Source organism: Brevibacterium litoralis (assembly GCF_040212315.1).
In the GTDB taxonomy this organism is placed as follows: Bacteria; Actinomycetota; Actinomycetes; order Actinomycetales; family Brevibacteriaceae; genus Brevibacterium; species Brevibacterium litoralis.
In genome coordinates, this window is sequence record NZ_JBDIUY010000006.1 from 1 (window position 1) to 53,288 (window position 53,288).

Consider the following 53,288-nt stretch of genomic DNA (forward strand, 5'->3'; position numbering starts at 1 on the left):
CCAGGAGAACCGCGCCGCCGGTGAGCGCGGTGAGGGTGGTGCCGGTCCGGGGGAGCGCGGAGTCCCCGTCGCCGGAGCCTGCACCGCCGTTCGACACGTCGCCGCCGCCCTGGGCGGAATCGTCGGTGATGGTGCGTTCGGGCAGGAAGAGGTAGGCGTCCTCGCTCGGGGTGGCCGCGGAATCGGGTGGGGTGTTGGTGAAGTCGTCGCCGTCACTGTCGACGATCGACACGATCGTCGAGGCGAGGACTTCGTCCATCGCGTCGTCGTCCGGGTAGATCGCGAGCTCCCAGTCGCCGCTGAGATCGGAGGCGTCGCCCTCGCTGCCGCCGAAGGCGTACACCGGGATCTCCTCCCACCAGGTGCCGTCCTCGTTCGCGGCGAAGGGCTCCGCGAAGTCCGGGTCCGGCTGTTCGCCGACGCGGTGCACCGAGTATCGGTGGCCGATGCCGGGCGCGGCCAGTCCCTCGGCGGAGACGTGGAAGGGTACTCCGTCGGCCAGGTCCTCCTCGGTCAGCGAGGAGGGCTCGGCCGACATCGTCCCGTCGTTGTACGGCGGGGTCGTCGCGGGGAGGACGTCCGCGTTCTCCGTCGCCGAGGTGCCCTCCGGGGCAGGCTCGGTCGGTGCCGTGGTCGAGGTGGCGGGCGCCTCGGGAGCGGGGGTGGTGGTCGCGAGGACGGGGCCGGGCATCGTCGCGGTGAAGGCGAGGGCGACGGCGGGGGCGAGGAGCGTACGGGGGTTCATGCGAGTCATGACGGTGCTCTCCTGTGTGCTTCGCGGTGCGCGCGGTGTGTGGGAACGCGGTGCACGGGAGATGTGCGGTGGGATGGGCGTAACGAGCGCGGCGGATCGGGTTGTTGCGATCCAGGGTGGGGTTTACCCGGAGGTAGGGGTACCGGCGAGTACGGGCCGATCGTTACCGGGAGTGCTCGTGGTGTGATCGGCATATGACGATGTCGCCGGGTGAACTGCAACATGACCGTCGGTCGCAATGGTGCTGTCACATGGGGATGAGGAGGGGATCTCTGGACCCGGGACGGCCGGGAGTGGGTCTCTACGAGACTCGGAATTGTTAGATTAGCGGGTCGCTAATCTGCTCGTTTTCCGCCCGCGGACGCAAAACGAGCAGATTACGGGGGTGCCTAATCTACCCGGGGTCGGGTCCATGGTCGGTCGACGGGCAGATTCGCGATCCTCACGCCACGTTCCCGTCCCGGTGAAACTATCCATCCAACACCGCTGTCCAGTATTCGTGCACCCCCCTACCCAGGAGTCATCTGACGTGGTCTGATGTTCCGAACTGTTCCGACCCTCAGCAAAGGAGCTGAACGTGAACACGACACAGGAACGCGCCCGGAAGATCCGTGCCGCCACGACCACTGCCGCCGGCATCGCCGTCGCGGCACTGCTCGCCGGTTGTGCGGGCGGAGCCGGAGGCGGAGGCAACGGGGGAGGTTCCGGCAGCGGGGACGGCTTCGCCTACGGCGCCTCGCAGGACGAGGTCAACGCGGCGATCGCGGACCTCGAACCGGTGACCATCACCTTCCAGAGCGGATCCGCCTCCGAGCTCGTCTCCAGCGGCGAGCAGGTCCACGAGTTCGTCGAACTCGTCGAGGAACGCTCCAACGGGCAGATCACCGTCGACGTCGCGTGGGGCATGAGCATCGCCGGTTACACCGAGGCGGTCGACGCCCTGGCCGACGGCCGCGTGGACGTCTCCTACCACCTCCTCGGCTACGAACCCCAGCGGTTCCCCGAGGCCACCGACATCGGCACGTCGATCGCGAGCGTCGGTTTCTCCCCGCTCGTGGGCGAGATGACCGCCTATGCCGTCGCCTCCGACCTCGCCTGGAACAACGAGGCGCACATGCAGCGGTTCGAGGAGGAGGGCATCATGCCCGTCGCCCCGCTCATCGCCTCCGGCCAGTACTCGCTCAACTGCTCGAACCCGGTGACGACGCTCGAGGAGTTCCAGGGCAAGCAGGTCCGCGCGGGCACGGTCGCGCAGGGCTCGACGGTCACCGAACTCGGCGCCGTCCCCGTGAGCATGGAGTTCACCGAGGTCTTCGAGGCCATGCAGCGCGGTACCGTCGACTGCGACCTCTCGCCCATGTCGGCGAAGGACCAGACCGGCGTCTACGAGGCGGCCCCGCACCTGGCCATCACCACCGAGGCGAACTTCCCGCGCTTCCCCGCCTCCTACCTGGCCGGGACGAACGTCATGAACATGCCGCTGGCCTACCAGCAGATCATCTTCGACAGTGCCGCCTCGATGCTGCTGGCCGGTGACGTGCAAGGCTACGTGAACTCGAACGCCCGCCACGTCGAGGACATCCACTCGGTCGACGGCTCCATCACGGAGTTCGACGATGAGTTCCAGCAGGTCATGGGCGATTACGTGGGCGTCCTCCAGCAGGAGGCGATCGATCGCGGCACCGTCCCGGAGGACACCCCGGCGCGGATCGACGAGCTCGAACAGGAATGGCAGCAGAAGATCGCCGACCTCGGTTACGAGGACGGCGGCGACATGACGACCGCCAACGAATGGGTCGACCGTGACCTCGATTACGACCCCTTCGCCTGGGCCGTCTTCGAGGAGGCCGGACCCCTGGACCACCGCCCCGGGAACTGACCTTCCCCAGGTCCGGACCCCGCCGCCGAGGCGCCCGCGAGCAGGCATCATCCCTGCCCCGGGCGCCTCACGCCGTCATGGTGACGTGTACCTCCCTTCAGCCCACGAGGCGGGCGAAGGCGCTCATCTCGGCCAGGGACTGCGGGGTGCGTGGCAGGTGGTCGAGCAGGGCCGGCGAGTGGACGAGGAAGGCCTTCCACTTCGCCCGCGAGATCGCGACGTTCAGCCGATTGCGCATGAGGAGGAAGTCGAGGCCGCGGGGCACCTCGACGGCCGACGACGCGGCGAGGGTGAGGATCGCGATGATCGCCTGCTGGCCCTGGAACTTGTCGACCGTCCCCACCCGGACGTCCTGTAGACCGGCCGCGTCGAGGGCCTCCCGGACGGCGACGACCTGCGCGTTGTACGGGCTCACGACGATGATGTCGCGGGCCCCGACCTCGCGGGTCGGCGCCGTCCCGTCCGGCCCCGGCTCACCTCGATGTCCCTCGGTCCACCGGGCGCCCAGGTGTTCGCGGGCGATGCGGACGACGGCCTCGGCCTCCTCCTCGGACAGGGTGACGTTGCCGGAGTGGGCGACGGGGACCGGTACCAGTCCGGGCTCCACGCCCTCGAGGACGCGTGACTCGGTGGTCGGGTGTGACCGGAGCGCCCCGGCATAGCTGAGTTCGGATACCGGTCGGCACACCGCGGCGTCCATCCGCCTGCTCTCGTGGAGGAAGTAGCCGAACTCCTCCGGCAGGGTGTCGTGCCCGGCGCTGAGGAAGCCGAGCGCGGACTCGTCGACGGGCTCCGGGTGCTCACCCTGGCTCACCTGCGGCAACTGCTGGGGGTCACCGAAGAGCACGAGGTTCCGCGCCGCCCGGCTCACGGCGATCGTGTTCGCCAGAGAGTACTGGCCGGCCTCGTCGACGACGAGCAGGTCGAACTCTTGCGGTTCCACGTTCTTGCCGGTGAAGAACCACGCGGTCCCGCCCATCACGTACCCGGCACCCTCGCGTTCCTCCCGGAACTCCGCCAGCTGCGTGTCCTTCGTGAAGGCCCGGACCTCCGGGTGGATGTCGGCATCCTTCCGGCTCGACCCCTGCCATTTGCCGACCGCACCGGCCGGGAGCAGACCGTCGGCCGCGATCGTCTCGAGGACGTTGTCGACGACGGCGTGCGACTGGGCGACGACACCCACCCGCCACCGGTTCTCCGTCACCAGCCGTGCGATCGCCCGGGACGCCAGGTAGGTCTTGCCCGTCCCAGGAGGCCCCTGGACGGCCAGGTAACTGCGGTCCAGGCGCTTTGCGGAGTCGACGAGCGCCGAGATGGTGTCCTCGCCCTCGACGGCGGACAGCGCACCGGTCTCACCACCGGAATTGCCCTCACCCCCGGAACCCGCCTCACCCTTCAGCCGCGAGGGCCTGCGGACCAGGACGTCGGCCACGGCGTTCTCCGGCCATCGGGGTGCGCCGACCGCGGCAGCACCCACCCATTCCCGGATCGCGTCCCGCAGCAGGTTCGAGTTCGGTGGCGGCCCCGGCGTGATCGCGACGGGGATGTGCGGGTAGGTGTCCGGGCTCTTCTTCGTCACCTTCTCGGTGACGAGGACGGAGGTGTCCGTCGATTCCTCGGGGTCGATCGACACGCTCACCGCATCGCCCTGGCCCTTGGAATGCCCGGTGCCGAGCGGACCCGGGTACTCGTAGACCAGGTACCCGCCGGTCGCCTTTCGTGAACTCCCCTCCGACCACGAGCCGTGGAGTCGCAGTTCACGGCTCTCCAACTTCGACCGGCCGACCGTCGACCAGTCACGGACGATCTCGACGTCCTCGACCCGGAAGACGTCGCGCTGGCCCGCCCACTCGTCGACCGGTGCTGCCAGACGCCCGAAGTGGTCCCACCAGAAGGTCTTCTCCTCCCGCTCGTGGTACCGCAGGGCCGCGCGGGCCAGGCCCCAGGCCTGCTCCTCGGGCGTGCGCGCCGGGTCGTGCGGGACACCGATGAAGGGTTCGAGCTTCGCCTCCAGCGCGCGGATCTCCTCCTCCGCGATCTCGCGGGCGGTGGGCTCCCGGTCGGCCGGGTCCTCCTCCGGCACCACCTCGTCGAACTCCGGCTCGTCATCGACCGGAGCCGGTGTCTGGTCGGCGACCAGGGAGAGCAGCCAGTCCCGCAGGCGCAGCGTCGAGACGCAGTCGTACTCGTTGTAGTCGGCGATCTGCTGGAGGACCCGGGCGGCCTCCTCGGCTCGCCCCGAATCCCGCAGCTCCACGTACCGCGCATACTCGTCGACGCTGTCGGCGGCATTGGTGACGCCCTCGCGGGCCTCGTCGGCACGCATGTAGAGCGGTTCGAGCTTCTTGATCGAGTAGGAGGGTGCCCCGACGAGCAGCGCCTTGCTCACCGTCGCGTAGAGGTCGACGAGGACGCCGGAACGCAGCAGGTCGTCCACGCGTTCCTCGTGCGCACCGTGGCGCTGCGCGATCGAGGCCAGGTGCGTCCGCTCGTAGGGCGCGTAGTGGTAGATGTGCATGTCCGGGTGCGCGGCCCGGACGGAGTCCACGCAGTCGAGGAAGTCCCCGAGCGCCTGCTTCTCCTGTGCCAGGTCGTGCGCCCACAGCGGGGTGAACGTGGACCGGGCGTCGACGAACCCGAACAGATAGTCGAGACCCCACTCCTGTCCGTCCGGTGTCCACAGGGGGTCACCCTCGAAGTCGAAGAAGAGGTCGCCGGCCGAGGGTACTGGGAGAGCATGGATGGGGGAGGGGTCGAGCACCTCGACGACGGGGGCCGGGCCGTCGGCGCTCGCGATCTGCACCCGCGCCTGCCCGGCCAGCCGCCGCATGGTCCCGGCCGGAACCCCGCCGGTGGGGTCACCGTCCTGCCAGCCGGCCACGTCGTCGACGGTCCGCAGGCCGACGGCACGCAGCTTGGCGCGCTGCCCGGCGGTGAGGTTGTGCACCTGCCACATGTCGCGGGACCCGGCGATCGCCTCCTGGCAGTCGGTGCAGTTCCCGCACCGCGCGTAGGAGTCCTCCTCCCAGCCCAGCGCTGCCGAGGCGCCCTGCCGTTCCCGGATCCGCCGCACGAGGGCCGCCCGCCGCAGGCGGTACATCGGTTCGACATCGGCCACACGGTGCACGCTGCGGGAGCGATCACCGAGGACGAGATCGAACTCCTCGGCGACCTGGAAACCGGCCTCCCGCAGATGGACGGTGTAGGCGGCGATCTGGAGGAGCGCGGTGACCTTCGCGCTGCGGGCGAGCTTGGTGTCCTGGATGCGCCAGGCACCCGACGGAGCACCCTCCCGGACCAGGTGGTCGCGGACCAGGAAGTCGGCGAATCCGATGAACGGCAGCCCGTCGTCACCGGTGATGACGGCCTGGTAGACGATTTCCGCGTCCGATTCCAGTGCTGCGCGCGTCTGTTCGACGGTCCGGGTGACGGCGGCGGGGTCGGACATCCGTGGCCGGTCGATCGTCGTGATGCGCCAGCCGTTCGCGGCGTACTCGTCGAGGAGTCGCTGTTCGTGTTCGCCACCCAGGGCGGCGGTGCGTTCGAGCATGGCGTCGGGCTCGCGCTCGGTGTGGGGGATGCGTCCGAGCATCTCGTCGAAGCCGCGGAAGAACCCGTACTCGCACGTCGCCGCTGCGGTGAGGTCACCGGCGCTGGTCACCAGTCGGTCCTGGGTATCGAAGAACATGCGCTCAGCCTAGAGGTGCCCTCGGACACACATCCTGGACACGACGAACGACCACAGCAGTGAGCGGTACGTCGACCCCCTGAACAGCGAGATCGGCCGACTCCGGGCTCACCTCCTCACCCGTCGCCGGGTCCGCTGAGCGAGCAATTGTCCAGCAGGCTGCTGGACATTTCGGACGGAGCAGTCGCCGGACCACTTCGTTCGCCGGTAAGACCCCGGTCAGTCAGCGATGCCGGTGGCGAAGGCGCGGGTGATGACCTCCGGCCGGGCAATTTTGCAACGGGTCGTTGCAATATTTGCTCGCCGCCGAGCCACGCGATGGCGCACCCCTTCACGGAGTAGACGTCCAACGACGCTGGCGAGTTCACGGGTCAGAGTTTTCTCTTGTGCCCGGCTCCGACTGGTCCGACAGTGGACAGATGGACGAACACCGCTCCCGAGGCGCCCCGGACCCGGTCACCTCCGCGCGCTCCATCGTCGGTCGGGTCGTGGCCATCGTCGTGAGTGCGGTGTTCGGGCTCGTGTTCCTCCTCGTCGTCGCGCCGATGATCGCCGTGAAGCTCGATCCGGGCGAGATCGACCATCACGGTTACGGGACCATCTTCGGCACCATGATCGGTGCCGTGGCGGGGCTGGGACTCGTCATTGCGTTCCCCCTGTGCTTTCGTCGCGAGTCCCGTTGGTGGATCGGGCTGCTCACGATGGCCGGGGTCCTGGCGCTGATCCTGGCGATGTGGCTGGTGCCCGACCTCGGTCTGGACCCGGCGCGGGCAGTGTGAGGGGCGGCGAGTCCAACGCTCCAGTTGTGCAACGATCCGTTGCACAACTGGAGCGTTGCTCCCGAGCCTCGGCGTCCATTTGGCCAACGGACCGTTGGACAATTTGCCCCTCGGCCGTTGCGACCGTAGAGAGGTTGTCAGGCCGCGACCTCGGGAACCACGAGCACGGGGGTCGCGCTGTGGTCGGTCTCGGGGTCAAGGGTGCCGAGGTAGTCCCGGACCTGGTCGACGGCGTTGTCGAGAGAGCGGACCTGCGTGGCGTCGTCCTCACTGATGATGAGTTCCCAGCCGTGCTCCCACGGGCGGGCGGTGACAGTGAGCGGCTCGGACATGTTCGGCTCCTCCGGAATCCTCATGGTTACGAGCGAGTGGACCGCATGTGCAAAGAGGTCTCGCGCCGGCCCCCTCTCAATTTTGCAGCAGGTTGCTGCAAATTTTGCCCCTTCAGAGAACGCGTGCGGAGCCCGCCCAGTGATCCGTCCACCGCGTAGAGCCTCGTGTCTATGGGAATTGCAGGGCTTTCGGTACACGCTGGCCCCTGTACGCGCTCAGGTCCCACTGCTTACACTTATTTCACTTGTCGAGTTGAGGGAGAGTCATGACCGACACGATCATGCGGGACGAAGAAGAGTTGCGTGGGGCACTCGCGGAGCCTGGTATCGGAGATGTCCGCGTCACGCTCGACCTGCCGCGCGAGACGGCTGAGCGGGTGCTGACTCTGCTCGAAGCCGAGTCTGCGGGTGGCGCATGGGTGCTGCCGGTTCACCAGGACCTGACGACGACCCAGGCGGCCAGGGTTCTCGGGGTCTCCCGCCCGCATCTGGTCGAACTCCTTGACGAGGGGGCCATCGAGTATCACAAGGTCGGTAGCCATCGTCGTATCCCGGTCGTCGCGTTGCGCGAGTTCCACGAGGAACGTGAGCGCCGCAGGAAGGCCGCACATGCACTGTCGAAAATCTCGGACGATCTCGGGCTCGACAACTGATGCGAGCGGTCCTTGCGGACGCGAATCTGCTGTTCTCCCGCGTGCTCCGCGACTATTTCGTGTACGGAGCGGTCGAAGGCCTGGTCGACCTCCGATGGTCGGAGGAAATCCTCGACGAGGTCGGTCGGAATCTGGTCCTGAAGAATGGATTCACGAAGGCGCAGGCCGAGCGGCTTCGAGACGGCCTCACAGCGTTTCTGCCGCAGGCCATGGTGGTGCCGGCTGACGACGACTATGCCGCATTCTCCGCAGTTCCGATGAAAGATCCCGATGACCGCCACGTGCTCGCAGCAGCGGTTGCTGCTCGCGCCGACTACCTGTGCACCGACAACATCGAGGATTTTCCTGAGGAAGCAGCCCGTGTCGCGGGAGTACGGGTCGTGAGCCCGGACGCATTCCTGTGTCTGATGGCCGAGAGCAGACCCCACCTGATCGTGCAGACGCATCGAAGTGTCGTCCGGTCGCGGCCCGGGCTGGATGACACCGCGGTACTGGATCGCCTCGGAGTGGCAGGTGCGCGAACTGCGGCAACGGCGATTGCAGATCTTCTGGAGCGTTGACGACACTCGCAGTCGACAACTCGGACTTCTCGTATCGCGGAGGCCCACCGCTCTCCTCCCACCCCAATCGTTGCCCACTCGCAATACGCATCCGGCGCAGAACCGTTTCGGTGTCCGGACCCTTTCCATAGGATGTGGATCACGCGACCGACCGCGAGCGCACCGCACCCGTCCGCACCACCGCGAGCGCCAACACCACTGCGCACCCGCACCACCACGTCGAGAGGGCACGATGACCGCCGATCCAGTCCCGGCCACCCCGGCCGGCACCACCCCCACCCCGGCGGCCCCCGCGCACCCCCGAGCCCACCACGCCCCCGCCCCCGGCTCCGTCATCACCGTCCGCGACGAGGACTGGCTCGTCACCCAGGTCGACACCGTCCACGAACGCGCCTCCGCGACGGACGAGCATCCCACCCGCACCGCCCACCGCATCACCGCGCAGGGTCTGTCGGAGCTCGTCCGGGACACGACCGCCGTCTTCATCGACACGATCGACACCGTCCACCTGCGCGACCCCCGCAACGCCCCGCTCATCAACGACCGCTCCCCGCAGTACCGCGACACCCGCCTGTGGCTGGAGTCGACCCTGCGCAAGACCGACCTCCCGGTCACCGACCAGCGACTCTCCGTCGCGGCGGGCATGCTCATCGACCCGAAGAACTACCAGCAGACCCCGGTCCGCAAGATCCTCTCGACGGACAAGCTGCGCCCGCGCCTGCTCATCGCCGACGCGGTGGGCCTGGGCAAGACCATCGAGATCGGCCTCATCCTCGCGGAGCTCATCAAACGAGGCCGCGGCGACCGGATCCTCATCGTCACCCCCAAGCACGTGCTCGAACAGATGCAGCAGGAGATGTGGACCAAGTTCGCGCTCCCCTTCGTGCGCCTCGATTCCGAGGGCATCCGCCGCATCCGCCAGAAGCTGCCGGCCACCCGCAACCCCTTCACCTACTACAAGCGCGCGATCATCAGCATCGACACGCTCAAGTCCGACCGCTACCTCGCCCACCTGCGCAATCACCAGTGGGACGCGGTCGTCATCGACGAGTCCCACAATGTCGTGAACTCCGGGACGCTCAACAACCGCCTGGCGGACACGCTCGCTGCCAACACGGACGCGCTCATCCTCGCGAGCGCCACCCCGCACAACGGGCGCAAGGAGGCCTTCGCGGAGCTCATCCGCCTCCTCGACCCCACCGCGGTCCGCCCCGACGGCACCCTCGACACGGCCGCAGTGAACGAGCTCTACGTCCGCCGCCACCGCAATTCCGACGAGGTCGCCGCGGAGGTCGGCGACGAGTGGGCCGTCCGCAGGCCACCGCAGTTCGTCCACGTCCAGGCCTCCCCGGAGGAGAACGCTCTCGCCCGCGAGCTCGACGAGGTCTGGCTGCACCCTCGCGCCACAGCAGCGAACCCCGGCGCCAAAGCGCCCACCGCCTCCGGCTTGTTCCCCTGGACCCTGGCCAAGGCCTTCCTCTCCTCCCCGCAGGCGCTCGCCACCTCCATCGCCAACCGCCGGAAGACGGTGGAGTCATCCCAGACCCCCGCCGCCGAGGCGCCCTCCACTCCCCACACCCCCACCGCTGGCACCAGTGCCGCTGGCACCAGCGACGCCACCACCGAGCTCGCCGCCCTCGACCGCCTCCGGTCCCTCACCCAGGCGGTCATCGATGCGGCGGAGCAGGCGCGGAAGTCCAAGAAGCCACAGACCGGGAAGTACGGCGCGCTCCTCACGCACCTCTCGGAGACCGTCGGCATCGGCCCGAAGAGCGACACCCGCGCCGTCGTCTTCGCCGAGCGCGTCCAGACGCTCGAGGCCCTCGCTCGCGACCTTCCCGGTGACCTGGGACTGAAGAAGGACCAGGTCCAGATCCTCCACGGCGGGCTCTCCGACATGGAGCAGCAGGCGATCGTCGAGGACTTCAAGACCTCCGGTTCGCGCGTCCGCGTGCTCGTCACCGGGGACGTCGCGTCCGAAGGTGTGAACCTCCACCAGCAGTGCCATCAGCTCGTCCACTACGACATCCCGTGGAGCCTCATCCGGATCGAGCAGCGCAACGGACGTATCGACCGGTACGGCCAGCGCACCCCGCCGCAGATCACGGCGCTCGTGCTCGAACCGGAATCGGAGGCCTTCGCCGGTGACATCCGTGTCCTCTCCCGGCTCATCGCCAAGGAGAACGAGGCGCACAAGGTCTTCGGCGATGCAGCCGCACTCATGGGTACCTTCAACGCCGATGCGGAGGAGAAGACCGTCCGCAAGGCGCTCATGGACGGGGCCGGTACCCGGGAGGACCTCCTCGATCAGGTCGTCCCCGACGCCGACCATGCCAAGGTCCTCGACGATGACGACCTGAGTGACTGGTTCGCCGACATCGACTTCGACGACGAGGACGAGGACACCCCTGCCACCAACGACACCCCCGCCCCGACACACACCAATCAAACAGACACCCCCGAACCCCCACGCCCCGGCGCCGCCCCCACCGTCCACATGGACCACGCGACGGGCCTGAGCCTCTACGGCTCCCCGGTCGACTTCCTCAAGGACGCGCTCATCGCCGAGTACCAGGGCCAGCAGTCCCATGCGCCGGATCCCACGAACCCACGTGCCGGGGGAGTGTCGTGGAAGGAGTGGCGGGACCAGGGCATCGCCCAGCTCGTGCCGCCCTCGGACCTCGTCCGGCGTCTGGACGACCTGCCGCAGACCTACCGCAAGGAGCGGAAGATCGTCGAGCTCTTCAAGCTCGCCACCACGCAGCAGGTGGGCCGGAACATGGTCGAGCACGCCCGGAACGACCCGGACTCCCCGTCGCTCTGGCCGGAGGCGCACTTCCTCGGTCCGCTCCACCCGGTCCTCGACTGGGCGGCCGACCGGACCTTGGCCGCGGTGACCGAACAAGCTCGCAAGCAGCAGGCCGAACGGGGCGCCATCTACGCCGTCCGTGCGGACGTCACCTGCCCGATCGTCGGTGTCCACGCGTCGCTCACGAACGAACGCGGCCAGACGGTCACCCGCACCTTCTCGTCACTCCGTTTCGGAGCCATCGAGACCGCACAGGACCTCGCGGAGACGGACGACGAGGACCTCATGGCCTTCGCCCAGACGCACGAGACGGTCCACGCCTTCCTCCAGGACCTCGGCCTCGACCGCGCCCACCAGAACACGGGCGCACTCGACACCGCCGCACTCCAGCGTCTGGTCCCGGTGGCCGTCGAGGCCGCCCGCGACGCCGTTCACCCGGTGTTCGCCTCGGCCACTACACACGCCCAGGAGCAGGTCGAGACCTGGATGTCCCGCAACGCCGGCTGGCAGCAGGACGCGGGCAACCTCATCAACACCGCCGGCAACCGCCGCCGTACCCACGAGGTCTCCGCGGAGCAGGCACTCATCACCGCCATGGCCCCGGCCCAGACCTTCGTCCGTCCCCTCGTCCTCGTCGTCCCCACGCACTTCTGAATCGGAGCACCCGCACCATGAGCCACGAAGAACTCTCCGTCCACCAGGAGTTCATGAGCGAGGACTACTTCGGTTCCGAGGGGACCAAGGAGTCCTTCAAGGCCAAGGCCCTCGAACTGCGCAAGCAGTGGGAGACCGAGGCGGACGAGGCCCGCACCGCCGGCCACGACCCCGTGCCCTCCCCGCTCTCGCAGTGGGGGCAGGCCCGTGGTCGCCTCCAGTCCCAGCTCATCTCACTCACGGACACAGCCCTTACCGACACAGATCTCGCCGACGCCGAGGCGCCCCTCGCCTTCTACCGCGACCTCCTCACCGTCCTCGGCTACTCCTCACCGGAGTACCGCACGGTCGAGGGCCCCAGCAGCCTGGAGATCCGCGGTCATGCGACGGAGGCCGACGCGACCCCGCTCCTCGTCGTCTTCGCTCGCCCTGCCGACAGCGTGGAAGGAATCGTGGAGAAGGGCACCACCACCAACCCCGCCCACACCCTCCTTCGACCGGCACCCCTCCACACCGCACCGACCGACGACACCACGGAGGACCCCGAGCTCCACACCTCCGTCGCCCGGTTCCTCTCCGCGCATTTCGTCGAGGAGTCCGGCCCGGACCTCGCCCTCGTCCTCGCCGGCCGGTTCATGCTGCTCACGGAGAAGTCCCGCTGGGCGGAGGGCCGGTATCTGTCCGTCGACCTGAGCCTCTTGCTCGAACGCGACGACACGAAGAAGGGCGGCGCGGTCGACCAGTTCTTCGCCTGTGCGTCCGCCCGGGCCGTCGCTCCGAGCACGGACGGGTCGACGTGGTTCCTCTCGGTCCTCGAGGACTCGGTGAACCACGCGCAGAAGGTCTCGGAGGACCTCCGCGAGGCCGTACGGGAATCCATCGAGATCATCGCGAACGAGGTGGTCCGCCGCCGCAAGGACCAGGGCCTCGACCCGCTCGCACCGGAGCAGGCACAGGTGCTCGCCCGGCAGTCCCTGCGGTTCCTCTACCGCATCCTCTTCCTCCTCTACGCGGAGGCGAGCCCGGAGCTGCGCATCCTGCCCACGGGGACCACCGAGTACGAGGCCGGCTACAGTCTCGACCGGCTCCGCGACCTCGCGACCGTCCCGCTGCACGCGGGTGGCGCGGGTACCCACCTGTTCCAGTCGCTCCATGTGCTCTTCCGGCTCATCGACACCGGGCATAACGAGTACCGCGGAGCTCGTTCGGAGGAATCCGCTGCCGAGGCGCCCCCTTCCGATGGCGAGTCCCTCACCTTCCGTCGCCTGGAGGCGGACCTCTTCTCGTCCGAGGCCACGGACCTCATCGACGCGGTGGAACTCGGGAACACCGCGATGCAGGAGGTCCTCACCCGTCTGCTCCTGAGCAAGGAGAAGAAGGGCAAGGACCGTGGCTTCATCAGTTATGCGGAGCTCGGCATCAACCAGCTCGGCCGTGTGTACGAGGGCCTCATGTCGTACACGGGCTTCTTCGCGGACCAGCCGCTCTACGAGGTCGCCAAGGGTGGCGACAACTCGAAGGGTTCGTGGGTCGTCCCTGTCGCCAAGGTCGTGCGTGACCAGGAGACGGGAGAGTCGTCGATCGCGGCGGAGGACTTCGTCCGTACGACGAACGCGATGGGCGAGCAGGTTCCCGTCCGCTACGAGGCCGGCCGGTTCGTCTTCCGTCTCTCCGGTCGCGAGCGTCAGCAGTCGGCCAGCTATTACACGCCCGAGGTGCTCACCAAGTTCACCGTCTCCCAGGCGCTCGAAGAACTCCTCACCGAGGACATGCCGGCCGACCGGATCCTCGACCTCACCCTCTGCGAGCCCGCGCTCGGGTCCGGGGCCTTCGCCCTCGAAGGCGTACGGCAACTGGCGACGGCCTACCTCCAGCGCAAGCAGGACGAACTGGGGGAGAAGATCGACCCGGCCGCCTACCCGCTGGAACTGCAGAAGACGAAGGCGTACATCGCTCTGCACAACACCTACGGCGTCGACCTCAACGACACGGCGGTCGAGCTCGCGGAGATCTCACTGTGGCTCGACACGATGGTGCCGGGCTTGGCGGCACCGTGGTTCGGCCTGAGGCTCAAACGCGGCAACTCGCTCGTCGGTGCCAGGCGGACCACATACTCGGTGGACGCGCTCACCAAGCACGAGTTCCTCAAGAACACGCCGCTCGACCAGCCGCTGAGCGCCCTCGGACAGCTGGTCTCGGACGGCGGCCGGGGAGGCGACCAGATCTTCCAGTTCCTCCTGCCTTCGAACGGGTGGGGTGCTGCGGCTGACGCGAAGGAGGGCAAGAACCTTGCACCGGAGGCGGTGAAGAAACTCAAGAACTGGCGCAAGACCGTCCGCAAAAAACTGTCGAAGACGAAGGCGAACAATCAGATCGAGACGCTCCGGCAGATCTCGGCACAGGTCGACGAGCTCTGGGCGATCGCTCTCCGTCGTCTGCACGTGGCCCAGGCCGAGTCGCGTCGTTCTCTCGACATCTGGGGTCACCCGCACGCCTCCGAGGGCACGACGATCACCCGGAAGGAGATCGAGGAGAAGCTCCAGGACGAGAACGGTGTCTACCGTCGGCTCCGCCGCGTCATGGACGCATGGTGTGCCCTCTGGTTCTGGCCGCTAACCGAAGATGCGGTGGAACCACCGAGCATCGACGAATGGCTGGACGGTCTCAAAGCCCTTGTTGGTATGCAGGGGCAGGACAATTCGCGGAAGTACGGCAGCGCGAGCAAGAGCGGTCAGGCCTCCCTCGTCGACAGCGCGAGCTGGCACGAGCTGAGCGACATCGAGAACAACGCCCTCCTGTTCGGCGGTGCACGCGAGGACGTCGACGGTGTCCTCGACGCCCACCCATGGCTGCAGGTGTGCGAGCGGATCGCCGGGCAGCAGGGCTTCTTCCACTGGGAGCTCGACTTCGCCCCGGTCTTCGCCCAGGGAGGCTTTGACCTCCAGCTCGGTAATCCCCCGTGGGTCCGGCCGATGTTCGACTACGACGCTCTGCTCGCTGAAGGAGACCCGTGGTGGCAGCTGGCCAACAAACCCTCGGAGGCCGTGAAGAAGGACCGTCGCGAGAGGACCCTTGCGATTCCAGGAATCCAACAACTGGTCCTCGACGCCGCAGTCGATGTGATCGGCCAAGCGGAGTTCATCAGCGATGTGACAACGTACCCGTTGATGGTGGGATTCCAACCCGATCTGTACCGATGCTTCATGGAGCAGACCTGGCGTCACAACTCGGTATCCGGCATCGTCGGATTGATCCACCCCGAGAGCCATTTCACCGACGAGAGTGCAAGGTCGCTTCGTGAAATGTCATACCGCCGCCTTAATCGTCACTGGCAGTTCATTAACGAACTTTCACTCTTCGAAATCCACCACCTCGTCACATATGGCGTGCACATTTACGGGATGGATAGAATAGACCCTGATTTTGTTCAGGCCTCGTCCCTGTATCATCCATCGAGTGCCGAAGGTTCTTTGGCGCACAATGGCGATGGCCAACTGCCAGGGCTGAAGGATTCCGAGCAGCGATGGGATTTGCGGCCGCATAGGGATCGCTTGATCCGAGTGGACACGAACACGCTTCGAACTTGGCACGACACCCTCGAAAGCGATGCTGTTCCAGTCCGACAGACAAAAATGCTCTACACGGTGAACACGGCCGCCGCCGAGGTCATCTCGAAGCTCGCATCGGCTGATCGGATTGGCCAGTTGAATCCGCAGTTCTCATCGGGGTGGCATGAGAAGAGCGACAGGGTAAAGGGCCGATTCGACCTGAAGTGGGGCGAGCCGGATGCCTGGAGCGACGTGATCCTGCAGGGGCCGAACTTTCACGTGGGCGTCCCGTTCTACAAGCAGCCGAACCCTACCATGAAGAACAACCTCGATTGGTCTACGGTCGACCTGGAGTACCTCCCAGCGGAAGCGGTCCCGACGACCAGCTACAAGCCGATCCACGACGGCCACTACGACCGTGAGTACACCCACTGGGACGTGAACGGCCAGAAGACCCCAGCCCGCGACCACTACCGCATCGCCTGGCGAGCAATGGCCGCTAACACTGGTGAAAGGACACTCATCCCTGCGATCATTCCACCAGGAACTGCACATATTAACGGCGTCTTCTCTTTTAGTTTCAAGAGCTACGATGAGCTTCTCGCGGCCACGGCGGTGATGATGTCGTTGCTCGCAGACTTCAACGTGCGAGCTGCCCCAAAAAGTGGAATCTACCCGAGTGCCGTCGAACGACAGCCGAAGCTTCCGGATGATCATCGCCTCTTGCTTGACGTGATGCTAAGAGTCTTGAGGCTGAACGCAATGACGGATGCGTACGCGGACCTTTGGGAAAAGTCGTGGGATACTGATTATCGGGACGCGTCATGGACCCCAGAGCACCACTTCGGCCAATCTGAGGAACTCGGAGACGTCACTGCCCAGTGGTCGTCGATGACTCCGTTGAGGCTCGCGGCCGACCGTCGGCAGGCACAAGTCGAGATCGACGCGCTCGTGGCGCTGATGTTGGGAGTGACCGCGGACGAACTTTGCAGCATCTACCGCACCCAGTTCCCGGTTCTCTACGGCTACGACACCAAGCGCGACCACTACGACGCCAACGGCCGCCTGGTGCCGGCCGAGGTCCTGAAAACCTGGAAGAAGAAGGGCGCCGCCGCAACCCCTGAGGACCTGTCCTCCACGAATGCCCAGGGCTACACCTACACCTACGCCCCACCCTTCGTCACGCTAGACCGAGAAGCCGACATGCGTCAGGCGTACTCTTCCTTTTCTCGGGAACTAACGGAAGGCTGAGACGTTGTCCAACGTTTGGAAAAATACGGGATGGTATTTTGATGCCAAAAGTGCATCCGAGGTAATGCAAGTCATTGCAAGGATTGGAGCTCATGGTTCTAATCATAGGTTCGCTTGGCGGGGCCTCCCAAACATAAACTTCGAAGTTCGATCGTCACTGCATCGTGCAATCGCGGATATTTCTGATGATGTCTCCGAAAGGACGATCAGAGACAAAGAAGATGAGATCATTAAAGAGGCCAGGAAGTGGGGATTGGGAATTTCTGGAGGTCATTACGTCGATGACCTGCAGCTGTTGGCCGACCTTCAGCACTTTGGTGTCCCAACTAGGCTTATTGATATTACGAGCAACCCGATGACTGCCCTCTGGTTTGCCACCGAGAAGGTGGCGCGTAGTCCGGGTGACGCTAGGAACGCCAGTGGGATTCTCGTCGCTATGAATTTACCTTGGTACCGTGAAGATGAAGACGGGGACTTTCCTAGAACGGTATTCAATACAGCCACAACCCCTCCGGTGACCTGGGATGACTTTGATGGAGGGTTGAGTTCCAATAGGAACAGAGCGCTGAAATTGAAAAGCCCATTTATTGTAAGTTCGAGTATGCCGAACCCGCGGCTTCGGGCGCAAGAAGGGTACTTTATATCTAGCAGGCTCCCCGAGGACAGCTCTGGACCGCTTGGTGACCTTTCTTTGTCCTGGGAAGTGGGTGATGAAGAAGATTTGCGGCTCCTGTTGACCGAAGATAAAGAGCGCGGGTTCCCGAAAAAACTTCCATTCATTGCAGTGCGAATTCCGAGTAAAACTAAAGATCAGATTCGAAACTACCTTAAACTTACATATAGCAGGACCGCTAGGCGCCTATTCCCTGATTACTCCGGGTTCGCATCTTATGGAAAGTGGAGAGATGATCTGAAAAAGTAGGGTGCGATGGATGCTTCTGGGGAGGCCAAATATTATGCCTACTTATATTTTGATAGATTGACCGTTCTCTATGCGGAACGTGAGGTAGGGCTGGGCGATCGTGGGATCGTCCGTGTCGAAGGGGTAACAGAGGGCTCGGCGGCGGCCTCCTGCGAAATGGAACGACCCGGTGACTCCTTGGAACCTGACCGACTGCAGATCGGCGACCAGGTCCTCCGGGACGGTCGAGAAACCGACCTCATGCCAAGCATGTTCGAGCAGCTTGACCATGTCGAAGTGGACCGCGGCTCCGCCGACTCCTGGGTCTTCGCTGTAGCGCGCCTCGAACGCTCGTCGGAAGCGGATGCCCAGATGGTTCTCCGTGTTCCCGACGAGCGTCGTCCAGAGGAGGCCCTCCGAGAGCCGGGGGTGACGCTTGGCGAAGCCGGGGATTCCCGGCACCCAGACGCAGTACGTCGGGCATTCGACGCCTGATCCACGGAGGAGATCGAGAAGGGTGACGAGCGCTGTCTCGGTGTAGACACCGAGATGGAGGACATGAGGTTTCAGTTGCTGGAGCGCCAGGGCCACTGCGGCCCAGTCCTCGTCCTGTTCGTACTCCAGGATGTGGACCTCGGGGACGTCGCGACCCTGCGCACGGGCTGATTCGGCGAGGCGATCGGTGGTCAGCCTCACCTCAGCGCTCTCCTCTTTTCTCACGACGAGCGCGACGCGGCGGGGAACGGGCTTTCCTTGCGTCCTGGCCTCAAGGGTGAGGTCTTCGACGAACCGTGCGAATGCACGGACGTAGACGGTCTCGTCGGAACACATTTGGAAGACGTGATCGTAGCCCCGGGTCGGACCGACGAACTCGCCCAGTCGCCGATCGACCATCGAGTGCAGGACGGGGATGCCCAAGTCTTCCGTCCCGCGGAGCAGCGGGAGCGCGACAGTCGGGGCGAAGTTGCCGAGCACTATTGCCGAGCATCCTTGCTGTACGAGTTCCTCCAATGCCGCGGCCGCATCCGTGTCCGCGACCCGGGCACGAAGGATGTCGACTCCGGTGACACCGACGGGTACAGGGATGACCTCGGAACCCCGTGCCAGTTCTTCACCCCGGATCATCGCGCGAGCATCGGTACTGCGCTCACTGCCTGCGGGGACGATCGAGCCGATGCGGAGAACCGGAGCGGACACCTCGTTCGCGGTGAAGCCGAGACCAGTTCTTCCGCCTGGTACTTTCCGCCCGGGCGCGGCGGTGCCGACGTCCCAGCTGGTGGCCGACGGCGTCGGACCGCGGTCACTGTGAAGTGCGGTGATCGTGTCACCGGGCTCGGGCTCGTCGAGCGTGCTTGGGAAATGATGATTCCCGCCCGAGACACCGGCGAGTACTGCGAGGGTGGGGACCTTGTCCCCGAGCGTCGGGATCCACGGGACCGGGGCACACCAACCGTCCGAAAGGGCGACGAGCGAGGCGAGTTGAGCGCGAGTCCGCAGGTCGGTGCGCGCGAAGATGTTCGAGACGTGGCGGTCGACGGTCCGCGCGGAGCACCCCAGGTGTTCAGCGATCTCCGGATTCGAGAGTCCACACGCGACGAGGGACGCGACCTTGTGCTCCTGGACGGACAGATCATGGAATGGGGCGTCGGCTTCGACGTCCACGGTGCATGCCGGGCGGAGACCACGCCCCCGTGTGAGTCGGATGTGGTCGCGGCGTCGTCCAGTCACGACATAGAAGGAAGTTCGTTCCTGGCCGGCCGCGAGGAACGAACGGACGATCGCCTCGGGAACTCTCGACGTGCCGACTCCGGATGGATCGACTCGCTGGGCCGCACCACTGCATCTCAACGACCCGTCCGACTGCAATACGAGTGTCGAACGTCGAGGACGGTCCGGACTCTGACTCATCCCATCGGTCCTCGTGGCTCACTCACCCATGCCTGGTCGTCGGTGCGGCCTATGTGCAGGCCCCGGTCGACGGCCAGTGATTCCCCATTCACCATGGCAGAACGTTCGGAGAGCAGCCAGAGGTAGGAGTCGACGAGGTCGGCAGGGACGACGAGACCACCGATCCTCTCGGACATGGCGGCTTCGTAGTCGTCCGGGATCGGATTGATCGTGGAGCCTGCGGACACGTAGCCCGGTTGCACACAGTTGATCCGCAAGCCGGTCCCCAGATGTTCGAGGGCGATCGTCTCGACAAGTCGTTCGAGGGCCACCTTTGAGGCCGAGTACGCTCCCGAGCCGATACGGGAGCGCCGGGCGGCGAGCGAGGACGTGAGGACGACCGCCCGGGTCCGGGACTGGTCCGCGACCTGCGCGAACGTCGACGTGAGGAGTGCCGGGAGGACTGTGTTCGCCCGGAGGACCTGGCTCAAGGTCTCGGCCGTCTCGTCAGACGTGTACCGCGCGGGGTACAGACCGGTCGCGACGACCATGCCCAATGCACCCGACGTGTTCGTACCGGCGTCGGCACATTCGCCCAGGACTTCGGCGAGAACCTCGCAGATGGCAGTCGGGTCCTCCACGTCGACCTGCCGGTGATCCGCCCCTGGTTCGCGAGGTGTCGGTCCCATGTCGAGACCGATCACCCGGGCACCGGCGGCGGAGAGTGCCTGGGCGACCGCGTGGCCGATGGCCCCGTTCGACCCGACGACGATCTGGGTGGAACCGGCGAGATCCTCCGGCGGGTTCGTCACAGCCACAGCGGAAACCCTCCGTCGACATTCACGGTCGTGCCGGTGACGTACGAGGATTCCGGCCCCGCGAGGAACCACACGACGTCCGCGAGTTCCCGAGTGTCCCCGTCACGGCGCATGGCGATGGGGCGCATGCGCGCGGCGTACGCCTCCTCGCTCAGGGACTCCGTGAGGTGGGTGCGAAAGAGTCCGGGAGCGACGGCATTCACTCGGATGCCGTCCGCGGCCCATTCGCTGGCCGCGGTCTTCGTGAGTGCGAGAATTCCCGCTTTCGACGCCTGATAGGCCGGACTGGACGGGGTGTTGCCCTCGACCGGTGGAGGAAGCTGTCCGTAGATGGAGCCGAAGTTCACGATCGCTGCGTCGCCCTCGTACGCGGCCCGGTCCGCCAGAAGGTGATGGCAGGTCTTCATCCCGAGCCAGGTTCCCGTGAGGTTGACCCCGAGGACACGGTCCCAGTCCGCCAGGGACGTCCCGAGGAGGTCGGTCCGGCCGCCGATCCCGGCACAGTTCACGAGGGTCGCGAGACCGGATCCCACCTTCTCGACTGTGTGGACGACCGCCTCCCATCCCTCGGCGGTGCTCACGTCCGCCTCGACGGTGGTGTCCGGACGCCCCGTGTCATCGTCCGGGGCTTCTGCGACGTCGACCCCGATGACGTGATCGCCGCCTTCACGGAACCTCGCGACGAGCGCGTGACCGATTCCACCTGCGCTGCCCGTCACGACGGTGACCCGGGGCCGCGGGCCGGCCGCGTTCATGCCGAGGCCTGCGGCCGGTACGCCTGGTCGGCACCCGGGACGGGATCCGCGAGGAAGTCCCGGGCGATCTGCTCACAGGTGACGAACTGTGCGCCCTCGTCGACCAGACGGTCGAGGTAGTCCTCGAAGTGGAGCATCCGCTGACCGCGACCGGTCACCTGCGGATGCATGGTCACCATGTGGAAGCCGTCGGGATCGATCCTCCGCATGTACGTCCAGTCGTCGTGGAAGGACTCGAAGAGCTCCTTCGCGGTCTTCGGACCGGGCATCACGCCGGCGGGAGTTTTGAGGTACTCGACCTGCGGGTAGTCGTCGAGGGTCCACGTCACGGGGAGCTCGACCACCTCGGCCACCTGTCCGAACTCCGTCGGACGATCCGCATGGATCCGGTCTCCCTGGCGGGCGAAGTATGGCCGGTAGTCCTGCCCCATGAGGCTGGAGTCGTAGATCAGCCCGCGCTCACGGACGATGTCGATCGTCGACTCCGTGAAGTCCCAGGACGGTGTGCGGAGTCCTACGGGCGTGACTCCGAGGACGCGGTCGAACACCTCGATCGCCCTGTCGACGCTGGCGGCCTCCTCTGCCGGACTCTGGTCGGAGACGAGTTCGTGGGCGTAGCCGTGGAGTGCGAGTTCATGGCCCGCGTCGCGGATCATCCGGGCGTGGTCAGGGTAGGTCTCGACGGAGTGACCGGGGACGAAGAACGTTCCGGTCACCTTGCGGTCGGCCAGAGCGCGGAGGATCCGCGGGATGACGTAGGCACCGAACTCTCCGCGGGAGACGGGACCCGGAGTGGTCATCCGCCTCACGATCCAGAGGGAGATGGCGTCGAAGTCGAAGGTGATGCAGGCGCGGGACACGGGACGTCCTTTCGGGGAACGGGCAGATGGAGGGGAGTGTGGTGTGGTGGGTCACCGCAGGTCGTCGCGGAAGGTCTCCTTCATCGTGAAGAGCACCACGGCCAGCGTGACGACACCGGCGACCGTCGGCAAGAGAGCCGTGAGGACTGGGACCCCGGTGCTCGCGACGATGGCCGTCCCGATGAACGGCGCGGTGCCACCGAATGCCATGACGGCGAAGTTGTAGCCGATGCCGAGCGCGGAGTAGCGGACATTCGTGGGGAACACCTCGGAGAGCGCCGCGATACCGGCCCCGGAGAACGACGCGAGGATGAGCGCGATGATGACCTGACCGAGGACGATGAGCACCCCGTTGTTGGTCGTGAACAGGAACAGGACCGGGAAGCTGAGGACGACGAATCCGCCGGCGCCGATGAGGAGGAGGGGTTTCCGCCCGATCCGGTCGGAGAGGATCCCCATGGGCGCGATGATCGCGGTGAAGAAGACGAGGACACAGAGGTTCGAGGTACGGGCGAACTGCGGGTCGGTCCCGACGACCTCGGTGAGGAAGGTCGGCACGTAGGTGAGGAAGAAGAAGTAGGCCACGGTCCACACGACGGTGAAGCCGAATCCCTTGAGCATCGCCGGGGTCTGCTCCTTGAACGCGACGAGGATGGGATTGCGAACGGTGTGGCCCTTCGCCTCCTCCTCGCGGTAGGCGGGGGTGTCCTCCATCCCCCACCGCAGCACGATCGCGGCAAGACCTGTGAGGGCGCCGATGAGGAACGGGATGCGCCAACCGAAGGCGGCCATCTGTTGTTCGTCGAAGATCGCGGAGACCGCGGCGACCACGCCTGCGGCGAGCACGAAACCGCCTGCGGTCGACACTTGGTTCCACGAACCGAAGAACCCTCGCTTGTTCTTCGGGGCGTACTCGACGAGAAGTGATGCCGAACCGGCCCATTCGCCGGCCATCGCCGCACCCTGGCACAGCCGGAGGAAGACGAGGACCACTGCGGCGGCCACGCCGATCGTCTCGTGCGTGGGCAGGAGACCGATGAGCGTGGTGACGACCGCCATGCCGACCACCGACAGGAGGAGGGCGGCCTTCCGTCCGTACCGGTCGCCGATGTGACCGAAGATCATGGTGCCGATGGGGCGTGCGATGAACCCGACGGCGAAGGTCGCGAAGCTCGCGAGCAACTGGGTCGCCTCGCTGTCGGCCGGATAGAAGTTCATCCCGATGTAGACCGCCAGATAGCCGTACGCCAGGTTGTCGTAGGCCTCCATGAGGTTGCCGAAGGAGCTCGCGAAGACGGCCTTCACGGCGCCCTTGGGCATGCGGTTCTCCTCGACCGCCTTCTGGGCGGCGAGGATCGTCTGGTCTTCGGCACTGCCGACGGCTGTCGCGTCGGTGTCGGTGCGGTGCTCTGCAGTGCTCCGAGAAGCCGCGGTGGGGACCGCGCCTCCTGAACCGGGGGATGCGTCTGTCATGGGGAACTCTCCAGGATCATTTCCACCCACGGCAGGACCGGGTCAGCCCTGAAATCGGTGGGACCGGGGATGGTGCCGACCATACTGGTGATGCGGGACACACCCACGAATGAGTGGATCCACCCAATGATTCGTCAGGAATGATCACGAAACGGTCACGAGGGCTTCGAGGGGCGGGTGCGAAAGGCGCGACCGCCGGAGACTCGGAGTCGTATCCGAGAAGTTCGCGGCACGCGGCCCACGTCCGCGCCGGGTAGCGCATAGATTGGGGGCATGAGCTCCGCCAGCGCGTCCCCGCAGGTCCCCGCTTCCCCCGGCAGTGGGCGATTGCTGCCCACCACCCAGGCCGATCGAGTTCGGGAGGCGCTGACCGGGTACCTCAAGACGACGTTCTCGCTAGCCGAGAAGAACGTGCAGTCCGCACTCGATGCGTTCCTGTCGGACCCTGACAATGGGATCTTCCGGGGGCCGTACGTGCGGACCCGGACCCCGTTCAAGCCCTCACCGGGTGGGCAGGACGTCCTCGACATCAGCACCGGTGAGTTCGACCCGTACGGCCATCAGGCGGCGGCTTTCGCCCGTCTCTCATCGAAGGGTCTGGAACCGGCGGAGCGGCCGGCACCGACGCTCGTGACGACCGGCACCGGCTCCGGCAAGACGGAATCGTTCCTGTTCCCGATCCTCGATCACGTCGTGCGGCATCGGCGCGCGGGCGGGCGCGGCATCAGCGCGCTGATCCTCTACCCGATGAACGCGCTCGCGATGGACCAGGCCCAGCGCCTGGCCGAGATGATCTCCGAGAGCGCCGAGTACGGTCACGTCCGCGCCGCCATGTACGTGGGCGACCAGGGCGACAAACGCCGGACGAAGGTCGACCCGGAGGGCCTCATCAACGACAGGGAGACCATCCGGCAGGACCCGCCGGACATCCTGCTCACCAACTACAAGATGCTCGACCAACTCTTGCTGCGCACCGCGGACCAGAAGTTGTGGGAAGAGAGCGCGCTGTCGCTCCAGTACCTGGTCCTCGATGAGTTCCACACCTATGACGGCGCGCAGGGCACCGACGTCGCCATGCTCCTCCGGCGCCTGGGACTCAAGCTCAAGAGCTATTGGTCCACCGCGGCCGATCCACGGATCACCACCGAGCACCGAGACCGGCCACTCGGTCGGATCACACCGGTCGCCACCTCCGCGACTCTCGGCGACAAGAACGACCCGGGCCAGATCCTCCACTTCGCACAGACGGTCTTCGGCGAGGAGTTCTCCCCGGACGCCGTCGTCACCGAGAGCCGCTACACCGTCGACGAGTGGGCGGCGCTGTACCGTGACTCCTCGATGACGGAGGATTCCGTCGTCCGGTTTGCTGATTTGGACGTGCCCGACCTCGCCTCCCGGATCGATCGGACGGACGTGGCCGGGGAGAAGGCCGCGATCGCCGCGGCGGCGCTGTTCACCGGTGACGGCGATGTCCGGTCCGACAACGCCCCGTCACGCCTGCTCGGCCTCTTCGCCTCGCACCCCGACATCCGGCGCCTGGCCGCGCTCACCGAGACGGCCACCCGCCTCGACGATCTCGCACGCGACCTGTTCCCCTCCGCCGAGCGCGGACCCCGGGAACTCGAACACACGCGGACGGTCCTCACCGCGATCATCGCGGCACTGTCCCTCGTCCGGGCAGAGACCGGACGTAAAGCCCTCACCGTCGACGTCCACTTGTGGGTCCGTGAACTCAGCCGGATCGACCGGGTGGCCGGTGGGGACACGGAGTTCCGGTGGTTCGACGACGGCCAGGCGGTCAGCCACCTGGGAGGGACCTGGGACGAGAACTCCTCCCGGGAAGCGTTCCCGGCACTGTACTGCCGCAACTGCAACCGCTCCGGGTGGGGCGTGCTCCTGGGGCCCGTGAACAACGGCCTGGCGCCCGAGACCCAGGACTCCGACATCCGCGGGGAACACGCGAACGGGAACGGACGGTTCCGGGCGCTCCTCTACGCCGAGAACGAGGCGGAAGCCTACTTCCGCAACGGTCCCGAGTCCGGTGACAACCACCCACGCCTCCGGGTGTTCGACACGGAGAACCGGCAACTCACGAGCCCGGATCCGGCCTATGTTGACTACCAACGGTTCGACCGGCAGCCCCCGAGCGACGACATCCGCGAGTCCTTCGCCGCGGGCAACCTGCTGCCGGTGCTCGTCCAGGACGAGGACGAGAAGGCCCGCCAGGACGTCTGCCCCTTCTGCGAGGAGAAGGACTCCATCCGGTTCCTGGGCTCCGCGGTCGCCACCATGTTGTCCGTGACCTTGTCGAGCATGTTCGGCAGCGCCGACCTGCGCGAGGACGAGAAGAAGTCGCTCGTCTTCACCGACTCCGTGCAGGACTCCGCACACCGCGCCGGGTTCATCGAATCCCGCTCACACGCTCTCACCCTGCGCAACGTGATCGCCGGTGCCGTCCCCGCGGGCGGGACCACGCTCGACCGCATGGGGAACCTCATCGTCGAGGCCGCCGGGGACCAACTCTCTGCCCGCCACCGGATGCTGCCCGCGGTGTTCGCACAAGGCTCGTCCTTCCCTGCCGTCACCCAGTGGTGGCAGCAACCCCGGAAACCGAACCCCGCCGGTCACGAGCTCGTGGAGCGTAGGCTCCGGTTCGACGCGACCCTGGAGTTCGGTACCTCCTCACAACTGGGCCGCACTCTGGAACGCACCGGCACCATCACTGCCGAGGTGGATCTCCCCGAGGACCACGAGCTCGACAACCTCACCCGCGCCGTCTTCGCCGAGACCGAGTTCGGACACTTCTCGGAAACCCCCGAAGGCGCAGACCACGCACCCGAGGCGCCCGCCCGCCGGACCTGGGTCCGCGGCGTCGTCGAACACCTCCGGGCACAGGGCGGGATCCACCACGAGTGGCTGCTCCCATACATCCGCGAGGGTGGCACCCGCTATCGGATCTGGGGCGGACGGGCCAAACACCAAGGGATGCCGGCCTTCCCCCGCGGACGTTCCGCTCCGCGCTTCGCCATGACGGGTAAGAGCCAGAAGGGACGGCCCGGTGGCGGACCGGAGATCCTCCTCGACTTCTTCGAGGACCCCCGCACCTGGTACGCCCGGTACACCGCACGTACCCTCCAGGTGACGCCCAGTCATGGCGGTGGCCTGGTGAAACGCCTATTCACCGAACTGGCCACCCGCAGCATCCTGCAGGGCGAGTCCGCCAAGGACGGTACGGCGAAGGTGTTCGGGCTGCCCGCCTCCCGGATCCGGCTTTTCCGCGGGGACGACGTCGAGGGCGGGGAGGCCTGGGTCCTGCGGTGCACCGTGTGCAGCACCGAATGGCCGGCGGGACCCCGGACTGTGGAGCACCTGGACGGTTCCCTGTGCATGATGGTGAGCTGCTCCGGGCGGATGGTGACGGAGACGGCGCCGCGGTCCTTCTACCGGGATCTCTACACGAGCCCGGGCATGCGGCGGATCGTCGCGCGGGAACACTCCTCGATCCTTGAGGCGACCGTCCGCAAGGAGTACGAGGACGGGTTCAAGCGCAAGGACCAGTCACCGGCGGATCCCAACGTGCTCGTCGCGACCCCGACCCTCGAGATGGGCATCGACATCGGTGACCTCTCGACCGTCGTGCTCGCCTCCCTGCCGCGAACCGTCGCGAGTTACGTCCAGCGCGTCGGCCGTGCGGGCCGCAAGACGGGCAATGCCCTCGACCTCACGTTCGTCCAGGGGCGCGGTGAGACCTTGCCGAAGATCGGCGACCCGACCTCGGTGATCAACGGGTCCGTGCAACCCCCGGCCACGTACCTGGACGCCGCCGAGATCATCAAGCGTCAGTACGTCGGTTTCCTTGTCGACACCCTGGCCCGGGAGGGCGGCGACCAGCCCTCGACCCCGGCCGAGGCGCTCGGGAGCACAGCGGAAGGCAGTTTTCTGGGCCGCCTCATCGCCCTCAACGCCGAGCGGGGTGAGGAGCTCGTCGAGGCGTTCCTCCGTCCCTTCGCGGGACTGGTCGGACTCGCCGCCGCGGAACTGCGGACCTGGGCGGTCGAGACTTCCGGGCTGTCCGAGCAGGTCTACGCGGCCTGCACTGCGTACACCCGTGAGATCGAGGAACTGAAGTACCGCCGGCAGACGATCTCCGACTCGCTCCCGGCCCTGCGGACCGCGGCGGAGAACACGGCGACGGCGACCGAGGACGACGAGAAGGCCTACCGGTCGGCACAGTCGGCACTGTGGGCCGTCGAGAAAGCGCTGGCGGCCGCGCGGAACGGTGGACACGACGGGAGCGGGTACTGGATCTCCGCGCTTGAATCGGCCGGTCTGCTGCCCAACTACACGCTGCTCGACGAGTCCGTCGAACTCGACGTGGCCCTGCACTGGAAGGAGGTCGGGGACCTGGGCGGCGAGGAGTTCCGCAAGGAACGCGTCTCGATCGAGCGCGGTGCCCGCCAGGCCCTGCGCGACTTCGCCCCGGGTTCGACCTTCTACGGCCGGGGGTTGGAGGTGCGGATCGACGCGGTCGACATCGGACATCAGGGCGAAGACCTGTACACCCTCGCATTCTGTGCACAGTGCGGGTACACCCATGACAGCCGGCCGGGCCGTGGTGCGAGCGATGTGCAGGACGGTACGGGGAGTGCTGCGGGGGAGGGCGCCTCGGGCGCGGTGGTCCCCGCGGTGTGCCCGCGATGCGGGGACGCCGGGATCGCTGACGTGGGCCAGCACGTCCCGGCGATCGAACTCACGAAGGTGAGCGCCCTGGTCAACCGGGACGAGAATCGGATCAGCGACCGGGACGACGAACGGAAGCGGCGGATGTTCACCGTGGTGAGCACGGCGGACATCGCTCCGCGGGGGATCGCCGACCGCTGGTACGTGAAGGACTACGGACTCGGGGTGAGCTACCTGAGCTCCGTCCGGATCGTCACGACCAACCTGGGGGCCAAGGGCGAGAGCGCGGAGATCATGGTGGCCGGTGCCGAGGTGGGCAACACCCGGTTCCGGATCTGCGAGGCCTGCGGACAGTTGGACTCCGCGGCGAACGTCAACACCGAACGCGACCACCGGCCGTGGTGCCCGCACCGGAAGAGCCCGGACGAACACTCCGTCGGGGTGGTCCTCACACACGAGCTCGACACCCAGGGGGCGCTGCTGCGTCTGCCCGCGGGGCTGCTCGAAGGGGAGACGATGGCCCTGCCGAGCCTGGAGGCCGCGATCCGCTTGGGGTTGCGGGAGCACCTGGGCGGGGACCCCGATCACATCGCCGTCATGCAGACGACCGAGCCGCAGTCCGGTGGGGGCGTCGCGGATGCGTTGCTGTTGCACGACACCGTTCCGGGTGGGACCGGGTACCTGGCCGATCTGGCGACCCCGGGGACCCTGTGGGGCGTGCTGCAGAAGGCCCACGAGATCGTGCGGGCCTGCGAGTGTCAGCACGACGACGCCGTGGCCGGGCGCATGGCGTGCCAGAAATGCATCCTGCCGTACATCAACCGGGACAACACCGGGCTGCTGTCGCGGGCCGTCGCCGAGCAGATGCTCGAGGAACTGCTGCGGGGTGGACGGAGTTCCGGTGGTGAGGACCCGGTCGCGGAGCTTCCGGTCTGGAGCGTCCAGCAGGAGCAGCCGGAGGACATCGATCCCGAGTCGTACCTGGAGCGGACCTTCCGCCGGGTGCTCAAGGACCGGTTGACGTCCGAGGGGTTCCACATCCACGAGGAGCCGAGTCAGGACGGGACGATCGTCCGGTTCGCCCGCGACGGGTCGAATGTCAGATGGGCGCTCGAACCGCAGCCCAAGTCCCTGCGGGACTCCGCGGGGACCGTGCCGGACTTCTTCCTCCGACAGGCGCCCTCGACGCTGCCGTGGGTGGCGCTCGCCATCTACACCGACGGCAAGAAGTTCCATGCCTCGTCGCAGTACAACAACGTGGCCGCGGACGCCGGGAAACGGACGCGGTCCCGGGCACAGCGGTACCCGGCGATCGCGTTGACGCTCGACGACGTGCAGGGCGCTGTGCGTGACGGCGGTGCTAGTGGTTCCGTTGGTGGTGCGGCTGCCGGCGGTGCCGATGGTGGCTTTGCTGGTAGTTCTGCCGGCGGCGGGGGAGCGCTGCCGTGGTGGTACGACGGTCAGGTCGCGCAGAAACTGCAGGGCGACGGGAAGTGGCCGGCGGAGACCCAGGAGTTCATCAAGAACCCGATGGAGATGCTGCTGGCGCTCATCTCCCGGGCGACCAGCGACGAGAAGGCTCTCCGGACGGCACTGAGGAAGACCGTGGACACTCTGCCGGAGTTCCTGGTGCGGTCGGGGAAGGATCTGGGGATCAAGCCGAAGAGGGCGTGGGTCGAGGGGTCCGCCGATCATCACCTCGTGGGGTCGGGCGGTGTTCCGGGAATCCTGTTGGGGACACGGAAGGCCCTGCCCGAGGGCACGAAGATGAACGGTGTCTATCTGCCACGGGCACCGCTGGGCATCCTGGTCCACAAGAGGGTGGTCCAGGGCGGGACGGTCGACGAGATCGGCCTGGTGCTCGACGACCGGGTCGAGACCATGACCTCCGACCCGGAGGCCTTCGACCGGGCCTGGCGCGAGTGGTTGCACCTGTCGAACCTGCTGCACCTGCGGCACTTCCTCGTCGCGGGGACGCAGAACGCCGTCGGATCGGTGCTCGGTGCCGGCTCGGTCGATGCGGGTGCGGGAGATGTCTCACCGGTCTCCGTGGCCGACATAGATGCCCCGGTTCCGGATGGTGTGCCGGTGGAGGGCGCCTCGGGAGCGGTGGAGGACACGGTTTCCGCGCGGTGGCGCGACGCGGTGTCGACACTGCGGGAGAAGGACGAGATCGTCCCGGCGGAGGCATCGTTCCTGGAGGCGTTCTTCGGGTCAGGGATCGAGGAACTCCCGGCCTTCGTCGAGGAGACCGATGACGGCACCGCCGTGCCGATCATGTCGTGGAGTGAGCGAAAGGTCGCGGTGCTGTACGAGGATGAGGAGACGGCCGAGGACGTCGCGGTGGAGGCCGAGAGTCTGCGGTCGTCAGGATGGACGGTGATCGTCGGTGCGGCGGATTCGGCCGGTGCTGACGTGACGGACCGGGTGAAGGCGGCGCTCGCCGGCGTCGGCACGAGTGCGACGGGTAGTGCCGACGCAGACATAGAAGGAGAGTGACGATGGCCAAGTCGACTGTCATCCTGCACAAGGCCGTCGAGGACCTGGACGGGTCCGTCCACGGCAAGGCGTACAAGTTCCTGACCAAGCTGGGCAAGGACGACGCGAGCAAGGGTCTGCACATCGAACCGATCCACCACTCGGTAGACCCGAAGTTCCGGACCGGTCGGGTGGACGACTTCTGGCGGGCGGTGTTGTTCAAGCTCGCCGGATCGAGCCAGAGCGCCTATGTGTTCTACGGGATCTACCCGCACGACGACGCGATCAAGCTCGCGCGGAAGCTCCGGCTGGACGTGAACCCCATCAACGGGATCACCGAGATCAAGCAGGTGCCCGTCGTCAAGGACGAGACGGATGCCGCGGAGCTGTTGGCGGACGACGGTGCCGGCGAGGCGCCGCCTGCCGCGGAGGAGGCCGGCGGTGAGGGCGTTGAGAGTACGCCTTCCGGGGCCCCGGCGGAGGTGGCGCCCGTGGTGGCGCCGGTCGGGGAGAAACTGGTCCATCAGCTCATCGACCAGTACTCCGACGAGGACCTGCACGACCGGATGGGGATCGACCGCGAGTACATCGCAGCAGCCCGTGCGGCGAACACGGTCGAGGATCTGCTCGACGCACTCGGGGGTGCGCCCGACTGGCAGGCGGATGCCCTGCTCGACCTGGCGACCGGGACGGAGCTGACCGAGGTCCGGGTGAAGCTCGGGTTCGACGCCGACCCGGACGCTGCGTCCGAGGTCGGTGCCGAGGATTCGTCCGGTACCACCGACGGAGTACCCGGCACGGGTGCGGATGCCGGCGACGCGGAGGCGGACGGTGCGGTGCGTGCGGAGGGCGAGGGCGCCTCGGCGGAGGAGACCGAGGCGGACCGGATCCTCGCGGGAATGCAGACCGATGCGGCGCGGCTCAGTTTCGCCGTGATCGACGGCGAGGAGGAGCTGGCGAAGGTCCTGGAGGACGGCGACTTCCAGGCGTGGCGGGTGTTCCTGCACCCCGAGCAGCGGCGGTTCGCGGCCCGTGACTACAAGGGGCCGTTCCGGCTCTCCGGTGGTGCGGGAACCGGGAAGACCGTGGTGCTCGTGCACCGTGCGGTGCGGCTGGCACGGGCGAACCCGGAGGCCCGTGTGGTGCTGTCGACGTACACGCGGAACCTCGCGGCGGAGTTGGATGCGCAGGTGAAGGCGCTGGACCCGGAGGTGCGGCGGGCGTCCTCGCTCGACGAGCCGGGGGTGTACGTGCAGGGTCTGGACTCCCTCGTGTACGAGGTACTGCGGAATGCCGAGGCCGGGGAGTTGTCGACCGCGGTCGGGCGGGTGCTCGGGGCGGAGCGGACGACAGTACTGCAGTCCGTGAAGTCGACGAACGACGACGAACGGATGTGGAAGGACGCCGTGGCCGTGGCGGGTGACGACCTGCCGGAGCGGTGCCAGGAGGTGGCGTTCCTGCGGGACGAGTACGAGCAGATCGTGCTCGGCAACGGGATCACGCAGAAGGCGCGATACCTGCGCGTCCCGCGGCCCGGTCGTGGCGTGCGGCTGAGCCGTGGTCAGCGTGGCGCGGTGTGGGACGTCGTGACGCAGTACCGGACGCTCGCGGCGCAGCGCGGTGTGGCGACCTTCGAGGAGAAGCGGCACATCGCGGCACAGGTGTTGGCGAAGCGGGCCGAGGTTGCCGGGGTCGATGTCGTGGGCCGTTCCGAGGCCGAGCGGTCGTCGGCGTACGTGGCCGACCACGTGCTGGTCGACGAGGGGCAGGACCTGGTCGCTGGGCACTGGAAGTTCCTGCGTTCCCTGGTGCGGAAGGGGACGCCGAACGACCTGTTCATCGCCGAGGACTCGCACCAGCGGATCTACGGGCAGAAGGTGAAGCTGGGGGCCTTCGGGATCAGCATCATCGGGCGATCGCGGCGGTTGACGCTCAACTATCGGACGACGGAGTTGAACCTGGCCTTCGGCATGAAGGTGCTGGCCGGGCATGCGGTGGCCGAAACGTCAGCGGCCGGATCCGAGGGCGCCGACGGTAGTGCGGCCGGTAGCGCGGCCGGTCAGGGGGTCACGGACCTGGAGGACAACGTCGAGAGCGTCGTCGGGTACCGGTCGCTGCGTCGTGGCACCCGTCCGGTGGTGCGCGGCTTCGAGTCGGCGCAAGCGGAGGCCGAGTTCGTGGCAGGCGTGATCCGCGGGTGGCTGGACAGGGAGACGGACCCGGTGAAGCCGGAGCAGATCGCCGTGCTCGTGCGTGACTGGAAGGCACAGAACGACGTGATCCGGCGGCTGAGTGAGCTCGACGTCGACATCCAGCCGATCGACGGCAAGGCGAGTTCGCGGGGGCAGAGTCCGCTCGTCATGACGATGCACCGGGCCAAGGGCACCGAGTTCCGGAACGTCGTGCTGTGGGGAGTGAACGACGGGTCGATGCCCGTCAGGCTCGCCAAGGAGCGGTACGACGAGGAAGTCGCCGCGGACATCGACCAGCGTGAGCGTTCGCTGCTCTACGTGGCGGCGACCCGTGCCCGTGACGAACTCGTGGTCACGTGGTCGGGCAAGAAGAGCGAGTTGGTTCCTGGTGCTTAATCGAGAAAAGAGAATCGAAACTTTCGACTATCTCCCCGAGGGGGAAACCATAAGATGGGAGAACTATGGGATCGGAGGCGAAGAGATAAGCAGAGTCCGATCGTTCGCCAATATGGCTCTTGGTGTCATTTTTCGTTCAACTATTCCGCCCTTTTATTTGCTATCTTCTGTCTTGGATTTGGCTTCATCCAAGATGGCTCGTCTGAAAGATATCGATAAAATCGTGAGAGAGGCGGACGTGGGTAAGTTCAAGAAGTTTACGGAACGGTACGGGAAAGAGGCTCTGCCTTTGCTGGCCGGAGCAATAGTAAGCTTTACAGTAGGAAGATTCCTCGAATCGGAAAACCGGGCTACGCTGACTTTATGGCTGATTTTAAGTGCCTTTATAGTTTTAGGATTCGTGTGGATGAGGGGGGTGGTTGAGAAAGACCTTGACCTTATGAATAGAAATCCATTCTCCAATTATCGGCCGGCTGATGAAAATCTGCGGGACCTAATCTCCCAGTGGGAAGGGGTGCGGGCGCCGTTTCACTACAGGTACTTCCTGCCTTCTGAGGGCACGGAGGAGGGCAGGCGCGAGGGGATGGCGTTGTCTGTTATTTTAAGCCGAATGCCGGGGGTGACTGCCGCGATGTGTGGGAACGCTCTTCTCGTCGGGTCGCTTTTTTATCCTCTGCTTATTAACGTAGGTAGATCTCCGACGGAATCTATTGTTTTGACAGTAATTCTGTCCTTGCTGGGCAGCGGCACGGTTCTTTATGCACTGATTCTGGAGGTAAGAAGCGGGTGGAGGAATGCCAGCTTGACGTATATTTACCATGTAAGGAGGGAGTCTCAACTCAGGAGGACAATGAGAGTTCACGGAGCCATCCTCGGTAGGTGCTCAGGTGAGTGGCTGGATGGTTTTCCATTGGCGTCCTCTCCGAAATCTTAATGCCTCCTTCCAATTCGAAGACGAGCCTTTCGTTTTGGCGGGGTGTGATGTTCGCTTTTCTGATGTTCGAATAATTTGCGAATCAGCTGGACTGAGATCCTCACAGTTCTTTGGCATCTGGATAATTACACGCATCAATTCGCTGATCTTGAATACGCGCGAGTCCATTCATTGCGGCGGTCGTCGAGGAGCTGTCCTGTGTCGTCTTCGACGTGGTGGCGGATGAGTACGCCGATCGCGCCGGCGTACCTGCGTATGGTCGAGAGCTTGGGATCGTTCTCCATGCTCTCGAACGTGGAGATCGTCGACTGAGTGACGGTCACTCTTCGTTGTGTGTCGGGCGAGTCAGCTTCCCCTGCAACTTCTTCATCGCCTTCCCTTCGATCTGGCGGATGCGTTCGCGGGTCACGCCGAACTCCTGGCCGATCGCGTCGAGGGTCATGGGCTCGGCACAGGTGAGGCCGAAGCGCATCTCCAGCACCCGGCGGGAACGCTCGTCCAGGGACGCGTGCAAGAGATGGCGGACCGTCGCGCGGAACTCGGAGTCGAGAACACCCTCCTCCGGGTGCGGGACCACGTGGGTGTGCGCGGCGTCGGGGTGAACGTGCTGGTCGATCCAGGAGTCCTCGTTCCCGCCCCGCCGGGTCTCGAATGCGCGGTCCCAGTCGAGCGACCGGTCGAGCGAGAACGGCTGGAGCCGTTCCAGCACCCGTGCCTTCTCCGCGAACTCCGGGAACGCCGCCGGATCCTTGCGGTACTTGCCGTACTTCTCGACGACGTGGACAGGGATCCGGATCGTCCGGCTCGAGTCCGCCAACGCGCGCGTGATCGCTTGCGTGATCCACCACGTCGCATAGGTCGAGAACTTGGTGCCCTGCGTGTAGTCGAACTTCTGCACCGCCCGGGCGAGTCCCAGATTGCCCTCCTGGATGAGGTCCATCAACGACAGCCCCTGGTGCTGGTACTTCTTCGCGATGCTCACCACCAGACGCAGGTTCGCCCGGACGAACCGGTCCTCGGCATCGAGCCCCGCGCGGACCATCCGCTCCAGGTCCCGCTTGTCCCGGCGCCGGGCGAAGGTGAGCACCGAGAGCTTGTGATCGGCGAACAGACCGGCCTCGATGTCCTTGGCGAGCTCGACCTCCTCCTCGGCGGTGAGCAGATCCGTCGTGCCGATCTGGGACAGGTAGAGCCCGAGCAGGTCCAGATCCTCACCGTCCACGGCGTCGAGGTCCGGCTCCCGTCCTTCGCCGCCCCGCAGAACGTCGCCGTTCGCTCCGTCGCCACCCCCGTGCCTGTCGCCCACCCCGTGCAGACGGAGGACGGTCGGGGGAGTGGAGGGCGCCTCGGGAGCGGGGTCGGTGGGTGCCGGAGCCGCGGACGACTCCGGACCTCGGCGGAGGAAGGCGAGGAGATCCTCGATCTCGGTCGTCCGGAACTCCGCGACCCGCGAGGCGGTCGGCACCACCGTGTCGAAGTGCCCGTGATCGCTGCGGAAACTCGGGTCCTCGATCGTGTGGCGGGCGTACAGGTGGACCATCCGCCCGTGCCGACCGTCGGCCTTCGCCCGGACCACGCGGCCCAGTCGCTGGACGACCTGGCGGCGCTGCCGGAACCCGGAGACGACGACGGCCAGGTCAGCCTCCGGCACGTCGATGCCCTCGTCGAGGATCCGCGGGGCACACAGCGCCTGCACCTTCCCCGCGGCGAAGGCCTGGAGCGACATCTTGCGGCGCAGCGGCTCCGCCCGACTGCTCACGACCTCCGTCGCGATGCCGGCCTCGGCGAGCGTGGACCCGGCCTGCGAACTGCTGTCGATCGACTGACTGAACACGAGCGTCCCCGCGGACTCCGCGACGACGGGCGCCAACCCCGACAGGACCAGGAGTTTCTCCTGCGCATCGGCGAGAAGCCGCTGCCGGCGCGCGACCGCCTCCAGGAATTTGAGTGCCATGACTGTCTCCGGCGAGGGGTCGTTCTTCCGCCCCGCCACCTGCTGCACCCGCTGGAGGAACTGCGCGTACGGTGCATTCTCGAGGCCCAGCCGCGCCCTGAGCCCGGCCCCGAGCTTGCTGATCGTCGCCGAGAACTCCTGGTAGGCGTGCCGTTCCTGCGGTGAGAGGTCGACGCCGACGAAGGCGAGGTCGAACGGGGCGATCACCCCGTCCGCCAGCGCCCGAGCGTACTCCAGGCGGAACACGACCCCGCCGAAGAACGGGTCGAGCACGTGCGCGTGCCGCTCGTCCGGCCGGTCGTACGTGGCGGTGAGCCCCAGGCGGAACGCGAACCGCTCGCTCAGCGCCTGCACGAAGGCCGGTGCTGCGTACCGGTGGCACTCGTCGGCGATGAGCAGGCCGTCGTGGTGCTCGGCGAGCAGGCTCTCCCGCGCCGCGGCACTGTGGACGACGGCGACGAGGACGTCGCACTCGTCGAGCGAGTCCTGCCCGCCGTTGCCCAGGATGCCCACCCGGGCCTCGGGGACGACCGCGTGCAGCCGCGTCCGCCACTGGTTCTGCAGCTCGATCGTCGGCACGAGCACGACCGTCCGCACCGCGAACTCGAAGGCCTGGAACGCCGCGGTCACCCCGACCATCGTCTTGCCCGCGCCGGTGACGGCCTCGACGACGCCCCGCCCGCCCGCGGCATACCAGGACTCCAGGGCCTCGCACTGCCAGGCCCACAGGTCGGGGTTCACCGTGCGTGCGCGGGTGCCGCGCAGGAGGGAACGGAACCGGCCCGCGGTCGAGGTGCCGGGTGAGGGCGCCTCGGGAGCGGGGGAGACCGTCGTCGCCGAGGCGGCCACGACCGGCGAGGCGCCTTGTGGGCGGGAGACGCGGCCCGGGCGCGGCGAGTGCGCAGGACGGGAGAGCGAGAACGGGCCGGTGGAGGAGAGGGGTGTGACCGTCATGGAGAACCTTCGTCAGGAAGTGGTGATCTCAGGCATGACGGACGTTACGGATGGCCTCGGACACACATCTTGTGGGTGTGGTGTGGAGGACGACCGCGCGGGCTGTCCTCCACACCCCCGTCCACCGGGTCAGGTGGTGCCGTGGGTCAGGGCCCAGGGCTTCACCAGTCGGGCTCCCAGTGCTGGCGAGTGAGCTCCCGGAGCTCGAACCGGTCCTGGGTCTGCGCAGTGACGCCCGTGATCACGGCGGTGAGGCCTGCGATCTCGGCGACCTCCTCCTGTACCGAATCAATCGCGTTGGAGATCGCATCTTCGATCGAGTCGGCGTCGACGGTGAGGCGTGCCGAGCCACCGTGGGGATCGCCGTCGTGGTTCCACGTCGTTGAGGCATGGAAATGGGCCAGGCGTTCGTGCACTTCGAGGGCATCGTCGGGGAAGTAGGTCTCCGAAGTCGTGTACTCGACCCGGACATTCCACTCGATCGGCTGGGTGGTCATGATGACCCCTTTCACTCAGGTTCAGCGCCGCCGGTCGGCGGTGCCGTCCCTCATGTAGTGGGGTCGATCTGGACGTGTCGCTCGCGTCGATGACGTGTTTCAGGACAGCGGATGACCTGTTCGCGTGCCAGGCTTTTGGGAGACGGGCACAGCCGTGCTCGAGGGCCCAGGAAGTAAGAGACACCGATGGAGGAGTTCCCGATCGGGGCGACGGTGCAGGTGACCGGCGAGACCATGAAGGACCAGGTCGGCACCGTGGTCTACCACTACGAGGAGAAGCAGCAGTACTTGGTGCGCATCGGGACCGCGCAGCTCTACTACACGGCGGACGAGCTCAAACTCTTCAAGCCATGACGTCCGGCGGGCGCTGGCGAAGTGAGGTCACACGGAAGTGAGGTCACACGACGGCGTGGCTACCGGAGGCCCGAGCACCGTACTCCAGGGCAGCGAGCAGATCCTCGCGTTCCAGGTAGGGGTAGTCGTCGAGGATCTCGTCGGGGCTCATTCCGGATGCCAGCATCTCGAGCACGTTCTGCACGGAGATCCGCATGCCACGGAGAGTCGGCTTACCGTGCATGACGGCAGGGTCGACCGTGATGCGGTCCATGTGGGTGCCTGCGGGTGCCATATCACTACTCTACGGGCGTCGGTTGGCTTCCGGGAAGGGTCGGTCGAACCGTCCTGTCGAGTCCTCAGAACTCCTCGTAGACCGCGGGGTCCTGGTCCTTGCGGCGGCCGTCGGGCCGGCCCAGGGACGTGATCGCGGAGACCTCCGCCTCGTCCAGCCGGTTCGCCAGGGCGACCGCGCCCAGGTTCTCCTCGCGGCGGTCCGGGTTGGCGGTCTTGGGGATGGGCAGGGCGCCTCGGGCGATGTGCCAGGCGAGGACGACCTGCGCGGGGGTCGCCTCGTGGGCGCGGGCGACCTCCGCGAGCACTGGTTCCTCCAGCAGGTCCGTGCCGCGGCCCAGCGGACTCCACGACTCGGTGATGATCCCCTTGGCCTCGTTGAAGGCCACCAGGTCGACCTGCGGGAAGTAGGGGTGGAGTTCGATCTGGTTGACCTCCGGGACGACCCCGGTCTCCTTCTCCAAGGTCTCCAGGTGGTGGGTAAGGAAGTTGCTCACGCCGATCGCCCGGACGAGCCCACGTTCCTTCGCGTGGATGAGCGCCTTCCACGCCTCGACGTACTTGCCCACCCGCGGGTTCGGCCAGTGGATGAGGTAGAGGTCGATGTAGCCCAGCCCCGTCCGTGTCACGGACTCCTCGATCGTGTCGATCGCGGCAGCGTGGTCGTGGTGGCGGCCGGGCAGCTTGGAGGTGACGACCAGGTCGCTGCGGGTCACGGTCGCGTCGTCGATCGCCCGGCGCACCGCGGCACCGACGATCCCTTCGTTCTCGTAGTTGAACGCGGAGTCGAGCAGGCGGTAGCCGCTGCGGATCGCGCCGACGATCGCATCGCGTCCGGTGAGACCACGCAGGGCGTAGGTGCCGAAACCAAGGGTGGGGAGGGTCAGACCGGAGTGGGCGGAGAGGGATTCAGCTGGGGAGCTCATGTTCCATGCCTACCGCAGCCGGGGCGCCGGTGGAAGGGGTGACGCCGGGCCGGGAGGGAACCCTCAGCGAGCCACGGCGAACGCCCCGCCCGGTCCGAAGGTGTGGGAGCGGAACCGCTCGGCGATCCGTGCATGGGCCTCCGGGCCGGGGTGCAGATTGTCCGCGAAGGGGAGCTCCGCCTCGTCGGCCGCGCCGAACAGGTCCAGCCCGTCGACGCGGAACAGGTGCGGGTCGTGCTCCTGCCGCTCGGCGCACACCCGGGCAACCTCGGCGCGGATGGTCTGCAGAGTGAGCTTGCCCGCCGGCACCTCGGCGGCGTCCCCGGTCACCATGAACGCCATGCGGCCCTCGGCAGCGGCCGCGGGGTCGAAGGCACCGGGTCCGGGCACCTCCTCGTGGATCGCGCAATGAATGGCGCTCACCACCAGCAGCGGTGTCTCCGGGTGTCCTTCCCGTACCGTGTCGAGGAACCCGTGGAGTGCACTCCGGAACGCCCGCATCCGCATGAGATCGGCGTTCACGAGGTTGATCCCCACCTTGATGCTGATGAGGTCCGCCTCCGCGTCGCGGATCGTCCGCGCCACGGCCTGGTCGAGCATCATCGACCCGCCGAACCCCAGGTTGAGCACGTCGAGGTCCTGCTCCCTCGCCACCCGGCCGATCCAGGTCGTCGTCGGGCTCGTGGCATTCGACCCGTGGCTGATCGACGAGCCGTGGTGCACCCAGCGGCATCGGGAACCCGCGGGCGCTGATCCCGGGGAGGGCGCCTCGGCGGCGGGTTCCGTGCCCGCGGCACCCCCGAGGGGGACCACCGGTGCGTCCGCACGCAGGGCCGTCACCTCGGTCTTCTCGTGGGTGGGCAGCCAGATCTGGACGGTGCTTTCCCGTCCTTCCGGCGAACCCGCTCCCGAGGCGCCCTGCACCTCCACCCGCACCGTACCGGCGGGCTCCCGGGTGACCTCGGGGGCTCCGCCGCGCGGATCGAGCACGATCCGGGTGCCTCCGTTCACGGACTCCTGGGCGACGAGCACACCGTCCACCACCACGTCCCACAGGCCGTCCGGGCGGGGCGGGAGCCCCCGGTACATGAAACGGGTGGGGGCGGCGTCGACCTCGACGACGGAGGCCGTGGTGCGGAACTCCAGACGGACACCGGCCGGCTGTGCCTCGACCATGTCGATCTGCGGGTCGGCCAACTGCGTGCGCGCCCAGGTGGGCAGACGGTGGGGGATGATGCCGCCGTCGTCGGTGTGTTCGAGTTCGATGTGGCCGGTGAGGAAATCAGGGAGCATCGAGGAATGGTCGGCGAGGGGGAGCTGCGACGTCATGGTGCCAGGGTAGTCGTGGCGCGATTCTCGGTACGCTCACGGAAGGCCCCGCCACCCCTCCCGCCCGCCGCGACCGACGGCGGCACCACACCCCTCCCACCCCGACACAGGAGTCGACATGGAATTCCGCATGGACGAGTTGCAGCCCCAGGAGCGCTACAAGCTCATGATCTCGAGCGTGACGCCCCGGCCGATCGCCTGGGTGACGACCCTGGGGGAGAACGGGGTGGTGAACGCGGCGCCCTACAGCTTCTTCAACGCTTTCGGGGACACCCCGGCGATCGTCGTGCTCGGACTCCTCCACGGACCGGACGGGCAGGACAAGGACACCGCGACGAACATCAAGGCGACCGGCGAGTACGTCATCAACCTTGTCCGTGAGGAGGACCTCGAGAAGATGAACGACTCCTGCGTCGACGCCCCGCGCGACGTGAGCGAGATCGACTACGCCGGGATCGAGACGAGACCGTCCTCCCAGGTGGCACCCCCACGGATCGCCACCTCCCCGGTGAGCTTCGAGTGCCGGCTGATCGAGGCCCTCGACATCGGTGAACGCCAGACCGTCGCGGTCGGCGAGGTGCTCGTCACCCACGTCCAGGACGAGTTCGTGAGTGATCCGGAGAAGCTCTACCTCGACACCCCCGCCATGCACCTGCTGGGCCGTCTGCACGGTCGGGGCACCTACGTGCGGTCGACGGACACGGTCGTGGCGCCTCGGCCGCGGTACGACCCGACCCGGCTGGATCCGCAGCCGGGGGAGTGACCGTCCGACTGCCCGACTACAACGGAAGGGTCACGATTCAGGCCCTGTGACCCAGTCCTTCGCTATGGTGAATGGCGGCCCTTTTCCAGGAAACTCCCGGAGAACGGTCACCGCGCTCCCACCGGAGCGCCAGGGGCGTCGGCGCCCGCCGCCCGCGCACCCCGAGTGCGCACCACGCACACCACCCACGCACGACGAAGGACTCCATGAAGAAGACGCTTCCCGTCATCGGCGCTCTCGGCGCATCCGCACTCCTGCTCACCGGCTGCATGTCGGGCGGTGGCTCCACCGCAGAGGTCGACGCCTCCGTGTTCGAGAACCCCGTTGCCGGGGAGGTCCCCGCGGACTCCCTCGACGGCACGACCATGACCTTCGTGTCCTACGGTGGCGAGTTCCAGACCGGCCAGATGACGGCCTTCGCCGATCCCTTCTCCGAGATCACCGGGGCCACCGTCCTGGAGGACGGCCCCACCGACATGGCCAAGCTCCAGGCGCAGGTCGAGTCCGGCAACGTCACCTGGGACGTCCTCGACGCCACCCCGGCGAAGGTCGAGGCGTACTGCGGCGAGATCTTCGAGCCGCTCGACATGGACCGCATCGACACCTCGAAGATCCCCGAGGGCGTCGGCTCCGGTGAGTGCTGGGTGCCGTCCCTGACCTACATGTACGGCCTCTACTACAACGCCGACGTCTACGGCGACAATCCGCCGACGGGCTGGGAGGACTTCTTCGACACGGAGAACTTCCCCGGTACCCGCGCGATCGACGGCCGCAACACCCCCACCCCGGGCACGCTCGAGGGTGCGCTCATGGGTGACGGCGTCGCGCCCGAGGACCTCTACCCCCTCGACACCGACCGCGCGCTCGAGAAGTACCGCTCCATCGAGGACGACCTGGTCTACTGGACCTCCGGCGCCGAGCAGACCCAGATGCTCCAGGGCGGAGAGGCCGACCTCATCTTCGGCTGGGCCGGCAACATCTTCGACGCCAACAACGGCGGCACCAACTACAAGCCGGTCTACGAGCAGGCGATCGTCGCCCCGGACACCTTCTCCATCACCAAGGGCTCGCCCAACACCGAGGCCGCCTACGCCTACATCAACTTCGCCCTCGGGGCCGAGCAGCAGGCGCAGATGACCGAGCTCACCGGCTACTCGAACGTGAACGTCGACGCGAAGCCCGAACTCGACGAGATGGGCAACGAGTTCGACATCTCCCAGCACATGGACGGTACCGTCCCACAGAACGCCGTCTACTGGGCCGAGAACCTCGACGAGCTCACCGAGGTCTGGACCGGCTACCTCAACAGCTGACCCGTTCCGCCCTCGCCGGCCGTCGTCCTCAGAGCCGACGGTTGGCGAGGGTGGGGTTGGTGACGCGGGCCGCCTCGACCGCGTCGACGGAGACGTCCCGGGTGAGGATCCCGTCCGTGGCGCCCAGTTCGCCCACGATCGCACCGGTCGGGTCGACGATCACGGAGCCGCCCGTCGCCAGGGGTGGCCCCTGCGTGAGTGCGGCGGTGAAGACCGTGTTCTCGATGGCGCGTGCCCGGGCGAGTACGTTCCAGTGGTCCTCCTTGCGCGGGCCGGACACCCACGCGGAGTTGTACAGCAGCACCTGTGCACCGGCGTCCACGAGCGTGCGCGCCCACTCGGGGAACCGCAGGTCGTAACAGATGCTCACGCCCACCTTCACGCCCTCGATCTCGACGACGAGCGGGTCGATCTCCGCGGTCGGGCGCACGTAGTCCGACTCCTTGTACCCGAACGCGTCGTAGAGGTGGACCTTCCGGTAGGTCGCCACGAGCGCCCCGGACCGGTCGAGCACGACGTTCGTGTTGTACGGCCGCACGTCCCCGCCGTCCGCAGCACCCTCCACCTTCTCGTACACATTGCTGATGACCCACACCCCGTGGGCGGCGGCCGCCTCGGCCAGTGCGGTGACGAAGGCCCCGTCGAGCGGCTGCGCCTGTGCGGCGATCGTCGAGGTGTCCGCCGAGTGGTACATGACCGCCTCCGGCAGGACGACGAGGTCGGCACCCTCCTGGGCCGCCCGGGCGATCGCGGCGAGGGCCAGGGACAGGTTGTCGGCGGCGTCCTCGTGGGAGCTCTGCTGGACGAGTGAGATCTTCATGGGGTCAGAAAATACTCTCCCGGGATCGCAGGATCGTTACCCGGGCCACATCGCGATATGGTCACCCCTCGGACCACTCACTGACCGGCCTTCCTGGGCGAACGGCGTATGTTCAGTGTCCGTGCCCCGCTGTAGGTTGGTGTACCGGAGTCCCCGGCGCGGTCCTCGACCCGCGCCCACCCGCCGTCGACACGAAGGAGAACCGACCCATGGGCGCAGTCACCGAGGCACAGCAGCTCCTCGCCGCAGGCGCTTCCGTGACGCCGGTGCTGCGCGACCGGATCCTCCAGGTCTCCCCCGAGGACCTCGACGAATCCGCCTGGGCCGCGCGCGTCGACGGTCTCGACCTCCGCGGGCAGGCCACCGGCAGCCCCCGCCTCGACGACGTCTCCGACCTGCTGGCAGTCATCGCCCGTTTCGACGCGGACCTCGGCACCGGCCGCCTGCCGCTGCGTGCCCTGTGGGCCACCCAGGCCCTCGCGCTCGCCCTCGACGCCCGCGATCGCGACTACCTGGTCGTCACCCACACCGTCGACCAGTTCGTCGACCTCCTGGCCCGCATCCTCGACTCCCTGGGGCTCGCCAACGCCGCCGCGGACCTCCGCGCCGATCACCTGGGTGTCGCCTCCCGCTCCGCGGAGGACACGGGCACCACCACCCCCGCCGCCGAGGCGCCCCGCCCCGACCACATCACCCTCGCCCCCGGCCCCGTCCGGGCGGAGGTGACGCTCCGTCCGGTCCACTCGCTCACCCTCGCGGCCACGGGCGCGGGCCCCGTCGCGGCCCTGAGTCTCACGAACACGACGGACGACCCCGTCGTCGTCGACACCCTCATGGCCGTCCTCGCCTCCGCCCCGGAGACCCCGTGGACCGGCCCGGAGATCACGGTCCCGGCCGGGGAGACCGTCGACCTCGACGAGCACGAACTCGCCTGGAACCCCGCACCCTCCACGATCGAGGCGGTGGGCGCGGCCGGTGGTCGACTGCTCGGTGACGAGATCACGCTCGCCGTCGGTGCCGCCGGTCGCTCCTCGGCCGATTCCCGGGAGCTCACCTGGGTCCCCCGGGGACTCTGGGCGCCGGGCGCCCCGGCGGAACTCGTCGCGGCCTTCGTCCGGCCGGCCGACCCCGCGGTCGCCGCCGCGGTCGAGGCGGTCTCGCGGGAGACCCTCGACGTCGACGGCTCACCGACCGCACTCGGGGCCCTCGAGGACCCGGCCGCACACGGACCGGCGGTGCTCACGGCCGTGGCACGCACCGTCGACGCCGACCTCTCCGTGACCGCGGACCCGGAACTGGGACCCGAGGACACGACGACCCCCGAGACCCCCGCACACCTGCGGCGACGCGGTCACGCCTCGCAGTCGGAACGCGCCCTGTTCGTCGCGGCCGTCCTCGAGTCCCTGCGCATCCCGACAGCCCTGGCCGTGACGGCCGGCGGCCTGCGGGTGGGCGTCGGTCCGTCCTTCGGCGCGGAGTCCGTGGTCCTCACCGGCGAGGCCGCGATCGAGGCGGAGCTCTCCGCCATGGCCTTCGCCGAGGGTGCCCTGGTCGCCTCCGAGGTGCGCGCCCTCGTCGACCTCGCCGCGGCCCGGGACCTCGCCGGGATCACGCCGGTCGATCCCGCGGGTTCCACCGGGGGCGGGGAAGCGACCGACGGGACGGGATCGACCGACGGCACGGAGCAGGGGAGCGGTGAGGGCGCCTCGACGGCAGGACCACCGCGGGCGGTGGCGGCCTGGAAGCGGGAACTGCTCGACCTCTCCTTCGGCAACCCCCTGCTGCGGATGCCGCAGGCCCGTGGCGTCGACCTCGTGCTGCCGGGAACCGTCCTCGAATCGTTCCGCGCCCGGGTGTGCCGGGCCCAGGACCCCCTGGCCCTGCGGTCGCACACGGAGTTCGTCACGGCCGACGGGGAGCTCATCGACGCCGAGGACGCCTCGGAGTCCGCACTCGACACGCACCTGGGGCGCGGCACCGTCTTCGTCCGGCCCCGCGGCGGCGGGTTCGACGTCCGTCTGCGGCGGATCGCGGCGGAGGCCCGGACCTCCCAGGAGGAACACGGGCACTCGACCCTCCACGTCGCCGTCGGCACGCTCACCTGGGACGACCCACGGGGGCAGCAGGGGCGCGCCCCCTTGTTCCTGTTGCCGGTCGGCATCACGGGAACCGGGCGGACGGGGTACCGGCTGACCGTCGAGCCCGGTCAGGGCTTCCAGGCCAACCGGGTGCTCATCGAGCGTCTGCGGGTGGACACGGGTCGGGAGGATCCGGCCACGGCCCTCACCTCCCCGCCGACGGACGAGGACGGTGTCGACCTCGCCGCCGTCTTCGAGTCCCTGCCGGGGCAGCTGGAGGCCGCCGGTATCACCGGCGCCGAGGTGGGCCCCGAGGTCCGCCTCGTCACCGTCGCCTACGGGACGATGGGCATGTGGAAGGACCTCGACGAGGACTGGGAGGCGCTGCTCTCCGGCCCCGTCGCCTCGCACCTGGCGCGCACGCCCTTCGCGGCGTTCCGGGACCCGGTACCGGCGCGGGCGCTGGCCCAGGAGGACGAGGACCGCGCCCTGCTGCCGGCCCCGGCGGACTCCTCCCAGCTCGCCGCCGTCGTCGCCGCGGGTGAGGGGAGCAGCTTCGTACTCGAAGGCCCACCCGGCACGGGCAAGTCGCAGACGATCACCAATCTCATCGCCGACGGGATGGCCCGGGGCCGGAGGATCCTCTTCGTCGCGGAGAAGAAGGCGGCGCTCGACGTCGTGCACTCGCGGCTCAAGACCGCCGGACTCGGCGACCTGGTGCTCGACCTCCACGGGGAGAACCAGTCGGTCGAGCACGTGAAGGCCCTGCTGCGTACCGCCGATCGTGTGTGCGGTGGCGACGGCACGGACCCGGCGAAGCTGCCGGAGGCGCTGTCCGCCGCACGCGTGGAACGCTCCAGCCTGCTCGCCCGGCTGCGGGAGTACCCGCGGGTGCTGCACGGGGACGCCGAGGTCGACGCCTCCGGCGTGTGGCAGGCCTTCCAGGAGTGCCTGGAGATGGAGCACGAGTTCGACACCACGGCCGGCTGGCAGCCCGAGGAGATCGGGATCCCCCGGGGGTCCGCGGTCGACCTCGACGCGGTGCGTGAGGTGGCGAAGAAGGTCCGCCGGGCCCGGCGGCGGTACGAGGGCACGGTGGCGCTCGACCCGGCTGATCGGAAGGGCGGTGGTTCGCAGGGTGCTGCCGAGTCGGCCGCCGAGGTGCCCGCGGGCGCACGGCCTCTCCGGGAGGCACTCCTGGAGCTGCGGGACCTCGGGTTCCCCGCGGTGGCCGAACAGATCGCCCGCGGCCGCGACGGGGACCAGCTGGCCGAGGCCGTCCGCCTGGCCGCGGCCGCCCGGCGTCTCAAGGAGGTCGCCCGTGCCAGTGGTGTCGTCGACGTCCGCGGCTTTGAGCGGCACGACGTCGTCCGCAAGTACATCCGGGTCCAGTCGCTCGTCGAGACACTGGTGAACAAGTACCTGGTCGGCATCGTCGTCGACGGTCTGGACGAGACGGACGAGGAGTTCCGGAAGGCGCTCGCCGCCGAGGCGCCTGCCGGGTCTTCGACGGCCGGGACCTCCCCGGGTGGGAACGCCGGCGCGCCGACCACGGTCCGCGCCTTCATGGCCGCCCACGGTCCGCAGGTACTGGCCACCACGCCCTGCGTGCTCACCAGCCCGGCCGGGGTGGCCCGGAACCTCCCGGCGGTCGCGGACATGTTCGACACCGTCGTCTTCGACGAGGCCTCCCAGATCACGACGGCCGACGCGATCGGTGCGCTCGGGCGGGCGAAGGCCGCGGTGATCGTCGGCGACTCCAAGCAGATGCCCCCGACCACGGACTTCACGGTGAGCGCCGGCACGGCCGACACGGGCACCGGTGGGCAGGACGCCCGGGCCTCGGTCCCGGCGGACGACCGCCCTCTGGAGTCGGTGCTCACGACGGCGGTGACCGCCGGGTTCGAGCAGAAGCGGCTCACCTGGCACTACCGGTCGCAGCACGAACAGCTCATCGAGTTCCCCAACCGCAAGTACTACGCCGGGCGCCTGTCGTCCTTCCCGGAGCCCCCGGGGGACGTCGCCACGGACGGGAGTGCGCCGGTGGGGGAATTCCCCGTCGATCTGCGTTACGTGGGCGGCACCTACGCGAAGGTCGAGGGTGGTCGGAAGGCGAACGAGAAGGAGGCGCAGGCGGTCGTCGCGGAGGTCTCCGCGCGCATACGGCGCGATCCGCGGGAGAGCCTGGCCGTCGTCACCTTCAACGCCTCACAGCAGGCCTTCATCGAACTCGCACTGGAGGAGGCCGCGGCCAAGGACCCCCACGTGAGGGCCGCCCTGGAGCGGGAGACGGAGCCACTCTTCGTCAAGAACGTCGCCTCCGTGCAGGGCGACGAACGCGATGTCGTGCTGTTCTCCACCGGGTACGCCCCGGACCCGGGGACCGGTCGGCTGTCGCTCAACTTCGGGCCGCTCAGCCGGGCCGGTGGCGAGCGACGGTTCAACGTCGCGATCACGCGTGCCCGTACCCGGATCGTCCTGTTCACCTCGCTGCGGTCCACCGACATCGACGTGCGCAACTCCCGCTCCCGCGGACTGCGTGACCTGCGGGACTACCTGCAGGACGCCGAGCGGGGCGAGGTGATCCGCCGCCAGAGCGTGCAGGACCGGTCGACGCTCTACCGCGAGACCGTCGCCGAACGTCTGGAGGACGCCGGGCTGCAGGTCGTCGGGGGCGTGGGGACCAGTTCCTTCCTCGTCGACCTCGCGGTCCGTGCGCCCGGGAGCGAGGACTGGGCCGCCGTGCTGCTCGACCCGCCACGCTGGGTAGCACCGGCGACGGTGTGGGATCGCGACGGACTGCCCGTCCAGGCGCTGCAGAACATGGGTTGGTCACACGTGTACCGGCTCCTGCTCGCCGACTGGCTCACCGACCCGGACGCGGTGGTCGCACACATCCGGAAGCTGCTGGGTCTGGAGACCGAGGAAGAACCGGAACCGGAAGCAGAACCGGCGACGGAGCCGACTGCGGACGACCAGCAGGCTCCGGAGCCGACGCCCGCGGCCGAGAAGCCCGAACCCTCGAGTGGGCGCTCCCCCACCGTCGACCGGGCAGAGAGTTCGGCCCCTGAGCCGTCGACTGGGCAGGTCCGTCCGAAGGAGACCGACCTCGGCCACGACCTGGCCCCGGAGCAGACCTCGGAGACGACCCCCGAGACGACGTCCGAGAAGGACACCGGGAAGGACACCGGGAAGGACGCGAAGACGGGCCGGTGAGGCCGGCCCGTCCGGGCTTCAGTCCGTGGAGTCCCGGCCGGACTCCCGGAGGGCCAGGTCGATCGAGTCGTCGAACCGGGCCGTGAGCTGTTCGCGCAGCGCCTTCGCCTTCTCCAGGTCCTCCTCGGCCTGCGCCTCGGCCGCACCCGGACGGGTGGGTGCCGTGGTGAAGTCCGTGTCCGGGTTCGTGCCCGTTTCTCCCGTCGGCGCCGGGAGGGAGACGGCCCAGGCACGGAGGGAGGGCGCCTCGACGGCGGGTCCGTCCGCGAAGGACGGGGTCTCGGGACCGCGGGCGACGGCCTCCCGGTAGGGCGGCAGATCACGGGAGTGCTGGAGCAGCTCCGTCGAACCGGCCCGTGCGTAGTGCGCGATCACGGCGTCGACCTCGCGGCGCAGCTGTCCGTCCTCGGTGCGCAGCTTGCGCGGCGGAGTGGTGCCGAAGGCCCGGTGGGCGGCGGGTGGGACGATGCCGTACTCGGTGGCGACCAGGTGGTCGTCGAACAGGGGCGTGCCGTGCCAGGCCAGGTGCCAGGCCTGGCAGTACCCGAGCAGCAGGAGGGCGCGGGTCCGGTCGACCCCGGTGACGCGCAGGCGGACGTGGCCGAGCACCTCGACCGCGGTGTGCGGGGCGGACGGACGGGACGGGGCCTCGGAGGCAGCTGACCAACTCACCCGGCGGAGTCTACGCACCGGATGGGCACGACACGCATGATGTGATCTGCGTTACGTCACCGATACAGATTCCGGTTACTCTCCCTCCATGGGAGACCGGTTCGACGGATACGGATCAGGCCCGAGCACGCGCACGAGCGCCGAGGGACTGCCTCCGTACGATGAGATGTTCGACGGCGATTGCGCCCGTGAGACCTACGAGACGCTCCATGCAGCGCTCGCCGACATGACACAGGAGGATCTGCGCGGGCGGACCGACGCGCTGGCGAACTCGTACCTGGCTCAGGGCGTCACGTTCGACTTCGCGGGCGAGGAACGCCCCATGCCCATCGACCCCATCCCGCGGGTCATCGACCACCGGGAGTGGGAGCGGACCTCCGCGGGTGTAGCACAACGGGTCCGGGCACTGGAGGCGTTCCTGGAGGACGTCTACACCGACCGGGTGTGCGTGAAGGACGGGGTCCTGCCGGCCTCGCTCATCGCGTCGAGCAAGTACTTCGAGCGGAAGGCCGCCGGGGTGCGGTCGCCCAACGGGGTGCGGATCCAGGTGGCGGGCATCGACCTCATCCGTGACGAGCACGGGGAGCTGCGGGTCCTGGAGGACAACGTGCGGGTGCCCTCCGGGGTGTCCTACGTGATCTCGAACCGGCGGGTGATGGCCCAGACCTTCCCGGAGGTGTTCGAGACCCTGGCGATCCAGCCGGTGGGCGACTACCCCAACCGGTTGCTCGCGGCACTGCGGGCCAGCGCCCCGGCCGGTGTCGAGGACCCCAATGTCGTCGTCCTCACGCCCGGTGTGTACAACTCCGCGTACTTCGAGCACACGCTCCTGGCGCGCCTCATGGGCGCGGAACTCGTGGAGGGCCGGGACCTCGTGTGCACCGGCGGCCGGGTGTTCATGCACACCACCCACGGGCCGCGCCGCGTCGACGTCATCTACCGCCGGATCGACGACGACTTCCTCGACCCCCTGCAGTTCCGGGCGGACTCCGTGCTCGGTGCCCCGGGCATCATGCTCGCCGCCCGGTTGGGCAACGTGACGATCGCGAACGCGGTGGGCAACGGCGTGGCCGACGACAAGCTGCTCTACACCTATGTCCCGGACCTCGTGCGGTACTACCTCGCGGAGGAACCGATCCTCAAGAACGTCGACACGTGGCGCCTGGAGGAGCCCGAGGCGCTCGAAGAGGTGCTCGACCGCCTCGACGAACTCGTGGTGAAACCGGTGGACGGCTCCGGTGGAAAGGGGCTGGTGGTCGGACCGGACGCCTCGAAGGAGGAGCTGGAGAAGCTCCGGAAGACCCTGGTGAAGGATCCCCGTGGGTGGATCGCCCAGCCGGTCATCATGCTCTCCACCATCCCGACCCTCGTCGAGGACGGGATCCGCCCACGTCACGCGGACCTCCGCCCCTTCGCGATCAACGACGGCAACGACATCTGGGTGCAGCCCGGCGGCCTCACCCGGGTGGCGCTGCCCGAGGGCAGTTTGGTCGTCAACTCCTCCCAGGGTGGCGGCACGAAGGACACCTGGATCGTCGGGGGAGTGCGCGAGGGCCGCGCCACCGAGTACGGGCGGGAGCAGGGGATCGCCAATCTCGTCGAGGACCAGACTGCCACGTCCCCCGCGACCGAGGCGATCCCCGTCGTCTCCGTCGCCGCTTCCGAAGGCGAGGGCATCGCGCCGGCCGACCGCGAGCCGCGGCCGGGCGAGGACCAGACGCAGCAGCAACAGCAACAGCAGCAACAGCAGCGGCAGGGCCGACAACCGCAGCCGCGACAACCGCAGCCACGACGCGAGGAGGGGGTGCCCCCATGTTGAGCCGGATCGCCGAGAGCCTGTTCTGGATCGGCCGGTACATCGAACGGGCCGACGGGACCGCACGGATCCTCGACGTCCACTCGCAGCTCATGCTCGAGGACCCGTGGATCGACGAGGACGCCGCGTGCCGGTCGCTGCTCACCGTCATGGGCGCGGCGGTGCCCGTGGACAAGGACTCCCTCACCCGGTCCGAGGTGTTGTGGCTCCTGTCCGTCGACCGGGACACCCCGTCGAGCATCGCCTTCTCGATCCGCCAGGCCCGCGAGAACGCCCGGCGTGCCCGCGAGATCGTGTCCTCCGAACTGTGGGAGGTCCTCAACAACACCTACCGGCGGATGCCGAACCGGCTGCGCAGCACCAACGTCCACGACGCCTTCGAGTGGGTGAGCGAACGGACGGCCCTGGCCTACGGTGTCATCGACAACCTCGTCGCCCGGGACGAGTCCTGGCAGTTCCTCGCACTCGGCCGGACGATCGAACGGACCGACATGACGGCGCGTCTGCTCGCCACCCGTACGCTCACCCACGTGTCCGGGCCCTCGTGGACCACGATCCTGCGGTCCTGCGGCGCCTACGAACCCTTCCTCCGCGCCTACCAGGGAGCGGCGCACCCCAGCGCGGCCGCGGAGTTCCTGCTCCTCGACCGGCTCTTCCCCCGTTCGATCACCTTCTCGATCGCGGAAGCGGAGCGGTGCATGCGGGCGATCGAGCCGACCTCGGGCCGGATCGGGTCACCGGGTGCGGTGCTTCGCGCACTCGGTCGTGTCCGTCACGAGTTGGAGTACACGCCGATCACGGAGCTCGTCGCGGATCTCCCGCAGCACATGGAGACGGTCCAGAAGGCCACGCTGGAGGCGAGTGACGCGATCCGGCAACGGTTCTTCCCCACCCAGTCGGAGCCGACGTGGATCGGAGAGGTCGGATGAAACGCCTACGCATCGAACACCGGACGGGGTTCCGGTACCCGGGGGACGTGTCCGCCTCCTACAACGAGGCCCGGATGCAACCGGTCACGAGCGACGCCCAGTTCGTCCTCCACCACTCCCTCGACATCGAGCCGCACACCGCGGTCGCGACCTTCGTCGACTACTTCGGGTCAGCGGTCACGTCCTTCGACGTCGTCCACGTGCACGCCTCGCTCACACTCACGGCCCGGTGCCTCGTCGAGGTGCGCGCCCGGGAACTCGCTGCGGTCGACCTCACCTGGGACGACCTGTCGACGCTCGCCTGTGGCCAGGTGGAGACCGTCGAGCAACTGGTCCAGACGGGGCTCACCGCACCGCCGGCCGCCGTCGTCGCACTCGCGAAGGAGATCGCCGGGAAGAACCCGAACCCGGACGAGGCGGCCCGGGAGATCGCCCGGACGATCGGGGAGGAGATCGAGTACCTGGCCGGGGTGACGAACGTCCACACGACGGCCGCAGACGCCTGGGCCGCCGGCCGAGGCGTGTGCCAGGACATCACCCACGTGGCGCTCGGGGCGCTCCGGTCCGTCGGGATCCCGGCCCGCTACGTCTCCGGGTACCTGCACCCGGTCGAGGAACCCGTCGTCGGCGAGACGGTCTCCGGTGAGTCCCACGCCTGGCTGGAGTGGTACGTCGGCGAGTGGCGGGGCTACGACCCGACCAACCGGATCGAGATCGGCGACCGGCACGTGACCGTCGGCCGGGGCCGCGACTACACCGACGTCCCGCCGCTGCGGGGCGTGTACTCAGGAGCCGGGAAGAGCGAACTCGACGTGAGCGTGACGATCACCCGCGAGGCGTGAGAGCCGCCGCGCCCGAGGTGCCCTGGAGTTCTCATGAGAACTCCAGGGCACCTCGGGCGCGGCGGCTCTCACGCCTCGCGGGTGATCGTCACGCTCACGTCGAGTTCGCTCTTCCCGGCTCCTGAGTACACGCCCCGCAGCGGCGGGACGTCGGTGTAGTCGCGGCCCCGGCCGACGGTCACGTGCCGGTCGCCGATCTCGATCCGGTTGGTCGGGTCGTAGCCCCGCCACTCGCCGACGTACCACTCCAGCCAGGCGTGGGACTCACCGG

The 53,288-nt window shown here is 67.7% G+C and carries 32 protein-coding genes and 1 pseudogene; 17 read left to right on the forward strand and 16 right to left on the reverse strand.

Features of this window, described 5'->3' with window-relative positions; genetic code table 11:
• Nucleotides 1-754, reverse strand: a 754-nt coding sequence (locus tag AAD496_RS01465) for a hypothetical protein (RefSeq protein ID WP_349826854.1), incomplete at its 3' end; no start/stop codon positions are given.
• Between the two features lie 577 nt (nucleotides 755-1,331).
• Here AAD496_RS01465 and AAD496_RS01470 point away from each other — a divergent pair.
• Nucleotides 1,332-2,633, forward strand: coding sequence for a type 2 periplasmic-binding domain-containing protein (locus AAD496_RS01470; RefSeq protein ID WP_349826855.1), 1,302 nt, complete (start codon nucleotides 1,332-1,334; stop codon nucleotides 2,631-2,633).
• Between the two features lie 97 nt (nucleotides 2,634-2,730).
• On the opposite strand, the gene AAD496_RS01475 is transcribed toward AAD496_RS01470, so the two are convergent.
• Complete coding sequence (locus tag AAD496_RS01475) at nucleotides 2,731-6,321, reverse strand: TM0106 family RecB-like putative nuclease (protein WP_349826856.1); 3,591 nt, start codon at nucleotides 6,319-6,321, stop codon at nucleotides 2,731-2,733.
• Between the two features lie 419 nt (nucleotides 6,322-6,740).
• Between AAD496_RS01475 and AAD496_RS01480 the strand changes: the two genes are divergently transcribed.
• Nucleotides 6,741-7,100, forward strand: a complete 360-nt coding sequence (locus tag AAD496_RS01480) for a hypothetical protein (RefSeq protein WP_349826857.1) — start codon at nucleotides 6,741-6,743, stop codon at nucleotides 7,098-7,100.
• Nucleotides 7,101-7,237: 137 nt separating this feature from the next.
• Here the strand turns inward: AAD496_RS01480 and AAD496_RS01485 are convergent, their stop codons facing one another.
• On the reverse strand, nucleotides 7,238-7,432 hold the full coding sequence (locus AAD496_RS01485; protein WP_349826858.1) for a hypothetical protein: 195 nt from the start codon (nucleotides 7,430-7,432) through the stop codon (nucleotides 7,238-7,240).
• Nucleotides 7,433-7,698: 266 nt separating this feature from the next.
• Here AAD496_RS01485 and AAD496_RS01490 point away from each other — a divergent pair, with 266 nt between their 5' ends.
• The 5 genes from AAD496_RS01490 (at nucleotide 7,699) to AAD496_RS01510 (ending at nucleotide 17,829) form a co-directional block, all read left to right on the forward strand.
• Nucleotides 7,699-8,085, forward strand: a complete 387-nt coding sequence (locus AAD496_RS01490; RefSeq protein WP_349826859.1) for an excisionase family DNA-binding protein — start codon at nucleotides 7,699-7,701, stop codon at nucleotides 8,083-8,085.
• Nucleotides 8,085-8,645 (forward strand): PIN domain-containing protein, encoded by a 561-nt coding sequence (locus tag AAD496_RS01495; protein ID WP_349826860.1) that lies wholly within the window; start codon nucleotides 8,085-8,087, stop codon nucleotides 8,643-8,645. The genes AAD496_RS01490 and AAD496_RS01495 overlap by 1 nt, the downstream gene beginning before the upstream one ends.
• A 232-nt stretch (nucleotides 8,646-8,877) precedes the next feature.
• Nucleotides 8,878-12,108: a helicase-related protein gene (locus tag AAD496_RS01500; RefSeq protein WP_349826861.1), complete on the forward strand. Its 3,231-nt coding sequence runs from the start codon at nucleotides 8,878-8,880 to the stop codon at nucleotides 12,106-12,108.
• Nucleotides 12,109-12,125: 17 nt separating this feature from the next.
• Nucleotides 12,126-16,907 carry a class I SAM-dependent DNA methyltransferase gene (locus tag AAD496_RS01505; RefSeq protein WP_349826862.1) on the forward strand — a complete coding sequence of 1,594 codons (4,782 nt, stop codon included), beginning with the start codon at nucleotides 12,126-12,128 and terminating at the stop codon, nucleotides 16,905-16,907.
• 4 nt (nucleotides 16,908-16,911) lie between these two features.
• Complete coding sequence (locus tag AAD496_RS01510) at nucleotides 16,912-17,829, forward strand: FRG domain-containing protein (protein WP_349826863.1); 918 nt, start codon at nucleotides 16,912-16,914, stop codon at nucleotides 17,827-17,829.
• Nucleotides 17,830-17,871: 42 nt separating this feature from the next.
• Here the strand turns inward: AAD496_RS01510 and AAD496_RS01515 are convergent, their stop codons facing one another.
• From AAD496_RS01515 to AAD496_RS01535, 5 genes are all read right to left on the reverse strand, one after another.
• On the reverse strand, nucleotides 17,872-19,470 hold the full coding sequence (locus AAD496_RS01515; protein WP_349826864.1) for a LuxR C-terminal-related transcriptional regulator: 1,599 nt from the start codon (nucleotides 19,468-19,470) through the stop codon (nucleotides 17,872-17,874).
• A gap of 242 nt (nucleotides 19,471-19,712) precedes the next feature.
• Nucleotides 19,713-20,513 carry an SDR family oxidoreductase gene (locus AAD496_RS01520; protein ID WP_349826865.1) on the reverse strand — a complete coding sequence of 267 codons (801 nt, stop codon included), beginning with the start codon at nucleotides 20,511-20,513 and terminating at the stop codon, nucleotides 19,713-19,715.
• On the reverse strand, nucleotides 20,504-21,268 hold the full coding sequence (locus tag AAD496_RS01525; protein ID WP_349826866.1) for an SDR family NAD(P)-dependent oxidoreductase: 765 nt from the start codon (nucleotides 21,266-21,268) through the stop codon (nucleotides 20,504-20,506). Before AAD496_RS01525 ends, AAD496_RS01520 begins: the two co-directional genes overlap by 10 nt.
• The gene (locus tag AAD496_RS01530; protein WP_349826867.1) at nucleotides 21,265-22,128 is read right to left on the reverse strand and encodes a polysaccharide deacetylase family protein; all 864 of its coding nucleotides are present in this window, start codon (nucleotides 22,126-22,128) and stop codon (nucleotides 21,265-21,267) included. The genes AAD496_RS01525 and AAD496_RS01530 overlap by 4 nt, the downstream gene beginning before the upstream one ends.
• Nucleotides 22,129-22,179: 51 nt before the next feature.
• A complete protein-coding gene (locus AAD496_RS01535; RefSeq protein WP_349826868.1) occupies nucleotides 22,180-23,601 on the reverse strand; it encodes an MFS transporter in 1,422 nt (473 codons plus the stop codon).
• 273 nt (nucleotides 23,602-23,874) lie between these two features.
• On the opposite strand from AAD496_RS01535, the gene AAD496_RS01540 reads away from it, so the two are divergent.
• The 3 genes from AAD496_RS01540 to AAD496_RS01550 all read left to right on the forward strand — a co-directional run bounded on the left by AAD496_RS01540 (nucleotide 23,875) and on the right by AAD496_RS01550 (nucleotide 34,281).
• A complete protein-coding gene (locus AAD496_RS01540; protein ID WP_349826869.1) occupies nucleotides 23,875-30,780 on the forward strand; it encodes a DEAD/DEAH box helicase in 6,906 nt (2,301 codons plus the stop codon).
• Between the two features lie 2 nt (nucleotides 30,781-30,782).
• Nucleotides 30,783-33,347: a 3'-5' exonuclease gene (locus tag AAD496_RS01545; protein WP_349826870.1), complete on the forward strand. Its 2,565-nt coding sequence runs from the start codon at nucleotides 30,783-30,785 to the stop codon at nucleotides 33,345-33,347.
• A 223-nt stretch (nucleotides 33,348-33,570) separates the two neighbouring features.
• A complete protein-coding gene (locus AAD496_RS01550) occupies nucleotides 33,571-34,281 on the forward strand; it encodes a hypothetical protein (RefSeq protein WP_349826871.1) in 711 nt (236 codons plus the stop codon).
• A 319-nt stretch (nucleotides 34,282-34,600) separates the two neighbouring features.
• Here the strand turns inward: AAD496_RS01550 and AAD496_RS01555 are convergent, their stop codons facing one another.
• Nucleotides 34,601-37,189: a sigma-70 family RNA polymerase sigma factor gene (locus tag AAD496_RS01555; RefSeq protein ID WP_349826872.1), complete on the reverse strand. Its 2,589-nt coding sequence runs from the start codon at nucleotides 37,187-37,189 to the stop codon at nucleotides 34,601-34,603.
• 161 nt (nucleotides 37,190-37,350) lie between these two features.
• On the reverse strand, nucleotides 37,351-37,686 hold the full coding sequence (locus AAD496_RS01560) for a hypothetical protein (protein ID WP_349826873.1): 336 nt from the start codon (nucleotides 37,684-37,686) through the stop codon (nucleotides 37,351-37,353).
• Nucleotides 37,687-37,872: 186 nt separating this feature from the next.
• Here AAD496_RS01560 and AAD496_RS01565 point away from each other — a divergent pair, with 186 nt between their 5' ends.
• Nucleotides 37,873-38,040 carry a hypothetical protein gene (locus tag AAD496_RS01565; protein ID WP_349826874.1) on the forward strand — a complete coding sequence of 56 codons (168 nt, stop codon included), beginning with the start codon at nucleotides 37,873-37,875 and terminating at the stop codon, nucleotides 38,038-38,040.
• 43 nt (nucleotides 38,041-38,083) lie between these two features.
• Here AAD496_RS01565 and AAD496_RS01570 read toward each other — a convergent pair whose 3' ends face one another.
• The 3 genes from AAD496_RS01570 to AAD496_RS01580 form a co-directional block, all read right to left on the reverse strand.
• Nucleotides 38,084-38,314: a DUF433 domain-containing protein gene (locus AAD496_RS01570; RefSeq protein ID WP_349826875.1), complete on the reverse strand. Its 231-nt coding sequence runs from the start codon at nucleotides 38,312-38,314 to the stop codon at nucleotides 38,084-38,086.
• Between the two features lie 64 nt (nucleotides 38,315-38,378).
• Nucleotides 38,379-39,239, reverse strand: coding sequence for an aldo/keto reductase (locus AAD496_RS01575; protein WP_349826876.1), 861 nt, complete (start codon nucleotides 39,237-39,239; stop codon nucleotides 38,379-38,381).
• A 63-nt stretch (nucleotides 39,240-39,302) separates the two neighbouring features.
• On the reverse strand, nucleotides 39,303-40,568 hold the full coding sequence (locus AAD496_RS01580; RefSeq protein WP_349826877.1) for an SGNH/GDSL hydrolase family protein: 1,266 nt from the start codon (nucleotides 40,566-40,568) through the stop codon (nucleotides 39,303-39,305).
• Between the two features lie 118 nt (nucleotides 40,569-40,686).
• Here AAD496_RS01580 and AAD496_RS01585 point away from each other — a divergent pair, with 118 nt between their 5' ends.
• Both AAD496_RS01585 and AAD496_RS01590 read left to right on the forward strand, forming a co-directional pair.
• The gene (locus tag AAD496_RS01585) at nucleotides 40,687-41,331 is read left to right on the forward strand and encodes a flavin reductase family protein (RefSeq protein ID WP_349826878.1); all 645 of its coding nucleotides are present in this window, start codon (nucleotides 40,687-40,689) and stop codon (nucleotides 41,329-41,331) included.
• Between the two features lie 206 nt (nucleotides 41,332-41,537).
• Nucleotides 41,538-42,644: an ABC transporter substrate-binding protein gene (locus tag AAD496_RS01590; RefSeq protein WP_349826879.1), complete on the forward strand. Its 1,107-nt coding sequence runs from the start codon at nucleotides 41,538-41,540 to the stop codon at nucleotides 42,642-42,644.
• A gap of 28 nt (nucleotides 42,645-42,672) precedes the next feature.
• Here the strand turns inward: AAD496_RS01590 and AAD496_RS01595 are convergent, their stop codons facing one another.
• Nucleotides 42,673-43,464 carry a carbon-nitrogen hydrolase family protein gene (locus AAD496_RS01595; protein WP_349826880.1) on the reverse strand — a complete coding sequence of 264 codons (792 nt, stop codon included), beginning with the start codon at nucleotides 43,462-43,464 and terminating at the stop codon, nucleotides 42,673-42,675.
• 209 nt (nucleotides 43,465-43,673) lie between these two features.
• Between AAD496_RS01595 and AAD496_RS01600 the strand changes: the two genes are divergently transcribed.
• Complete coding sequence (locus AAD496_RS01600; RefSeq protein ID WP_349826881.1) at nucleotides 43,674-48,758, forward strand: DUF4011 domain-containing protein; 5,085 nt, start codon at nucleotides 43,674-43,676, stop codon at nucleotides 48,756-48,758.
• An 18-nt stretch (nucleotides 48,759-48,776) separates the two neighbouring features.
• On the opposite strand, the gene AAD496_RS01605 is transcribed toward AAD496_RS01600, so the two are convergent.
• Nucleotides 48,777-49,430 (reverse strand): Panacea domain-containing protein, encoded by a 654-nt coding sequence (locus tag AAD496_RS01605; RefSeq protein WP_349826882.1) that lies wholly within the window; start codon nucleotides 49,428-49,430, stop codon nucleotides 48,777-48,779.
• Nucleotides 49,431-49,518: 88 nt separating this feature from the next.
• Here AAD496_RS01605 and AAD496_RS01610 point away from each other — a divergent pair, with 88 nt between their 5' ends.
• Genes AAD496_RS01610 through AAD496_RS01620 form a run of 3 tightly spaced genes read left to right on the forward strand, consistent with a single transcriptional unit; the run spans nucleotide 49,519 to nucleotide 53,017 of the window.
• Nucleotides 49,519-51,249 carry a circularly permuted type 2 ATP-grasp protein gene (locus AAD496_RS01610; protein WP_349826883.1) on the forward strand — a complete coding sequence of 577 codons (1,731 nt, stop codon included), beginning with the start codon at nucleotides 49,519-49,521 and terminating at the stop codon, nucleotides 51,247-51,249.
• Nucleotides 51,243-52,175, forward strand: a complete 933-nt coding sequence (locus AAD496_RS01615) for an alpha-E domain-containing protein (protein ID WP_349826884.1) — start codon at nucleotides 51,243-51,245, stop codon at nucleotides 52,173-52,175. The genes AAD496_RS01610 and AAD496_RS01615 overlap by 7 nt, the downstream gene beginning before the upstream one ends.
• Entirely contained in the window at nucleotides 52,172-53,017 is an 846-nt protein-coding gene (locus AAD496_RS01620) for a transglutaminase family protein (protein WP_349826885.1), read from the forward strand. The genes AAD496_RS01615 and AAD496_RS01620 overlap by 4 nt, the downstream gene beginning before the upstream one ends.
• A 68-nt stretch (nucleotides 53,018-53,085) precedes the next feature.
• Here the strand turns inward: AAD496_RS01620 and AAD496_RS01625 are convergent.
• Nucleotides 53,086-53,288 (reverse strand): annotated as a pseudogene (locus AAD496_RS01625) (transglutaminase family protein); the annotation flags it as partial.

Bases quoted from the DNA above. Each gene is read 5' to 3' on its own strand.
- AAD496_RS01500 (WP_349826861.1), top strand. From the start codon at position 8,878: ATGACCGCCGATCCAGTCCCGGCCACCCCGGCCGGCACCACCCCCACC.
- AAD496_RS01475 (WP_349826856.1), bottom strand. From the start codon at position 6,321: ATGTTCTTCGATACCCAGGACCGACTGGTGACCAGCGCCGGTGACCTC.
- AAD496_RS01580 (WP_349826877.1), bottom strand. From the start codon at position 40,568: ATGACGTCGCAGCTCCCCCTCGCCGACCATTCCTCGATGCTCCCTGAT.
- AAD496_RS01565 (WP_349826874.1), top strand. From the start codon at position 37,873: ATGGAGGAGTTCCCGATCGGGGCGACGGTGCAGGTGACCGGCGAGACC.
- AAD496_RS01505 (WP_349826862.1), top strand. From the start codon at position 12,126: ATGAGCCACGAAGAACTCTCCGTCCACCAGGAGTTCATGAGCGAGGAC.
- AAD496_RS01495 (WP_349826860.1), top strand. From the start codon at position 8,085: ATGCGAGCGGTCCTTGCGGACGCGAATCTGCTGTTCTCCCGCGTGCTC.
- AAD496_RS01535 (WP_349826868.1), bottom strand. From the start codon at position 23,601: ATGACAGACGCATCCCCCGGTTCAGGAGGCGCGGTCCCCACCGCGGCT.
- AAD496_RS01615 (WP_349826884.1), top strand. From the start codon at position 51,243: ATGTTGAGCCGGATCGCCGAGAGCCTGTTCTGGATCGGCCGGTACATC.
- AAD496_RS01620 (WP_349826885.1), top strand. From the start codon at position 52,172: ATGAAACGCCTACGCATCGAACACCGGACGGGGTTCCGGTACCCGGGG.
- AAD496_RS01595 (WP_349826880.1), bottom strand. From the start codon at position 43,464: ATGAAGATCTCACTCGTCCAGCAGAGCTCCCACGAGGACGCCGCCGAC.
- AAD496_RS01540 (WP_349826869.1), top strand. From the start codon at position 23,875: ATGAGCTCCGCCAGCGCGTCCCCGCAGGTCCCCGCTTCCCCCGGCAGT.
- AAD496_RS01610 (WP_349826883.1), top strand. From the start codon at position 49,519: ATGGGAGACCGGTTCGACGGATACGGATCAGGCCCGAGCACGCGCACG.
- AAD496_RS01490 (WP_349826859.1), top strand. From the start codon at position 7,699: ATGACCGACACGATCATGCGGGACGAAGAAGAGTTGCGTGGGGCACTC.
- AAD496_RS01590 (WP_349826879.1), top strand. From the start codon at position 41,538: ATGAAGAAGACGCTTCCCGTCATCGGCGCTCTCGGCGCATCCGCACTC.
- AAD496_RS01585 (WP_349826878.1), top strand. From the start codon at position 40,687: ATGGAATTCCGCATGGACGAGTTGCAGCCCCAGGAGCGCTACAAGCTC.
- AAD496_RS01575 (WP_349826876.1), bottom strand. From the start codon at position 39,239: ATGAGCTCCCCAGCTGAATCCCTCTCCGCCCACTCCGGTCTGACCCTC.
- AAD496_RS01545 (WP_349826870.1), top strand. From the start codon at position 30,783: ATGGCCAAGTCGACTGTCATCCTGCACAAGGCCGTCGAGGACCTGGAC.
- AAD496_RS01570 (WP_349826875.1), bottom strand. From the start codon at position 38,314: ATGGCACCCGCAGGCACCCACATGGACCGCATCACGGTCGACCCTGCC.
- AAD496_RS01560 (WP_349826873.1), bottom strand. From the start codon at position 37,686: ATGACCACCCAGCCGATCGAGTGGAATGTCCGGGTCGAGTACACGACT.
- AAD496_RS01485 (WP_349826858.1), bottom strand. From the start codon at position 7,432: ATGTCCGAGCCGCTCACTGTCACCGCCCGCCCGTGGGAGCACGGCTGG.
- AAD496_RS01600 (WP_349826881.1), top strand. From the start codon at position 43,674: ATGGGCGCAGTCACCGAGGCACAGCAGCTCCTCGCCGCAGGCGCTTCC.
- AAD496_RS01480 (WP_349826857.1), top strand. From the start codon at position 6,741: ATGGACGAACACCGCTCCCGAGGCGCCCCGGACCCGGTCACCTCCGCG.
- AAD496_RS01525 (WP_349826866.1), bottom strand. From the start codon at position 21,268: ATGAACGCGGCCGGCCCGCGGCCCCGGGTCACCGTCGTGACGGGCAGC.
- AAD496_RS01555 (WP_349826872.1), bottom strand. From the start codon at position 37,189: ATGACGGTCACACCCCTCTCCTCCACCGGCCCGTTCTCGCTCTCCCGT.